The sequence below is a fragment of the Nocardia anaemiae NBRC 100462 genome (assembly GCF_001612725.1).
Classification (GTDB): domain Bacteria; phylum Actinomycetota; class Actinomycetes; order Mycobacteriales; family Mycobacteriaceae; genus Nocardia; species Nocardia anaemiae.
In genome coordinates, this window is sequence record NZ_BDAZ01000001.1 from 346029 (window position 1) to 403699 (window position 57671).

Annotated in this window: 49 protein-coding genes (2 of these 49 cut by a window edge); 24 read left to right on the plus strand and 25 right to left on the minus strand. The window is 65.4% G+C overall.

Annotation, left to right across the window (positions count from 1 at the left end):
* From NA5_RS01515 to NA5_RS01550, 8 genes are all read right to left on the minus strand, one after another.
* A protein-coding gene (locus NA5_RS01515) for an alpha/beta hydrolase (RefSeq protein WP_062981319.1) crosses the window boundary here: on the minus strand, nt 1–546 show its 5' portion. 405 nt of this gene lie to the left of the window's left edge; the window shows 546 of its 951 coding nt (coding positions 1–546); the start codon lies at nt 544–546; its stop codon lies off the left edge, out of view.
* A 398-nt stretch (nt 547–944) separates the two neighbouring features.
* The gene (locus NA5_RS01520; protein ID WP_062980987.1) at nt 945–1952 is read right to left on the minus strand and encodes an alpha/beta hydrolase; all 1008 of its coding nucleotides are present in this window, start codon (nt 1950–1952) and stop codon (nt 945–947) included.
* A 323-nt stretch (nt 1953–2275) separates the two neighbouring features.
* Nucleotides 2276–4201, minus strand: a complete 1926-nt coding sequence (locus tag NA5_RS01525) for an arabinofuranosyltransferase AftB family protein (protein ID WP_371856360.1) — start codon at nt 4199–4201, stop codon at nt 2276–2278.
* 7 nt (nt 4202–4208) lie between these two features.
* Nucleotides 4209–5141 carry a decaprenyl-phosphate phosphoribosyltransferase gene (locus NA5_RS01530; RefSeq protein ID WP_062980990.1) on the minus strand — a complete coding sequence of 311 codons (933 nt, stop codon included), beginning with the start codon at nt 5139–5141 and terminating at the stop codon, nt 4209–4211.
* A 1-nt stretch (nt 5142) separates the two neighbouring features.
* Nucleotides 5143–5688, minus strand: a complete 546-nt coding sequence (locus tag NA5_RS01535) for a phosphatase PAP2 family protein (RefSeq protein ID WP_062981321.1) — start codon at nt 5686–5688, stop codon at nt 5143–5145.
* An 80-nt stretch (nt 5689–5768) separates the two neighbouring features.
* A complete protein-coding gene (locus tag NA5_RS01540) occupies nt 5769–7778 on the minus strand; it encodes a glycosyltransferase (protein ID WP_062980991.1) in 2010 nt (669 codons plus the stop codon).
* Nucleotides 7775–9007, minus strand: a complete 1233-nt coding sequence (glf, locus tag NA5_RS01545; protein ID WP_062980993.1) for a UDP-galactopyranose mutase — start codon at nt 9005–9007, stop codon at nt 7775–7777. Before glf ends, NA5_RS01540 begins: the two co-directional genes overlap by 4 nt.
* Nucleotides 9008–9348: 341 nt before the next feature.
* Complete coding sequence (locus tag NA5_RS01550) at nt 9349–10071, minus strand: SDR family NAD(P)-dependent oxidoreductase (protein ID WP_062980995.1); 723 nt, start codon at nt 10069–10071, stop codon at nt 9349–9351.
* A gap of 104 nt (nt 10072–10175) precedes the next feature.
* Between NA5_RS01550 and NA5_RS01555 the strand changes: the two genes are divergently transcribed.
* Entirely contained in the window at nt 10176–10802 is a 627-nt protein-coding gene (locus NA5_RS01555) for a TetR/AcrR family transcriptional regulator (protein WP_062980996.1), read from the plus strand.
* 151 nt (nt 10803–10953) lie between these two features.
* Here NA5_RS01555 and NA5_RS01560 read toward each other — a convergent pair whose 3' ends face one another.
* The 3 genes from NA5_RS01560 to NA5_RS01570 all read right to left on the minus strand — a co-directional run bounded on the left by NA5_RS01560 (nt 10954) and on the right by NA5_RS01570 (nt 13395).
* Nucleotides 10954–11490, minus strand: a complete 537-nt coding sequence (locus NA5_RS01560; protein WP_062980998.1) for a hypothetical protein — start codon at nt 11488–11490, stop codon at nt 10954–10956.
* Between the two features lie 146 nt (nt 11491–11636).
* The gene (locus NA5_RS01565) at nt 11637–12398 is read right to left on the minus strand and encodes a MerR family transcriptional regulator (RefSeq protein ID WP_062981000.1); all 762 of its coding nucleotides are present in this window, start codon (nt 12396–12398) and stop codon (nt 11637–11639) included.
* A 70-nt stretch (nt 12399–12468) separates the two neighbouring features.
* A complete protein-coding gene (locus NA5_RS01570) occupies nt 12469–13395 on the minus strand; it encodes an EamA family transporter (RefSeq protein WP_062981002.1) in 927 nt (308 codons plus the stop codon).
* Nucleotides 13396–13501: 106 nt separating this feature from the next.
* On the opposite strand from NA5_RS01570, the gene NA5_RS01575 reads away from it, so the two are divergent.
* Nucleotides 13502–14002 (plus strand): MarR family winged helix-turn-helix transcriptional regulator, encoded by a 501-nt coding sequence (locus tag NA5_RS01575; protein WP_062981004.1) that lies wholly within the window; start codon nt 13502–13504, stop codon nt 14000–14002.
* Between the two features lie 535 nt (nt 14003–14537).
* On the opposite strand, the gene NA5_RS01580 is transcribed toward NA5_RS01575, so the two are convergent.
* Nucleotides 14538–16268, minus strand: a complete 1731-nt coding sequence (locus NA5_RS01580) for a SpoIID/LytB domain-containing protein (RefSeq protein ID WP_084483800.1) — start codon at nt 16266–16268, stop codon at nt 14538–14540.
* 342 nt (nt 16269–16610) lie between these two features.
* On the opposite strand from NA5_RS01580, the gene NA5_RS01585 reads away from it, so the two are divergent.
* A complete protein-coding gene (locus NA5_RS01585; protein ID WP_062981006.1) occupies nt 16611–19082 on the plus strand; it encodes an N-acetylmuramoyl-L-alanine amidase in 2472 nt (823 codons plus the stop codon).
* A gap of 333 nt (nt 19083–19415) precedes the next feature.
* Here the strand turns inward: NA5_RS01585 and NA5_RS01590 are convergent, their stop codons facing one another.
* Together NA5_RS01590 and NA5_RS40075 are read right to left on the minus strand one after the other, a co-directional pair.
* Nucleotides 19416–20216 (minus strand): Cof-type HAD-IIB family hydrolase, encoded by an 801-nt coding sequence (locus NA5_RS01590; RefSeq protein WP_062981325.1) that lies wholly within the window; start codon nt 20214–20216, stop codon nt 19416–19418.
* A 74-nt stretch (nt 20217–20290) separates the two neighbouring features.
* Entirely contained in the window at nt 20291–21262 is a 972-nt protein-coding gene (locus NA5_RS40075) for a hypothetical protein (RefSeq protein ID WP_157110171.1), read from the minus strand.
* Nucleotides 21263–21424: 162 nt separating this feature from the next.
* Between NA5_RS40075 and NA5_RS01605 the strand changes: the two genes are divergently transcribed.
* The 9 genes from NA5_RS01605 to NA5_RS01645 all read left to right on the plus strand — a co-directional run bounded on the left by NA5_RS01605 (nt 21425) and on the right by NA5_RS01645 (nt 32851).
* Entirely contained in the window at nt 21425–22402 is a 978-nt protein-coding gene (locus tag NA5_RS01605; protein ID WP_062981012.1) for an ABC transporter permease, read from the plus strand.
* Nucleotides 22399–23343, plus strand: a complete 945-nt coding sequence (locus NA5_RS01610; protein WP_062981015.1) for an ABC transporter permease — start codon at nt 22399–22401, stop codon at nt 23341–23343. Before NA5_RS01605 ends, NA5_RS01610 begins: the two co-directional genes overlap by 4 nt.
* Nucleotides 23340–25214, plus strand: coding sequence for an ABC transporter ATP-binding protein (locus tag NA5_RS01615; protein ID WP_062981017.1), 1875 nt, complete (start codon nt 23340–23342; stop codon nt 25212–25214). The genes NA5_RS01610 and NA5_RS01615 overlap by 4 nt, the downstream gene beginning before the upstream one ends.
* A gap of 11 nt (nt 25215–25225) precedes the next feature.
* On the plus strand, nt 25226–26899 hold the full coding sequence (locus NA5_RS01620; protein ID WP_062981019.1) for an ABC transporter family substrate-binding protein: 1674 nt from the start codon (nt 25226–25228) through the stop codon (nt 26897–26899).
* On the plus strand, nt 26896–28581 hold the full coding sequence (locus NA5_RS01625; RefSeq protein ID WP_062981021.1) for an ABC transporter family substrate-binding protein: 1686 nt from the start codon (nt 26896–26898) through the stop codon (nt 28579–28581). The genes NA5_RS01620 and NA5_RS01625 overlap by 4 nt, the downstream gene beginning before the upstream one ends.
* On the plus strand, nt 28578–30245 hold the full coding sequence (locus NA5_RS01630) for an ABC transporter family substrate-binding protein (protein ID WP_062981023.1): 1668 nt from the start codon (nt 28578–28580) through the stop codon (nt 30243–30245). The genes NA5_RS01625 and NA5_RS01630 overlap by 4 nt, the downstream gene beginning before the upstream one ends.
* A complete protein-coding gene (locus NA5_RS01635; protein WP_062981025.1) occupies nt 30242–31012 on the plus strand; it encodes a hypothetical protein in 771 nt (256 codons plus the stop codon). Before NA5_RS01630 ends, NA5_RS01635 begins: the two co-directional genes overlap by 4 nt.
* A gap of 296 nt (nt 31013–31308) precedes the next feature.
* A complete protein-coding gene (locus NA5_RS01640) occupies nt 31309–32046 on the plus strand; it encodes a FadR/GntR family transcriptional regulator (protein ID WP_062981027.1) in 738 nt (245 codons plus the stop codon).
* Nucleotides 32047–32149: 103 nt separating this feature from the next.
* Complete coding sequence (locus NA5_RS01645; protein WP_084483801.1) at nt 32150–32851, plus strand: sterol desaturase family protein; 702 nt, start codon at nt 32150–32152, stop codon at nt 32849–32851.
* Between the two features lie 118 nt (nt 32852–32969).
* Here NA5_RS01645 and NA5_RS01650 read toward each other — a convergent pair whose 3' ends face one another.
* Nucleotides 32970–33527, minus strand: coding sequence for a TetR/AcrR family transcriptional regulator (locus NA5_RS01650; protein WP_062981029.1), 558 nt, complete (start codon nt 33525–33527; stop codon nt 32970–32972).
* 119 nt (nt 33528–33646) lie between these two features.
* Between NA5_RS01650 and NA5_RS01655 the strand changes: the two genes are divergently transcribed.
* From NA5_RS01655 to NA5_RS01670, 4 genes are all read left to right on the plus strand, one after another.
* Nucleotides 33647–34402, plus strand: coding sequence for a carboxymuconolactone decarboxylase family protein (locus NA5_RS01655; protein ID WP_062981327.1), 756 nt, complete (start codon nt 33647–33649; stop codon nt 34400–34402).
* Nucleotides 34403–34560: 158 nt separating this feature from the next.
* Complete coding sequence (locus NA5_RS01660; RefSeq protein WP_062981032.1) at nt 34561–35466, plus strand: DUF8832 domain-containing protein; 906 nt, start codon at nt 34561–34563, stop codon at nt 35464–35466.
* A gap of 34 nt (nt 35467–35500) precedes the next feature.
* Nucleotides 35501–37783 carry a heavy metal translocating P-type ATPase gene (locus NA5_RS01665; protein WP_062981329.1) on the plus strand — a complete coding sequence of 761 codons (2283 nt, stop codon included), beginning with the start codon at nt 35501–35503 and terminating at the stop codon, nt 37781–37783.
* A gap of 425 nt (nt 37784–38208) precedes the next feature.
* Complete coding sequence (locus NA5_RS01670) at nt 38209–38445, plus strand: hypothetical protein (RefSeq protein ID WP_062981034.1); 237 nt, start codon at nt 38209–38211, stop codon at nt 38443–38445.
* 63 nt (nt 38446–38508) lie between these two features.
* Here the strand turns inward: NA5_RS01670 and NA5_RS01675 are convergent, their stop codons facing one another.
* Complete coding sequence (locus NA5_RS01675; protein WP_062981035.1) at nt 38509–39162, minus strand: maleylpyruvate isomerase family mycothiol-dependent enzyme; 654 nt, start codon at nt 39160–39162, stop codon at nt 38509–38511.
* Between the two features lie 72 nt (nt 39163–39234).
* On the opposite strand from NA5_RS01675, the gene NA5_RS01680 reads away from it, so the two are divergent.
* The 3 genes from NA5_RS01680 to NA5_RS01690 all read left to right on the plus strand — a co-directional run bounded on the left by NA5_RS01680 (nt 39235) and on the right by NA5_RS01690 (nt 42175).
* Nucleotides 39235–40146 (plus strand): MerR family transcriptional regulator, encoded by a 912-nt coding sequence (locus NA5_RS01680; protein ID WP_062981332.1) that lies wholly within the window; start codon nt 39235–39237, stop codon nt 40144–40146.
* Between the two features lie 187 nt (nt 40147–40333).
* On the plus strand, nt 40334–40978 hold the full coding sequence (locus NA5_RS01685; protein WP_062981037.1) for a dihydrofolate reductase family protein: 645 nt from the start codon (nt 40334–40336) through the stop codon (nt 40976–40978).
* A gap of 159 nt (nt 40979–41137) precedes the next feature.
* Nucleotides 41138–42175 carry an alpha/beta hydrolase gene (locus NA5_RS01690; RefSeq protein ID WP_062981039.1) on the plus strand — a complete coding sequence of 346 codons (1038 nt, stop codon included), beginning with the start codon at nt 41138–41140 and terminating at the stop codon, nt 42173–42175.
* 44 nt (nt 42176–42219) lie between these two features.
* Here the strand turns inward: NA5_RS01690 and NA5_RS01695 are convergent, their stop codons facing one another.
* From NA5_RS01695 to NA5_RS01710, 4 genes are all read right to left on the minus strand, one after another.
* Entirely contained in the window at nt 42220–43764 is a 1545-nt protein-coding gene (locus NA5_RS01695; protein ID WP_062981041.1) for a serine/threonine-protein kinase, read from the minus strand.
* Between the two features lie 60 nt (nt 43765–43824).
* Entirely contained in the window at nt 43825–45051 is a 1227-nt protein-coding gene (locus NA5_RS01700; protein ID WP_062981043.1) for a cytochrome P450, read from the minus strand.
* Nucleotides 45052–45103: 52 nt separating this feature from the next.
* Nucleotides 45104–45298: a ferredoxin gene (locus tag NA5_RS01705; RefSeq protein ID WP_062981045.1), complete on the minus strand. Its 195-nt coding sequence runs from the start codon at nt 45296–45298 to the stop codon at nt 45104–45106.
* Nucleotides 45299–45481: 183 nt separating this feature from the next.
* Nucleotides 45482–46126 carry a DUF4097 family beta strand repeat-containing protein gene (locus tag NA5_RS01710; RefSeq protein WP_062981047.1) on the minus strand — a complete coding sequence of 215 codons (645 nt, stop codon included), beginning with the start codon at nt 46124–46126 and terminating at the stop codon, nt 45482–45484.
* Between the two features lie 285 nt (nt 46127–46411).
* Between NA5_RS01710 and NA5_RS01715 the strand changes: the two genes are divergently transcribed.
* A complete protein-coding gene (locus NA5_RS01715; RefSeq protein ID WP_062981049.1) occupies nt 46412–49561 on the plus strand; it encodes an AfsR/SARP family transcriptional regulator in 3150 nt (1049 codons plus the stop codon).
* Here NA5_RS01715 and NA5_RS01720 read toward each other — a convergent pair.
* Together NA5_RS01720 and NA5_RS01725 are read right to left on the minus strand one after the other, a co-directional pair.
* Nucleotides 49545–50306: an ABC transporter permease gene (locus NA5_RS01720; RefSeq protein WP_062981051.1), complete on the minus strand. Its 762-nt coding sequence runs from the start codon at nt 50304–50306 to the stop codon at nt 49545–49547. The genes NA5_RS01715 and NA5_RS01720 overlap by 17 nt on opposite strands.
* On the minus strand, nt 50303–51247 hold the full coding sequence (locus tag NA5_RS01725) for an ATP-binding cassette domain-containing protein (protein ID WP_062981340.1): 945 nt from the start codon (nt 51245–51247) through the stop codon (nt 50303–50305). The genes NA5_RS01720 and NA5_RS01725 overlap by 4 nt, the downstream gene beginning before the upstream one ends.
* Before the next feature lie 107 nt (nt 51248–51354).
* Between NA5_RS01725 and NA5_RS01730 the strand changes: the two genes are divergently transcribed.
* Complete coding sequence (locus tag NA5_RS01730; RefSeq protein ID WP_062981053.1) at nt 51355–52230, plus strand: alpha/beta fold hydrolase; 876 nt, start codon at nt 51355–51357, stop codon at nt 52228–52230.
* Nucleotides 52231–52243: 13 nt separating this feature from the next.
* Nucleotides 52244–53005 (plus strand): MerR family transcriptional regulator, encoded by a 762-nt coding sequence (locus NA5_RS01735; RefSeq protein ID WP_245672035.1) that lies wholly within the window; start codon nt 52244–52246, stop codon nt 53003–53005.
* Nucleotides 53006–53232: 227 nt separating this feature from the next.
* Here NA5_RS01735 and NA5_RS01740 read toward each other — a convergent pair whose 3' ends face one another.
* The 3 genes from NA5_RS01740 to NA5_RS01750 all read right to left on the minus strand — a co-directional run bounded on the left by NA5_RS01740 (nt 53233) and on the right by NA5_RS01750 (nt 56079).
* Complete coding sequence (locus tag NA5_RS01740) at nt 53233–54276, minus strand: glycoside hydrolase family 183 protein (RefSeq protein ID WP_062981055.1); 1044 nt, start codon at nt 54274–54276, stop codon at nt 53233–53235.
* Between the two features lie 88 nt (nt 54277–54364).
* Complete coding sequence (locus NA5_RS42990; RefSeq protein WP_307188854.1) at nt 54365–55315, minus strand: hypothetical protein; 951 nt, start codon at nt 55313–55315, stop codon at nt 54365–54367.
* A 146-nt stretch (nt 55316–55461) separates the two neighbouring features.
* Nucleotides 55462–56079, minus strand: a complete 618-nt coding sequence (locus NA5_RS01750; protein WP_157110172.1) for a DUF4232 domain-containing protein — start codon at nt 56077–56079, stop codon at nt 55462–55464.
* A gap of 978 nt (nt 56080–57057) precedes the next feature.
* Between NA5_RS01750 and NA5_RS41605 the strand changes: the two genes are divergently transcribed.
* On the plus strand, nt 57058–57414 hold the full coding sequence (locus NA5_RS41605; RefSeq protein ID WP_174555175.1) for a hypothetical protein: 357 nt from the start codon (nt 57058–57060) through the stop codon (nt 57412–57414).
* 167 nt (nt 57415–57581) lie between these two features.
* Nucleotides 57582–57671 carry the 5' end (the start) of an FAD-dependent monooxygenase gene (locus tag NA5_RS01755; RefSeq protein ID WP_218020029.1) on the plus strand. 1110 nt of this gene lie beyond the right edge of the window, so the window shows 90 of its 1200 coding nt (coding positions 1–90); its start codon is at nt 57582–57584; the stop codon falls past the right edge of the window.

Here is a 57671-nt window from a genome sequence, read left to right on the forward strand (position 1 = left end):
GCCGGAGTACGCACCGGCGAAGCTGAACTGGTCCGGGTGGTAGGCCGAGAGCGTCAGCGCCGCGCTGCCGCCCATGGACAGCCCGAACACGCCGTTGCGGTTCGGATTGAAGCCCAACCGATCCCGCAGCGCGTTGCGCAGGTCGCTGGTGAGGAAGGTTTCCCACTGGTACCGGTAGCTCTTGCCTGGGCCGCCCGCGAATGCGGTCGAACCGTTGCCCGCCGCGACGCCGAAGAACTCGCTCGGCGCATTCCAGTCGGCATAGAAGCTCGACATACCACCGACCGGCATGACGACGTTGATATTCCAGCTCGCCAGCAGCTGGGGTACATCGGTCTCGATCTCCCAGCCGCTCAACGTCTCCGGGGCACGCATGCCGTCCAGTACGTAGACGACGCGATTGGTATTGCCGTCGGCGGCGCGCAGCACCCGGGACTTGATCGGGCCCATGGCCGAGTCGACCCAGAAGTCGAAGGCCGCCGGGTTGAAGCCCGCCGATGCGGTGGCGCCGCTGCCCGCCACGGAGATTCCGAGCGGTAACAGCATGGCCGTCGCCACGCCGAATACCAATTTCCTCACCCAGCGCCCCGAGGCGGATCCCGGGTTCCGACGCGGGGGCCTACGTTTCCAGCGCACACTTCGCATTCGACTCGACCTTTCTTTCGGACGGCCAGTCAGCAAACTGTAAGCAACTTCAACTGGCCCCCTCATCGGGCATAAAGTCACACCGTCCTACCCAAATCGGACGTATCGACCTCTATGCATGTTCTCCGTACATCAATCGCCAGCGAATGCTTCTATGTTGCTGGAAGGTGATCCACCCCACAACTACTGAAGGCATCCAGCAGCTGATTCGTTGTCAATGGGGGTGTCGGACGGATACGAGCAAAACAAAAACCGCCTGGCGTGCGAACACGCCAGGCGGTTTCGAGAGGGTGCTGGTTTTACCCGATGTTGGCGGAGAGATCCGGGATCATGCGGTAGACCTCGGCCTCCCAGTTGTGCCAGTTGTGGATGCCGACGGACGGGAAGCTGTAGGTGACATTCTGCGCACCGAGTGTCGCCATCCGAACCTGGAAGGCCCGGGTGTTGACCAGTGCGAGCGCCTCCAGCGGCGTGCCCTGCACGATGTCGATCGGCGAGCTCGCATCGGCCGGACCGGGCAGTGCACTACCGGCGGCCACCCAGAGCCTGGTGCCGTTCTGGATCAGGCGCGGCGCGAAGACGAACGGGTCCATGCGCAGCCACTGCGGGCCCCACGGCGGCGCCATCGCGTCGATGTTGTAGCCGCCCGCGCTGATCATCGCGACGCGCAGCGCCTCGCGCATACCCGGCGCGGAGATGTTCAGGTAGCCGGAGTACGAACCGGCATAGACGAACTGGTCCGGGTGGTAGGCCGAGAGCGTCAGCGCCGCGCTGCCGCCCATGGACAGGCCGAAGACGCCATTGCGGGTGGGGCTGAAGCCGAGGCGATCACGCAAGGCATTGCGCAGATCGCTGGTCAGGAAGGTCTCCCACTTGTAGGTGTTCGACTTGCCGAGGGTCTCGTTCCAACCCGAGGAGCCGGTCATCGCGGATCCGGAGGACGAACCGTTGGCCGAACCCGACGAACCGGTGCTCAGGCCGAGGAAGTTACCCGGCGCGTTCCAGTCCGCGTAGAAGCTGGACGGGCCGCCGACCGGCATGACCACATTGATATTCCACTTGGTCAGCTCACGGGCGACCTCGGTCTCGATCTCCCAACCGTTCAGGTCACCGCGGGCCCGCATACCGTCCAGCGCGTAGACCACGCGTCCGGTATTGCCGTCCGCGGCCCGGAAGATCCGCGACTTGATCGGACCCATGCTGGAGTCGACCCAGAAATCGAAGCCGTCCGGGTTGAACGCAGCCGACGCGGAACCCGCCGGACCTGCTACTGACACCCCGAGCGGCAGCAAGATAGCCAGCGACATCAGCACCGACCGCTTGAGCCATGAACCGGCTCTACGGGTTTTCAGACGTCCATTCTGCGTCCTTCGCCCGAACACGCCTCGCATCTGGTTTTCGGCCTTTCGTTATGCGGTCGTACTTCGACCGCGTCTCTACGTTGACCACTGGATGGGCCCATGTCGAATCGGACGCCCCAACGGGCGTTCCCACGTACCATATCGCTTCATCGATGCGGTGGCGTTATCAAAAAGAGATAAAGCGATATGCGCCACGTTTATCTGCCCAGGTCCGTGAAAGAACTGGGGCCCATGGAGATCTATGGGTCCCATGTGACTGGAGGTGCATCTCACCTTTGCGGTTGCGGGTACGGATCCACCAGCCCGCACCGCTCGATCTCGTACTTCGGCACGCGATCGATCCGGTATTTCGCGAAATGCAGTGCGTGGATCAGGTTGTGCTTGAAGCGGCCCCAGGTGAGCGGATCACGGTAGGAGATATTCAATGCCACGGTGTCCGGGCAGCTCATGGCGACCCGAGCCTGGGTGACCCACTTCTCGTCCATGTACCAGGGCATCCACGGATGCCGATCGACCATGCCGGTATCCACCACGACCCAGTCCGGATACAGGCTCTTGTCGTGGCCGATCCGGCCGTCGGTGAGCCGGTCGGTGTGCGCGGCCAGCGGATAGGCCAAGCCCATCTGGTCGATGACGCGCACGTCCAGCGGGACGTTCATGCTGGTCATGCCGAGATTCAGGAAGTAGACGGTATGTCCCGCGCCGCCATCGGGAATCGGCTGCGGCGGCGGTGCGACGTACCAGAACATGAACGACGGCGAGTTCAGCAACAGACCGCCGTCGGGGGTTTCGGCGATGTTGTTCACCATGGCTCGCACGCGCGGGTAGTCCAAGTAGTCCTCGGCCAGGATCGGATGGTCGTGGCCGGTATTGAGGACGTAGTAGACACGCTCGTCGACGATGCCGGAGGAACTGATCTTGGTGCCGGACTTGATGGCGGTGGTGTTGGCCGCGAACAGCGCCCAGCCCGCGGTGCCGAGCAGCGCGAGCGTGATCACCGCGAAGGACCAATCCTTCGCGGTCACCGCGCGCAGACCGCCCTCGGGTAGCCGGATCGGCGCCACGGCGACCGGCAGCAGCAGGCAGAACAGCTGTGGCAGCAACATCCGGCCGTGCATGAAGTCACCGCCGACGCGCAGCGCGTAGATCGTGAGGACGAATCCGCTGCCGAGCATGAGCGCGACCACCGCACTCGGTGAATGCAGCCATTCGCGTATCCGGCGCACGGTCCAGTCGCGCTCATCGGTTTCCTTGTCGGCACGCGCCGAGCGGCCCGCGAGCACGCCGAGGACCAGCAGCACCAGCAGCGGCACCCACAGGTAGTACGGCCCGACCAGATCCCAGAGGTACTTGAAGCCCTGACCCCACTTTGCGCCGCCCGCGTCCTTGGCGACCGCGGTATTCGGATAGGGCAGGCCGTAGTAGCCCATCCGCCAGACCTGATAGCACATCGGCACCAGCCCGGCGGCGGCAACGATCAATCCGCGCAACAGGATCGGACGCAACCGGGACTGCGGCATCGGGGCCAGGAAGATCATCAGCAGCGACAGCGCACCGACCAGCGTCATCTCCGGACGGATCAGCGGTGCGAGCCCGGCGAGGAATACCAGCCCGAACAGCGTGGGCAGCTTCACCCGCTCGGTTTGACTCCAGCGCATCAGCTGCCACCACAGCAGACCCAGCCAGCAGATGACGAGACCGCTCTCCAGACCGGAGGTGGCGTAGTCACGGGCGGGCGGCAAGGCGATGTAGACGAATACACCCGCGGGCAGCAGCAGCGCGGATTTGGTGCCGCCCCACAACCGCGCGGCGCCGAGCATGGCGAAGACGATAGCCAGCATCGATACCGTCAGCGCGACCCCGAGTACGACGTACTCCAGCCTGGCCCTGGTGAGCCAGCTGAAGAACCACACCAGATAGGTCCATGCGGTACTGGTATTGGTCTCGACGCGCTCGCCCTCGTTGAAGACCGGCCCGTTGCCCACCAACAGATTTCGCACCGTGCGCAGCACGATGAGGCCGTCGTCGGCGATCCAGCGTCGCTGCCAGGCGCCAACCGAGAATAGGACGACACTGAGTGCGATCCCACCGACGAAGGTGGCTCGGGATAGCCCGGCGAACCGCAAGGACGAACGAGCCGACCCTTCGGTCGGCTCCTCCGTTACTTGTTCTGTTCCCGCCACTCCCTCTACCAGCACTTCATCAGGTGAGATAGACAGCGACACCTACCGCTCCGATCCAGGCGATTGCGAGGAACTGGAGGATGCGATCCCCCAGCGCGATCTCTTCGGGTTCACCGGCCTCGCCGCCATCGACGTCGACCGCGTAACGCAGGATTGCGATGGTAAACGGAATCATCGAGATGGCGAACCAGTTGGTGTGCTTGAGGCTGTCCTGTTGGAACGCCCACAGCCCGTAGAACACCACCACCGCGGTCGCGGCGAGAGTCCAGATGAAGCGCAGATATGTCGGTGTGTAGTACTCCAGCGACTTGCGGATCTTGGCGCCGGTGCTCAGCGCGATCTGCAGTTCGGCGTAGCGCTTACCCGCGGCCATGAACAGCGAGCCGAACGCCATGATCAGCAGGAACCATTGCGACAGGTCGATATTCGCGGCCGCGCCACCGGCCACCGCGCGCAGCAGGAAGCCGGAGGACACGATGCAGATGTCCAGCACCGCCTGGTGCTTGAGGCCGAAGCAGTAGGCCAGCTGGATGCCGATGTAGACGGTCATCACCACGGCCAGATGCCAAGAGGCCAGGAACGATCCGGCGATCGAGCCGAGCAGCAGCATGGTCGAGAGCAGGTAGGCCAGATTCACCGGGACGATGCCCGCGGCGATCGGGCGGTACCGCTTGGTCGGGTGCGCCCGGTCGGCTTCCACGTCGAGCGCGTCGTTGACCAGGTAGATGCCCGAGGCCGCCATGCAGAAGACGACGAAGGCGAGCCCGACGTGCCCGAGCACGGTCAAGTCGGTGGCCGTATCGGGACCTGCTGCCAGCGGCGCGGCGAGCACAAGCACGTTCTTGACCCACTGACGCGGGCGGACCGCCTTGAACAGCCCGCCGACCAGTGTCTTGGGCGGCCCCTTGACTACTGCTTCGGCTAGGTCCGTGCTGGTCGGCTCTTCACTCATGTCAACCAAGGTCTTTTCTTGTGCGGTCACTATCGAGTCTCTTTTCGGCGGCAAGCACAACAGCGGCGGACGCGGCGCCGAGCGCGGAACCGGCGAGCACGTCGGAGGGATAGTGCACCCCGAGCACAACCCGGGAGAGCAACATCGGTGGGACGAGCACCGCAGGCAAGGGTAGCCCGGTCAGTCTGCCGAGCAACACCGCCGCTGCCGTGGTCGAGGTCGCATGGGAGGACGGGAAGCTCAGCTTGCTCGGCGTCGAGACGTTGACCTGCACCGATGGATCATTCGGGCGCGGGCGCCGAACAATGCGCTTGATGACGATCGATGCCGCGTGCGCACCGACCGCGCCGACCGCGACCCCGGCCCACTGCCGACGCCGCGGTTTGTCGACGAGCCAGCCCGCCGCCGCGATGCCGATCCAGCCGAGCGCGTGCTCCCCGAAATGCGACATGCCGCGCGCGGCCTTGATCACCTCGGGCTTGGTGCCGATGCTCGCCTGGACCGCGTTGATGATCTTGACCTCGGGCGGCTGTGGCGCCGACGGCACCGCGGATACCGGACCGCCGTGGCCGTTCGCGCTCGGACGTACCGCGGTGTTGTCGTCCGCGGCGGTGGCTTCCAGACTCACTACTGCTCATCCTTCGTATCGATACCGAAGACGTTCTCCCAGGCCGCCGTGCTGGTCAGCGTCGGGTGAGCGGCGCGGTAGCGCTGCTGCATCTCCGGGAAGCGGGCGGCCAACTCCTTGCGCAGCCGCATGGCCTCCTTGAACAGGCCGAGGGCCTGGCGCGGATCGCGCTTACGGTAGACCACGCCGCGCCCGTCCGCAGTGGTGACGGTGACGCCGTCGACCTGTGAGAGCAGGAACCAACGGGCATCCAGCGTCGGCACATTCAGCTGCGGACGCTCGTGGTGTTCGGCATGGGCCGGACGGAAGTTGTGCACGACGCCCTTGGCCAGGCGGACCACCTTGGCGATCGGATTCGCCGGTTCACCGACAGCGCCGACGCCGATGTGGCTGGCCAGCGGCAGTTCGGTGGACGAAGGCAGGATGACCGCATCCGGGTACTGCTTGCGCATTTCGTGTACCACGCCGAGGGCACTCGGCAGCAGTTGGAACAGTCGCTCCGGTCCGGCGAGGAAGTCCTTGATCGCCAGGTTCTGGATGGCGACCGTCGAATATTCCAGGCAGAGTAGGTGTTTCAGGGTCGCCTTGACGGTGTTGACGACCATGCCGCGCCCATTGCCCGGCATATGCAGCGAGGCGACCACCAGGCGGTTGCGCAGGTGGAAGTACGCCTGCCAGTCGATCGCGTCGTCCTTATCGCTCCACGCCATATGCCATACCGCGGCGCCGGGCAGCGTGACGGTGGAGTAGCCGTGATCACGGGCGCGCAGACCGTATTCGACGTCGTCCCACTTCAGGAACAGCGGCAGCGGCTGGCCGATCTCCTCGGCGACCTGACGCGGGATTACACAGGTCCACCAGCCGTTGAAGTCGACGTCGATGCGCCGGTGCAGGAGCTTGGAGTTGTCGCGGTCCTTGAGCGAGTACTTCGAGAAGTCGTGGTCGTATTCGACATTCGGCGCGGAGGTCCACATGAAGATGCCGCGGTCCACGACCTCGCCCATGCTGTGCAGGTGTGAGCGCTCCTGCAGGTTGAGCATCTGCCCGCCGACGAGCATGGGCGATTTGGCGAAGCGGGCGAAGGCCACCGCGCGCAGGATCGAATCGGGTTCGATCTCGATATCGTCGTCCATGTAGACGATGTACTGGGCGTCGGTGGTTTTCAGCGCCTCGTACATGACCCGGCTGTAGCCGCCCGAACCGCCGAGGTTGGGCTGATCGCGAATGGCGAGCCGATCACCGAGCACCGCGGCGGCCTCGGTGAAGCCGGGTTCGTCGACCACCTTGCGGTTGCCCTGATCGGCGACGATGACGGCGGCGATCTTCTCCAGCACCAGCGGATCCGAGCCGAGCGCGCCAAGGGTTTTCACCAGATCGGTCGGCCGGTTGAAGGTCGGCATGCCGACGGCGATGGTGCCCGCACCCGGCGCTTCGACCGGTGCGTACCAACCGCCCGCGAGCAGCGTGACGGCGGTATCGGTGGTGATGTCGAACCAGATCCAGCCGCCGTCCTCGAACGGGCCGAGATCGGTCTCGAATTCCACATGCACCGATTCAGTGCCTGTGTCGGATTTGCGGCGCTCCCTGGTCCCTCCGTGGTCACGCTCCGCTGCCTCCTCCGGGCCCTGAGCTCGCGCCGCGAGTGCGACCGCGAATTCCTTGCCCTGCACATGAATTCGGGAACCGTCCGCCTTCGAGCGGTAGACGTCCACGCGGCCGTGCCCGGCCAACTCCAGCCGCAGCACCACCGAATTCAGAATGCTCCAGCGCCGCCAGTAGCTCGCGGGCAGCGCATTGAAGTACGTGCAGAACGACACCTCCGACTCCGCGCCGATCGACAGCGAGGTGCGGGTGGTGGCGTGCGCGCGCCGAGCGTTGGTCGGCGACTCCTCGACATAGAGGGTGCGCACGTCCAGCGGTTCACCCGGCCGGGGCAGGATGATGCGCTGCAGCAGCGACTTCGCGCGAGTTTCGGTGGTCATGTCTTCCAAAATCGATTGGGAGGTCATTCGTCGCTTTCATCCGAAAGAGGCTCGCCCGACTCCAGGTGCGGCCGGAGGACATTGTCGAACATGCTGAGCGCACTGCCGATCGCCATATGCATATCCAGGTACTGGTAGGTGCCGAGGCGACCACCGAAAAGCACCTTCGCCGTCGCGGTTTCCTGCTTCGCCAGCGCCCGGTACGCGGTGAGCTTGGCGCGGTCCTCCGGGGTGTTGATCGGGTAGTACGGCTCGTCCCCGGACTGCGCGAAACGGGAGTATTCACGCATGATCACGGTCTTGTCGTTCGGGTAGCTCGCGCGCTCCGGGTGGAAGTGCCGCGGTTCGATAATGCGGGTGTACGGCACATCCGAATCGTTGTAGTTCATTACCGAGGTGCCCTGGAAGTCGCCGGTTTCGAGCACTTCGGTCTCGAAATCGATGGTGCGCCAGCCGAGTTCGCCCTCGCTGTAGTCGAAGTAGCGGTCCACCGGTCCGGTGTAGACGACCGGTGCGTCCGGGTTCTGCGCGCGGATCTGCTCACGCACGTCGAACCAGTCGGTGTTCAGCCTGACCTCGATGAGCTCGGAGGCGGCCATATTCTCCAGCCACTTCGTGTAGCCCTCTTTGGGCAGACCCTCGTAGGTGTCGTTGAAGTAGCGGTTGTCGAAGGTGTAGCGCACCGGCAGGCGGGTGATATTGCCCGCGGGCAGTTCCTTCGGATCGGTCTGCCACTGCTTGGCCGTGTAGTCGCGGACGAACGCCTCGTAGAGCGGGCGGCCGATCAGCGAGATCGCCTTCTCCTCGAGGTTCTGCGCGTCCTTGGTCTCGACCTCGGAGGCCTGTTCGGCGATCAGCTTGCGCGCCTCGTCGGGGGTGAAGTAGCGGCCGAAGAACTGGGAGATCAGACCGAGGCCCATCGGGAACTGATAGGCCTGGCCCTTGTGCATCGCGAAGACCCGGTGCTGGTAGCCGGTGAACTCGGTGAACTGGGTCACGTAGTCCCACACGCGCTTGTTCGAGGTGTGGAACAGGTGCGCCCCGTACTTGTGCACCTCGATCCCGGTCTGCGGCTCCGGCTCCGAATAGGCGTTGCCGCCGAGGTGGTAGCGACGATCGATCACCAACACCCGTTTGCCGAGTAGATTGGCGGCGCGCTCGGCGACGGTCAGCCCGAAGAATCCGGAGCCGACGACGATCAGATCGAACTGTGAGGCGGAGTTTGCGGAGTTACCCGGGGACGATGCGACGGTCACGGGTGCCCAGCGTATCGGAAGACCGCGCGCGGGCCGGGTGGAGTCGCGACCTGTGCGCTCTCACGGACAGATACCACCAGAATTTCTCCTGGAGTTCGCGGGAACGAATACGCCTCGGCAACACAGCGGCTACTGCGGCGACGGTGCCGCGGAAATCGGCGACTTGGTGGGGCGGCCCCAGTTCTTCCGAGAGCTGGTCAACGGTGGAGCAGGCCGATCTGCCGCTGGATCGAGCCGGTCGACTGCCGGGGCCGAGTCTCTGCAAAGTTTCCGCGCGATAACCATGGCTGCGCACCCTCCGATGGTCGGCAGCAGACTAGTCCGGCGGCCGCCGCACTGAACTACTCCGGAAAGCCGATATCCGACTCGACGGCGTCGCGGTCGGTGTACATGCGCCAATAGTGATCGCCCAGTTCGTCATTGCTCATCCGGACGATCTCGAGTCCGGCCGGGAACAGTTCCGGCTGCTCGTCGACCAAGCGCTCGGCCTTGCTGTTACCGATCAGCGCGCCGATATTGAGCAAGCCGACATAGACGCCGGTGCCTTGCAGTTCGACCGCGAGCTGACGGATGTAGGTGCGCTGCGCGCCGAGTGCGACGCCGAAATTGGACAGGTATGGGACCGGATACCGGTCGGAGTATCCGGACGAGAACAGTAGTGCGCCCGCGCCGCGCTCGATCATCGCGGGCGCGAGCGCGCGAGTCATCCAGATCGGTGAGTAGACCTTCAATTCCAGCGGAACGCGCAGGTTGGCCGCGTCGACATCGAGAGTGGTCGGGATGCGATCGAGCGCATCGCCCGCCGCGCCGTGCATCGCGACGTCGATCTGCCCGAATTTTTCGGTGATGTCGTCAACCACGCTGTACAGCTGCTTTTCATCGGTGAGATCGGCGGGGAAGGCCGCGGCCTCGATGCCCTCGGCAGCCAATTCGGCGGCGTGTCCGCGGGCCTTATCCGGATTCCGTCCGATGACCGCCACTCGGAACCCCTCCCGCCCGAACCGCCGTCCGGTCCCCATGCCGAGCCCTGGCCCGAAGCCGAAGATCGCGATCGTCTTGGTCATATTTCCTCGCTAAGTTGAGTAGGGGTTCAAGTTAGCGTCGACGGTAGCACTAAGTTGAACCTAGGCTCAAGATAAAATCGAGACCGGATTTGTAGGATCGGCGAATGCCCGTGGACAAGCCGTTGCGCAGCGACGCCCGCCGCAATCGGGACGCGCTCGTCAACGCCGCCCGGGAGGTCTTCGAGGAACGCGGCCTGGACGCGCCGCTCAAGGAAATCGCCGCCCGCGCCGGGGTGGCCATCGGCACGCTCTACAACCGCTTTCCCACCCGCGACGACCTCATCGCCGCGGCCGTCGAAGACCGCATCGAAGCGGGCGGCCGCATTGCCCGGGAGGCGATCGAAATCCAGGACCCCTGGGACGCTTTCGTCTACCTGGTCGAGAAGGTCTGTGAACTCCAGGCCGCCGACCGCCTACTCAGCGACCTCGCCCTACGCGGCGCCCCCAGCCCCGCCATCGCGCGCGCCCAGGAATCCGGCCACGGCCTGATGCGTCGAATCGTCACCCGCGCACAGGAATCCGGCGCGCTGCGCCCCGACTGGGTCCTCGAAGACATCGCCTTCATCACCTGGTCGCACACCCGAATCATCGAGGCCACCGCCAAGATCGCCCCCGAAGCCTGGCGCCGCCATCTCGCCCTGGTCCTGGACGGGCTCCGAGCCAGCGCCGCCCACCCGCTCCCCGTGCCGCCCATCACCGAAGATCAATTGATGCAAGCGCTGAAGGGCTGAATTTCTGCTTGTCCTAAGGAACCCTGGGCTTCGTAAACGACGTGTGGGCCAACGTTACTCGTTGCCCGGCGTGAGGCTGCTGCGGTCCTAGGCTGAATGCGAACTGTCGATAGGGATCCTGCGCGCTCGGCGGCTCCCTCGATGTGAGCGGTCAGTAGGTCAGCGCGTGATGAGTCGGGCGAGCCGCGGTCCAACGGGCGGCGAATCTGCTGGCGCACAGGGCGAGGATCAGGAGCGGTTGGGCGAGGTCTATAGCGGTGCGGAGCAGATTTTCCTGGATCAGGGCGGTCAGCTGGCCGACCAGGCCGAATAAGGGGGACACCCAGAGCGAGTGGTCGGCGGTGGACCACCAGAAGATGCCGAGGCCGAATTCGTAATCGGTGAGCGAAACGGCAAGTCCGACAATGCCGATGGCGAGCGACAGACCGGATGCGACGATCAGCGTGTAGCGCCCGGTCTCGTCCTGACGCCAGAGCCGGACACCGCCGAAGATCATGACCGCGACCATCAGCGCCGCCCCGAGCGCGGTGAAAATGACGAGCGAATTGTCGAACCGGCTTCGATCGTGGACGAAGTCTGCGACGAGCGATATGCCCCCGACCAGACTCCCCAACCCATACAGCACCGCGAGCGCCGCACCGATCTGCGCGACCACCCCACTCGGCCGATTCGCACTCCGGTAAAGCATCGTCGACGCTCCTCCCCACTAGTTTGTGGACGATTCGATCCTACGGCCGCGGACCGCCCCCGGCGTGCTGTCGACTTGTCGCGGTGAATCGCCGGTAGGGCGCCCGCTGGCTGCGGACGCCCTACCTCGTTGTTCACCGAATCCCGTTACCGGAGGTTGGCCTCGGCGTAGGCCTTCATCGCGTCACGCACGAATTCGGTTGTGCCGTCACCGTGTACGTCGTAGTTGGCCGCGAAACGCGGGTCGGCGACGTACATTTCGCCGAGTCCGGTGAAGTACTCGTAGGAAGGGCAGCGCTGGGAACCGATCCCGATCCAGTCGTAGTGCCGCGCGACAATAGCCTGGACCTCATCGCTGTCGGTGGCGAGTCCGGCGGCGTGTACCCGGCCGTAATCGGCGGCGATATCCAGGTGGGCCTGGAAGTGCGCCTGCTTATCGGCCTCGCTGAGCGAGCGCCACCAGCGGTCACCGCTTTCGTAGGCGTCCTTGCCCCAGCGTTCGATCACCTCATCCTTGTACCGAGTGTGGTCGAAACCGTCGAAAACCTCTGCTGCCATGAGTTGTTCACCTCGTTCCGTCTTGTGCAGCGTGGTGGTCACCGACTCGATCAGGCGCCGGATCCGATCCTGTTCCTGCCGAAGCAGTTCCAGGTGCGCGCGCAGTGCGGCGGCGGTGTCCTGTTCGCCCGCGAGAACTTCGGCGATGACCGAAAGGCCGAGGCCGAGTTCGCGCAGCAGCAGGATGCGTTGCAGCCGAACCAGGGAGTCCTGGTCGTAGTAGCGGTAGCCGTTGGCGCCGATCCGGCTCGGCGGCAGCAGCCCGAGCTGCCCATAGTGGCGCAGCGTTCGGCTGGTGGTACCGGCCGCCTTGGCCAGATCCTGAATGGACCATTCGGTGCCCGTTCGCATGACCTGTTCTCCCTTCTTTCTCGTCGGTACTACCAGCTTGCAAGTTGACGTTACGTCAAGGTCAACCCTTTCAACGTGCGTCGACCGGCACCCGCGGCATGACCGCGGCGGGCGCGATCCGCGGCTTGCCGACCATCTGACCGAGCAGCGTGCCGCCGAGCGCGATACCGAGTCCGAGCACTTGCAGCGGGGTCAGCGCCTGGCCGAGTGCGATCCACCCGATCACGGCCGCCGATATCGGGCTGAGCAGTCCGAGGAAGGCGACCGATGTCGCGGGTACCTTGGCGATGCCGCGGAACCAGAGGAAGTACGCCAGCGCGGTGCCGATAACACCGAGGTACAGGTAGCCGCCGACGGCCCGGCCATCGAGTGCGGGCGGCGCGCCCTCGATCAACAAGGCGAGCGGCGCGATGAACAGGCCGCCCGCGGTGAGCTGCCAGCCGGTGATCGCGAGCGGTCCGACGCCATCGGGTCGACCCCAGCGCTGGGTGAGCACCGTGCCCATCGCCATGGACGCCGCACCGGCGAGTCCGGCGACGACACCGACCGTATCGAGCTGCGCATTGGCGCGCAGCACCACGAGTGCCACACCGAAGACACCGATCAGGCCCGCGATTACCTTGCGCCCGTTGGGTTTTTCGGCGAGCACGACGGTCGCGAAGGCCAGTGCGAACATCGGCGCAACCGCGCCGAGCACACCGGCGACACCGCCGGGCAGTCGGTAGGCGGCCAGGAACAACAGCGGGAAGAACGCGCCGATATTGAGGACACCGAGTGCGACGGCACGCCCGACCCAGACCCCGCGCGGCAACACCCGGGTGATGGCGAGCAGCGCGAGTCCGGCAGGCAGTGCGCGCATCAGCGCCGTGAACAGCGGGCGGTCCGGCGGCAGGAATTCGGTGGTCACGGCGTAGGTCGAGCCCCATGCGATCGGGGCGAGTGCGGCGAGCGCCAGGGTGCCGACGTACAAGTCACGCGCGGCGGTGGTTGTTGTCATGTTGGTCGCTCCTCATTGATAATCTCAACGTTGAAATATCTACTCGCTGGCATACCTCGCCGTCAAGTAGATGAATGTTGAGATAATCACTATCGAGAGGAACGCCGTGGCCGACGCGATCGATCTGTTCACCGAGCACTGGAACCGGGAACGGCCGGAGGTCGACGTGTCACCGATGGCGGTGATCGGACGCATCCAACGACTGTCCCGCCTGCTGGAACAGGAACTGAAGAAGTTCTTCGCCGGACACGGCCTGGAGTTCTGGGAATTCGACATGCTCGCGACCCTGCGCCGCTCCGGCGGCGCCGACGGACTCACCGCGGGCGCCCTGAACCAGGTCGCCATGCTCACCTCGGGCGCCATCACCAACCGCATCGACCGCCTCGCCGCCAAGGGCCTCGTCGAGCGCGCACCCTGCCCAGAGGACCGCAGGGCAATCCGCGTCCAACTCACCGCGGCAGGCCGCACCCTGATCGACAAGCTGCTGCCCTTGCACATGACGAATGAGCAACGCCTCCTCGCCGCACTGGATAAGCAGGACCGCGACCACCTGGCAGATCTACTCCGGACACTTGCCGAATCACTCGGCGACACCGCGTCATCCTGATTCGACGAATGCCTGGCTGCGCTGATAACTCCTGTCGCACAAGCGGATTCGCCACCAGGGCATCGGGCGCATCCGCGGCCCGAGGGCGGCCCAGATGGGCGCGCGACGCGACCAGAGCCTTAGTTCAGCACCGACCCGCGCGGGCGAATACGCCAACGCGGCACGTCGCGGCAATCGGGCGCAAGCCGGGCCCCGCCTCTAGCCGGTGCCACAGGCCGCAGCCGCGTAACACAGCCCTGACATGTGCGGGCGGATGCGCCAACCCGGCAGGGCTGCGGCGATCAGGCGAACGCCGAGGGCCCCAGAAGCCAACAGGCGCACACGACTCGGGCTCGTGATTCAGCTCCGACTCGGCCAGAGGATCGCCAACACGCGGGTCGCGGCAATCCGGCGGCAGTCGCCCGGGAACGAGGCGAGCGGCACGAACGGGCGCGTTTAGCTTGGACTCCTCTGTCGCGCAGGCGAATTCGCCAGAGCGGTGGGGCCGCAGCCACCCATGGCCCTAGACATTCGCTCCACAAAGGGGGTGATGCGATCAGAACTCTTCGCCCAACTCCAATTCCTCGCTCGTCGGCGCAGACGAGGGAATTGCGGGAGCGCGTGGCGGTGGAGGCGTCGGAGTCGAGGCGGTGGTCGGGGCAACGGTGGTCCCGGGCGGGACCGAGGCCTCCGGGACGATGACGCTGCCCGGTGCTGCGGAATATCCCGGCGACACGACAGTCCCGGGTGCGAGCGCACCTTCGGGCGCGGGTGAATTGCCCGCGGGCACAGCGCTTTCGGGCCCGCCACTCACACCACCCGACAACGCCTCCTCAGGCGACACATTGCCGCCCGGCAACACCCTTCCTGGCGCGACATTGCCCGAACCGGCATTCCCAGATGCACCGCCGCTCGCATCACCCGGCAACGCGCTCTCGGCGGACGTTTGGCCACCGGGCAGCGCGCTTGCAGGTGCGCCACCTTGCGCGGCGGGCGATGGCGTATTTCCGGGCGGCACGCTTTCAGCCGCGCCATTTGTACCGCCGGGCACGGCGCTCTCCGGCGCGCCATTTGCACCCGGAGGTACGGCATGGTCGTTGCGGCCCGGCGGTACGGGGGTGCTGGGCTTGCCCTCGTGCGAATCCGGCACCAGTTGCATCAGCGTGGTGAAGTCGACGACCTTGGCGCCGAGCGTCGGCGTCGCGATAATGACGCCGTTGGTGAAAAGCCGGTAGGTTCCGGCGTTTTCGGGTAGCGCCAGCTCTGGGCCGAGGGGTTGGCCGAGCGCGCTGCCGACGCCGCCGATCCGACGGTATTCGGCATCGATCGGGGATTCGGCGACGAGGGTCTGTTTGCGTGGATCCACGGGCGTGCCCGCGCCGACCACCGGGGTGCCGAGTTCGGCGGGCGTGGGTCCGACATCGAAGGCGTAGATATCGGCTGGTTCCCCGCCGTCCGGTGCGGAGGAGTACTCCGAACGCAGAATTCGGCCGTCCCGCAAGAGCACTGTTCCCGCGGTCGATGCGATGGCCTCGGTCGCGCGTGGATCCTCCTTGGCGGTGCCGGGATACTCCTGGCAGTCGGTGGTATCGCAGGTCTGCGCGTAGGGGTAGCGGTGCTCGGCCAACGCGTACGAACGCGCCGCGATCGCTTGTGCGCGAAGGGCTTCCGTCGCTCCCTTTTCAGCCCAGTTGGCCTGCACCTCGGCCGGAACAACGCCGCGCAGATAGTCCTCGATATCGACGCGATTCACCGTGCGCGCCGCACCGTTTTCCATGGCGACACCGAGGGAACCGCGATATGCGGAACCACCGCACAGGGTCAGATGTTCGGCGGCGGAACGGTTGGGCCGCGGGTTGAGCGGGTAAATCCACGGGTCGACGGTCGTCCGCTGCCACAGCACCGGACCGTCACAGCCCGCCGTGACAACCACATTCGCGCCGCCATCGGGCAGTGCGGTGAGATGCGCGACCTGACCGGGCGGCAGCATCTGGCCCGCGACTCGCAATCCGGCGTCGGCGTAGGCGTCCAGCGTCGAGTCGTCTCCAGCGAACAGCCGCACCCCGACGGTGGTCGCCGAGATTTTGCCGAGCGTCGCGCCCGGATAGTAGTGATCGAGAATCCGCTCGGCGGCCCAGCCCTGCCTGGCGCTGTCGAACGCGCCGACCTGACTCATGCCGCGCCCGTGGCCCGGCCCTGCCAACGGCCGAACGTGTGTGTCGGCAGGCCATACCCAGCACGCGAGAACAGTCCCGGCCAGCACGGCCGCACCGCCCGTGACCAGCATCGGACGGATGGAAATCGAAGTTCCCGATATCCGCCGTCTGCCAATTCGCCCCCGCGGCGCACTCGTTTTCAGCCGCATTTTTCGCTCCCCCCGCGTCGTGTCATTCCGGTGCCGTTTGCTTCGGATCCGTTCACTCCCACGGCTTTCCAGGACCTGATCGGTTCGATACCCCTCGGCATGTCGTTCCATCCGGTCGCAAATCGAGAGCTACATTCGAGCAATCACATAATCCTCAACCAGAGGTTTAGATATGTGACAGTTGTGAACTAGTGTGATCGTTGATGCATCAGGAAGCAACCCTGACATTCATGCAGATGATCGCGCGGTTCGACCTGATTGGAGATGCTCGTGCCGTACCGCAAACCGAAACGTTCCTACGTGCTCCCGGTTGTCACCACACTTGCGGTAGCGTCTCCGCTCGCGACATTCACGCTGAGCGACTCGACCGATTACCGTTCGACAACCGGAAGCGAGCTCGCCGCAATCCCCGCGCAACTGGCCGAGGTGGGTCTCACCACCGTCCCCGACATCACCCTTCCGCTGCGCGAACTCACCGGGCTCGACCTGCCTGATCTGCATCTTTCGGATCTACGCATGCTGCCGATTCCGGAATCCATTCCGGTTCCCCAAGGTTTGCCGCTGCCTCCCGGCATCGAGCTACCGAAGGAAATTCCACTACCCAAGCTCGATTCCGGACAGAACACACCGAGCCAATCGGTTCCCGGACAAACAGTTCCGGGCCAGAACATCCCAGGCCAATCACTACCCGGCCAAACGGTTCCGGGCCAGAACATCCCAGGCCAACCGCTTCCCGGCCAAACCGTTCCAGGCCAATCACTACCCGGCCAATCACTACCCGGCCAATCACTGCCCGGCCAACCGCTACCTGGCCAAACAGTTCCCGGCCAGCCCCTACCCGGCCAAACAGTTCCCAGCCAATCACTACCCGGCCAAACCGTTCCCGGTCAGAGCACCACCGGCCAACCGCTTCCCGGCCAGACGGTTCCGAGCCAGAACACCCCAGGCCAACCGCTCCCCGGCCAAACCATCCCGGGTCAATCGACTCCAAGCCAAACTTTCCCAGATCAGCCCCCCTCCCCAGCGCAGGCCGCGACCCCCGGTCAACCGACCCAGGGCCGTTCCGCAGCCGCGGCTTTCATCGCCGACCCCGCCCAGATCGAGCCCGACGTCACTCCCGACACACCGGCACTGTCCCCCGGCGCCGTCCCGCCGGAACTCCTCGGCCAGGTCGGCGCGCAGGTCAAGGAGCTCAGCCGCGATACCCCGTTCAGCGTGGTCGCACTGACCGCGCACGATTTGGTGAATACCAAGGCGCTGGTGCGGGCGCGCCAGTCCGATGGCACCTGGGGTCCCTGGTACGACACCGAGGCCGTCGACACTCGGCGCAACGATCGGGCGACGGGCGGCACCACCGGCACCGAACCGATCTACGTCGGCAATACCAAGTCCGTACAGATTCTGGTGACCCGCAAGCCAGCCGTGGCGCGCACGCCGCGTCCCCCGGTCGTGGGTGACGCGGAGGGCGCCGTGCCGATGCTGCCCACCCCGGCTGCCGGGCGCTCGGATGACCCGGCCCAGACCGCCGCCGCACTGACGGCCGTGCTGATCGATCCGGGCCGCGGCGCGATCGACGGTGCGCTCGGCAATGTCGCGGCGGCGCTGCCCAGCGGCGGACCCAATGTCATCACCCGATCCCAGTGGGGCGCGGACGAATCCATCCGCTGCGAGGAACCCACCTACGACGACCAACTCGGCGGCCTCACCGTGCACCACACCGCGGGCCGCAACGACTACACTCCGGCCGAATCGGCGGGCATCGTGCGCGCGATCTACACCTATCACGCAAAAACATTGGGCTGGTGCGATATCGGCTACAACGCGCTGGTCGACAAGTACGGCCAGATCTTCGAGGGCCGGTTCGGCGGACTGGATCGTCCGGTGCAGGGCGCGCACGCGGGTGGATTCAACGAGAACACCTCGGGCGTCGCGCTGATGGGCAACTACGAGTCCGAGGAACCATCGGAAGAGGCGATCAACGCGATCGGCCGATTCATCGGGTGGCGGTCCAAGATCGCGGGCCTGGATCCCAAGGGCTACACCACGATGTACTCCGAGGGCACCGAATTCACCTCCTACGCGCAGGGTGAGGCGGTTCGGCTGCCGGTGGTGTTCGCGCACCGCGACGTCGGCAATACCAGCTGCCCCGGTGACTCCGCCTACGCGGATATGGATCGCATTCGAGATATCGCGGCGGGCATATCGGCGTCGTCCGGCACCTCCACCAGGCCGCAGCAGCAGGCACAGGCGCCGACGGCACCACAGCCCCGAACGCAGACCCAGACCGATATCGCCACGCTCGCCGCACTCACCGCCAAGCTGCTCGGCATGGTGAATCAGAATCCGATCGCCAAGCACTGGGCCGATAAGGGTGGTCCCGATGGTCCGCTCGGCGCGGCGGCGTCCGAGCCGATGCCCGCCGCACAGGGGCAGCAGTACGCGAAGTTCGTCAACGGGTACGTCTATACCGGCCCGGATGGTCAGATATTCGAGGTGCTCGGCGCGATCCTGGATCGCTTTCTCGCCCTCGGCGGGGATGCCGGAATCCTCGGGCTGCCGACGAGCAACAGCTACCCGGTGCCGAATGGACTGCGCACCGACTTCCAGTACGGCTCATTGGTTCTCAACCAACTGACCGGCATTGTCAGCACCGTCTGGAAGACATACAACGACACCTACCAACAGCAGGTCAACCGCAACCCGGTCGCGGCACCAGCCCCGGTCCCGGCGAGCTGACACAGACAATCGCGTGCTGCGCGCACACCTAGTACAGTTGAGATCGTCACGCGAGTGATGCTGAGCGGTGGGACCGCCCTGGTACGACGGCCCCACCAGGTGGGATTACCTAGCCCGCCAGACTCGGCGGACCACGATGAGCACCCCGGCGATCACGGCAGCTCCTATCAAGCTCATGCCGTAATCGACCGGGGTCTCGCTCTTTTTCCGGCGATGCTTCGCCATCCCCACCACCTCCCTCCTGGGCTGCGCTGGTGGACCACTCAGCGCCCCCTCGGCGGGAGGTACGCACACCTTACGTTGCGGAAATCCTTGGGATGCAGCGGGTTCGGCTCAGATCCACCAGCGCTCGAGTACCTGCGCGACACCGTCTTCGTTGTTCGCCGCGGTGACCTCGTCCGCGGCGTCGATCGCCTCCGGATGCGCATTGGCCATCGCGACGCCATGGCCGACCATGGTCAGCATCGGAACATCATTGGGCATATCGCCGAACGCGATGATTGCCGAATGTTCGACACCGAGGCGTTGGGCGACGATGGCCAGGCCGGACGCCTTGGTGACGCCGGGTGCGGAAATCTCGATCAGGCCATGGTCGGTCGAGTAGGTGATATCGGCGCGATCACCGATCAGCGGCGCCAGGACCGCGCGCATATCGGCGCTCAGGGTGCCGCGTAGTCGAACCAGCATCTTGATCGCGGGCGCATCGATCACCTCGGCGCGCGAGACCTCGGTGTCATCCGGATTCAGCCAGGCATGTTCATACTCTGGCGAACTCACGAATTGCGGCGTCACCGCGTCATGCGCGCTGGCGCCGACGCGTTCGGCGGCGAGACCGCAGCCGGGCAGCGCCCGTTCGGCCAGGTCGGCGATCCAGGCGAGCGTGTCGACGTCCAGGGTCCGGCTGGTGAGTACCCGGTCGGCGGCGCTGTCGTAGATCACCGCACCGTTGCCGCAGACGCACAGCGGCGCATAGCCCAGCCCTTCGACCACCGGATCGATCCAGCGCGGCGGCCGTCCGGTGGCGAGCACGAAGGGCACCCCATCGGTGATCAGGGCGGCCACGGCCGCCTTGGTTCGCGCGGTGACCCGCTCGTCGTGATCGATGAGGGTGCCGTCCACATCGGTGGCAACCATCTTCGGCTTGGGCAGGTGCAGGCGCGTCACCTATTCCATCCTGCCGGAAGACCATCTCGGCGAGGTCGCGGCTATCACTGTGACGGCGGTCGCCGCCATGGGGAGTCCTCGGTCTTTATCGTCGGGTCGGACTGTCGTTTAGTCAGATCCGGCGGTGGAGAATCCGGCGCTGCCTGCGGATTCGCGCCCGATTGCGGCTGCGCGGCCGACTGATCGCTACCTGCTTGCGGATGCGACTGCGCACCTGGGACATCAGGCGACGGACCAGATTGCGGATAAGGAGAATAGGGCGTCGGTACGGACGGAGACTCGGCCGACGGCACACCAGCCCCAGGCGGATACCCGGCTGGTGGCACGCCAGGACCAGACGGATACCCAGCCGACGACACGCCAGGACCAAACGGATACCCAGCCGGTGGCACACCGGGGCCAGACGGATATCCAGCCGGTGGCATGGCAGATCCAGACGGATACCCAGCCGACGGCACGCCAGGCCCGGCCGGATACCCAGCGGGCCCGTACGGGTACGCGCCAACAGACGGTGCGGCCACCGGACGGTAATCGAGCCAGCGCCTCGTCGGCGGCACTAGTGTGAGCACCGCGGTCGCGATCGGGAAAATCAGCCCGAACAGCCCGCCGATCTCGGCCGCGCTAGCGCCCGAGGTCGTGTAGCGCGCGGTTACCGCGTATCCAGCGATACCGGCCACCACCACCACCGCGCATCCGGCCACCACGAGCACCCGACCGAGCGGCCGCCTGGTGAACATCATTACTGCGCCGACACCGAGTAGGAACGCCGAGACCACGGCGATCGAACCGGTCACCAGCAGGTAGGTCTTGAACCAGCTGTGCACGAAGAGGCCGGTCGAGTCGTACTCCGCGAGATCACGGGCCAGGTCGGTCGCCCCGAGCACGATATTGAGGCCGCCGCCGAGCAATTGGCCCGCACTGCCGACGCTCGCCAGCACCCCGGCCGTGATCGCGGTGCCGCCACTCGGTGCGGGTGCCGGGACCGATGGATAAGGCTGATATTGCGGATAACTCATGAAATCCCCCTGAGAGCGTCGGGAAAAGGCCTGGACGCGCCGGTCTCGCCAGGATAGAGGACATGCCGATCTCACGCGTGTCACGCACGCTCGCACGCACGTCCTTATGATCAGGGGCTAACACTCGATGCTGGCCCGACCAGCCGTAGGACCAGAGGACTGATGACCGGCTTCCTGCTACGACGCGCGTTCAATTATGTCGTGCTGTTGCTGCTGGCTTCGTTCCTGACGTTCAGTCTGGCGTCGCTGACGTTCACGCCGCTGGACAGTCTCGAACAGCGCAATCCACGTCCGCCGCAGGCGGTGATCGATGCCAAGGCCGAACAGCTGCATCTCAACGAGCCGATTCCACAGCGCTATATCAGCTGGCTGAAGGGTATCCCGCAGGGTGACTTCGGCCAGACGCTGGCCGGACAGCCGGTCAGCGAGGAACTGCCGCGCCGAGTCCTGGTGAGTCTACGGCTGCTGATCATCGGTTCGATCGTGGGCACGGTGCTCGGGGTTCTGATCGGTGCGGCAGGGGCGATCCGGCAATACAAATTCAGCGATTACTTCACCACGGTCATCTCCCTGCTGGTACTGAGCACGCCGGTGTTCCTGCTCGCCACCTTGTTGAAATACGGTGCGCTGGAAGTGAATACGCTCACCGGCTCGCAGATCTTCCTCTATACCGGCGAGACCTCGGCGAACAAGATCAACGGTTTCTTCCCGCAGTTGCTCGACCGCCTGCAGCATCTGGTGTTGCCGACGGCCGGTCTGGCCCTCGGCGCGATGGCCGGTTACAGCCGCTATCAGCGCAATGCCATGCTCGACGTGCTGCAGAGCGATTTCATCCGCACCGCCCGCGCCAAGGGCCTGACCCGTAACAAGGCGCTCTACAAACACGGCCTGCGGACCGCACTCATCCCGATGGCGACGCTGTTCGCCTACAGCCTCGGCGGGTTGATCACCGGCGCGACCTTCACCGAGAAGATCTTCGGCTGGCACGGCGTCGGGGAATGGCTGGTCAATTCGATCAATGCCCAGGACCTCTATGTTGTCGTCACGGTGACGGCATTCGCCGGTCTGGTCGTACTGGTGTCGGGGCTGCTCTCCGATATCGTGTACGCGATTCTCGACCCCAGGGTGCGTGTGGGATGACGGAAGCCGAAATCATTGTCCAAGGCGCGCCGGAGGTCGCTGCCGCCTCGGGTCGGCGCAGGCTCGTACTGCGGCGGTTCCTGCGCAATAAGGCCGCCGTCGCGGGCGTGCTGATGCTGCTGATGCTGGTGCTGCTCGCCTATGTGCTGCCGTACTTCTGGACCTGGGACTATCAGGAACTCGACGGCACGGCGCTGCGCAAACCGCCGTCGGCCGAGCATCCGTTCGGCACCGACGCCATCGGCCACGATGTGCTCGCCCAAACCCTGCGTGGCATGCAGAAATCGCTGATCATCGGCTTCTGCGTCGCCATCATCAGCACCACCATCGCGGCGCTCACCGGCTCGATCGCCGGACTCATCGGCGGTTTCACCGATAAGGCCATCATGTGGCTGGTCGATCTGCTGCTCGTGGTGCCGAGCTTCATCATCGTCGCGCTGTTCGCGCCGAAGACCAAGGGCAGCGGGTCCATTCTGCTGCTGATCCTGCTGTTGAGCGTCTTCGGCTGGATGATCAGCGCGCGCATCGTGCGCGGTCTGACCATGAGTCTGCGCGAACGCGAATTCGTCAAGGCCGCACGGTATATGGGCGCGCCGACCAGGACGGTGATCCTGAGCCATATCCTGCCGAATATCGCATCGATCCTGATCATCGACACTACGCTGTCGGTGGGCGCGTCGATCATGGCCGAAACCGGTTTGAGCTTCCTCGGATTCGGTGTGCAGTCGCCGGATGTCTCACTCGGCACGCTCATTGCATCGGGCACCGCATCGGCGCTCACCTTCCCCTGGCTGTTCATGTTCGCCGGTGGACTGCTGATCGTCATCGTGCTTTCGGCGAATCTGGTCGGTGACGGTTTGCGTGACGCATTCGACCCCAGTGCCAAACGGGCTCGCTCGCGCAAGAAGGCCGGGTCGGAAAAGAAGGTTGTAGCGTCATGACGGGCCCGGCAGACAAGGTCGCCATCGAGAAGAACTCCACCGCACCGCTGTTGGAGGTCACCGATCTGCGGGTCACCTTCCCCAGCGAGGAGGGTCGCATCGACGCGGTGCGCGGGGTGAACTACACCGTCTCCGATGGCGAAGTGCTCGCCATCGTCGGCGAATCCGGATCCGGCAAATCGGTGTCCTCGCTCGCGGTGATCGGATTGCTGCCGGAGCAGGCGCGGATCAATGGTTCCATTCGGCTGCGCGGGCGCGAACTGCTCGGGCTCGGCGACCGCCAATTGTCCAAGCTGCGTGGACGTTCCATCAGCATGGTGTTCCAGGACCCGCTCTCGGCGCTGACACCGGTGTACCGGGTGGGCGATCAGGTCGCCGAAGCCCTGCTCGCGCATACGGATATGACCGGTCGAGAGGCCTCGGCGCGGGCCGTCGAACTGCTGGATCTGGTCGGCATTCCGGAACCGGCATTGCGCGCCAAGGCTTTTCCGCACGAGTTCTCCGGCGGTATGCGTCAGCGGGTTGTCATCGCGATGGCCATCGCCAATGACCCCGCGCTGATCATCTGCGATGAGCCGACCACCGCACTCGATGTGACGGTGCAGAAGCAGATCCTGAATCTGCTGCGCAAGGCGCGCGATATCACCGGCGCCGGGGTCATCATGATCACCCACGATATGGGGATCGCGGCAACGCTCGCCGATCGGGTCGCGGTGATGTACGCCGGGAAGATCGTCGAAACCGCCCCGGCGGCAGAGCTTTTCGCCGCGCCGCGGATGCCTTATACGGTCGGTCTGCTCGGTTCGATTCCGCGGATGGACGGCCCGCCACGCAGCCCGCTGATCCCGATCGTCGGCGCACCACCGGCCATGCACGCACTGCCGCCGGGCTGCTCGTTCGCACCGCGCTGCCCCATCGCCATCGATGATTGCCGTGCGGCCGAGCCGCCATTGGAGAAGACCGGCCCCGGCCATTCGGCCGCCTGCATCCGCACCGCCGAGGTCACCTCCGCCGATCTGTTCGATGCCTACCGCCAGGAGATTCCGGAGCCGAGCGCCGAAGCCGATACCGATGAGCGGGTGGTGCTGCGGGTTTCGGATCTGGTGAAGACCTACCCGATCACCTCGGGTGTGGTGTTCAAACGCCGCAGGGGCGAGGTCCGCGCCGTCGACGGCATCAGCTTCGAGGTGCGCGCCGGACGCACATTGGCGCTGGTCGGCGAATCCGGATCCGGAAAATCCACTACACTCACCCAGATTCTCGACCTGGTGCGGCCGCAAGAGGGCACCATCGAGATCATGGGCAGCGATATCGCGACCCTGACCAAGGCGCGCAAGCGGGAGATCCGCCGGAAGATGCAGATCGTCTTCCAAGATCCGACGGCCGCACTGGACCCGCGGCTGCCGATCTTCGACGTGCTCGCCGAACCGATGCGCATCGATGGCCGCCCCCGCACCGAAATCGCCGAGCGCATACCGCAATTGCTCGAACAGGTCGGTCTGCGGCCCGAACACGCCGATCGCTATCCCGCCGACTTCTCCGGCGGCCAGAAACAACGCATCAGCATCGCCCGTGCGCTGGCCCTGGATCCGGAGATTCTCGTGCTGGACGAGCCGGTGTCGTCACTGGATGTGTCCATCCAGGCGGGTGTGCTGAATCTGCTGCGCAATCTGCAGACCGAGCACGGTCTGTCCTATCTGTTCGTCTCCCACGATCTTTCGGTGGTCCGCAATCTGGCCCACGATATCGCGGTCATGTATCGCGGAAAGATCGTGGAGGCCGGGCCCGCCGAACAGATCTTCGACCGTCCCAGCAACGACTACACCCGGGCGTTGATCGATGCGGTTCCGGTGCCCGTCGTCAGTCGATAAGGGAGAACGCGATGCGATCGAGAACCCGAACCAGATGGGCGGCACCGGTCGTCGCATTGGGTCTGATCGCGGCGGGCTGTGGTTCGGGCGGCGATTCGACGGCGGGGCTGTCGGATACGCTCGGCACCACAAACGACATCAACCCGAAGAGCGTCGACGAAATTCGTGACGGCGGGAATCTGCGCTTGGCGGTGACGTCGTATCCGGCCAACTGGAACACCCTGTCCAATGACGGTAACGACGGCGAGATAGCCGATATCGAACGGTCGCTGATGCCACGCGCGTTCGACACCAACCCCGCGGGCGAATTGTCCATCGACAAGGACTATTTCACCGATGTCGCACTGACCGACACCAACCCGCAGCAGGTGACCTACACGATCAATCCGAAGGCCGTCTGGTCCGACGGTAATCCGATCACCTGGGAAGACATCAAATCCGAGGCCAATGCGCTCAGCGGTAGGGACAAGCGGTTCCTGATCGCCATCACCAACGGCTTCGAATTCGTGGACAAGGTGGAACGCGGCATCGACGACCGCCAGGCCGTGCTGACCTTCAGCCATCCCTACGCCGAATGGCGTGGCCAGTTCGCGGGCAATGCCTCGCTGTTCCCGAAATCCGTTACCGCCGACCCGGATTCGTTCAACAACAGTCTGGCCGATGCGATGGGACCGAGTGCAGGACCGTTCCAGGTCGTCTCCACCGACCGATCGCAGGGCCGAATCGTGCTCGGCCGCAATCCGAAATGGTGGGGTGCGAAACCCAAACTCGACACCATCACCTACAGCGTGCTCGACCACTCGGCATGGACGACGGCGCTGCAGAACAACGAACTCGACCTGGTACAGCTGACCACGGTCGACGATGTCCAGACGGTGCGCAATACCGGCGGCCTGGTGGTGCGGCGCGCGCCGGGTAATCGCTGGCGCCACATCACCTTCAATGGTGCGCCGGGGTCGATCCTGTCCGACGCCAGGGTGCGCGTCGCGATTTCCAAGGCCATCGATCGGCAGGCGATCGTCACCGCGATTCAGAACGGGCTGGTGGAGAATCCGAAGCCGCTGAACAATCACATATTCCTGCAGGGCCAGGCGGGCTATCGGGACAATAGCCTCGGCTTCGATCCGACCGCCGCGGCGCGCGAACTCGACGAGGCCGGTTGGAAGCGCAACGGCGATGTGCGAGAGAAGGACGGGCGCAAGCTCGTCATCCGCGATGTCATGTACAACGATCCGACCTGGGTGCAGATCGCCCAGATCATCCAGCGGAATCTCGCCGAAATCGGGGTCGGGTTGACCATCGACACCAGGCCGGGGGCCGGGTATTTCACCGATGTCATCCAGCCCGGTGATTTCGACGCCGCCCAGTTCATCTGGGTGGGAGATGCGTTCGCGTTCAGCAGTATTCGACAGGCGTATTACTACGACCCGAACGATCTGCAGGGCAATTACGCCCGCGTCGGCTCGCCGGAACTCAATGCCCTGATCGATCGCACCCTGTCGGAACTGGATCCGGCGAAGGCGCTCGAGCTGGCCAATGAGGTGGATCGCAAGGTGTTCGAGGAGGGTCATTCGCTGCCACTGATGCAGAGCGACGGCAGCTTCGGCGTCCGCGCGAATCTCGCCAATATCGGTTCCCCCGGCCTCGCGTCCTACGACTACACCAAGATCGGATTCGTGAAATGACAACAGCACGCATCGCCCGGCACCGCCGGGTTGGAATTCGGATCGCGGCACCCGCCGTCGCCATCGCGCTGATTCTGTCCGGGTGCGGGTCGGGCGATGATGTGACGGCGGGTTCCAGCTCGATCGGCACGGCCAATGACATCAATCCGAAGGACGCCGGCGATCTGCGCGACGGCGGGAATCTGCGGCTGGCGCTGACGGGTTTCCCGGCGACCTTCAATGCCTTGCATGTCGACTCCGACGGCGACGTATCCGATCTGGTCGGGTGGACGCTGCCGGGCTCGGTCAAATCCGATGCGGCGGGCAATATCACCACCGATACCAACTACTTCACCGAAATCAAACTCACCAATACCAATCCGCAGACCATTGTCTATACGATCAATCCCAAGGCGATCTGGACCGATGGAACGCCGATCACCTGGGAAGATCTGAAATCCCAGGCCGAGGCGCTCAGCGGGCGCAACCCGGCCTTCCAGGTGGCGGCAACCCAGGGCTACGCCCAGATCGGCACGGTCGAACGCGGTGTCGACGACCGCCAGGCGATCGTCACCATGGCCCAGCATTATGCGGAATGGCAGGGCATCTTCAGCACGGTCTACCCCAAGGCGTCGACCGCGACACCGCAGGCCTTCGACGACGTCAACCGCAACGGTCTGCCGGTTTCGGCAGGGCCGTTCGTGATCACCTCGATCGATAAGGCGCAGCAGCGAATCATATTGAGCCGCAACCCGAAATGGTGGGGTGATACGCCGAAGCTGGATACCGTCACCTACAGCGTGCTCGACTACTCGGCGCGGCTGAACGCACTGCAGAACAATGAACTGGATTCGGCGACGGTATCGGGCATCGATGAGGTCAAGACCGCCTCGAACGCGCCGGGCATCAAGGTGCGTCGTGCGCCCGCGCCGCGGTTCTCGCACTTCACCTTCAATGGCGCGCCCGGCTCGATCCTCGCGGATCCGAAACTGCGCGTTGCCATTTCGAAGGGTATCGATCGGCAGGCCATCGCGACATCGGCCCAGCAGGGCGTGGTGGTCGACCCCAAGCCGCTCAACAACCACATCTTCATGGTTGGTCAGAAGGGTTATCAGGACAATGCGGCAGCGGTGGCCTACAACCCCGAACAAGCCGCCAAAGAACTCGATGATCTCGGGTGGAAGCTCAATGGCGATGTCCGCGAGAAGGACGGCCGCAAGCTGGAAATCCGCGATGTGATGTTCCAGCAGGAGAGCTGGGTGCAGATGGCGCAGATCGCACAACAGAACCTGGCGAAGATCGGCGTCAAGCTGATCATCCAGACCTACCCCGGCAATGGACTTTTCACCGATGTGGTCGATCCGGGCAACTTCGATATCGTTCAATTCACCTGGAGCGGTGGCATTCTCCCGCTCGGTGCGCTGCCGCAGATCTACGCCTTCGACCCGGCGAATACGTTGAGCAACAAGGGCAAGATCGGCTCGCCCGAACTGAATGCGCTGATCGAGCGGACAATCGCCGAACTCGATCCCGAGAAGGCCATCGAGTTGGCGAACGAGTGCGACAAGATGATCTTCGAGGAGGGCTTCTCGCTGCCCATCGTGCAGTCCGCGGGCACCGTCGCGGTGCGCGAGGGGCTGGCCAATTACGGCGCCTTCGGCCTCGCGTCGGCGGACTACACCAAGGTCGGGTTCGAGAAATGAGATTCGCGACCGCGGTGGCGGTTCCGGTTATCGCGCTCGGCCTGATCGTGACCGGTTGTTCCGACAACAGCATCACCCCGGGCACGGTCGATATCGGCAGCACCAATGACATCAACCCGAAGGATCGCAGCGAACTGCGTGACGGCGGGAATCTGCGCCTTGCCATCACCAACTTCCCGGAGAACTTCAACTATCTGCATATCGACGGCACCACCGATACCACGGCCTCGGTGATCAATCCGACCATGCCGTCCCCCTGGGTGAGCAATGCCGCGGGAGAACTCACCGTCGATCACAATTACTTCACCGACATAAAGCTGACGAATACCAGCCCCCAGCAGGTCACCTACACGATCAACCCGAAGGCCGTATGGTCCGATGGCACACCGATCACCTGGGAGGATCTGCGATCAGAGGCGGCCGCGCTGAGCACGAAGGATCCCGGCTTCCTCATCTCCTCCCCCAGTGGCTTCGACCGGGTCGAGAGGGTCGAACGAGGCGAGGACGACCGGCAGGCGATCGTCACCTTCAATAAGCCGTATGCCGAATGGCAAAGTCAATTCAGTCCGCTGTATCCGAAGTCCGTCACTGCCACTCCGGATGCGTTCAGTAACGCCGACCACGACACGCTCCCGGTCAGCTCGGGTCCGTTCATGCTCACCGCCATCGATCGCGCGCAGAACCGGATCACGTTGGGCCGCAATCCGAAATGGTGGGGTGATACCCCGAAGCTGGATACGATCACGCTCAGCGTGCTCGACGATTCCGCAGTGCTGCCCGGGATCCAAAACAACGAGATCGACTATGCCTATATGTCCGGCATCGAGAATGTGACCGGGGCGAGGAACTCCAAGAACGTGGTGGTGCGGCGCACGCCCGAGCCCAGTTGGTCGCATCTGACCTTCAATGGTGGCAAGGGCGCCCTGCTCGCCGATCCACAACTGCGCATTGCCATTTCGAAGGCAATCGATCGGCAGGCACTCGTGACCGCTGCCCAGAACGGTGTCGTCGAAAATCCGACGCCGCTGAACAACCACATCTATATGAAGGGGCAGAAGGGCTACCAGGACAATTCGGCTCCCATCGCCTACGACCCCGCCGAGGCGGCGCGGATGCTCGACGCGCTCGGGTGGAAGCTCAATGGCGATGTACGCGAAAAGGACGGCCGGAAGCTGGAACTGCGGGACGTGATGTACCAGCAGGAGGGCTGGGTGCAGACCGCGCAGATCGTGCAGCAGAACCTCGCGAAGGTCGGCGTGAAGATGACCATCCAAACCGTACCCGGCCAAGGGTTGTTCAAGGATGTGATCGATCCGGGAAACTTCGACATCGCCCAATTCAGCTGGGGCGGTAGCGTGCTACCGCTGGGGGTGCTGCCACAGGTCTACGCGTATGACCCGAACAACCCGAACAGTCAGGGGAGCAATAAGGCCCGCATCGGCTCCCCGGAACTGAACGCGCTGATCGAACAGACCATTGCCGAACTCGATCCGGCGAAGGCCATCGAGTTGGCGAACAAATGCGATCAGATGATCTTCGCCGAAGGCTATTCGGTGCCATTGCAGCAGGCCTCGGGTACCTATGCGGTCCGCGATAACCTCGCCAACTACGGCGCCTTCGGCCTCGCCACCCCCGACTACACCAAAGTCGGCTTCCTGAAGTGAAATTCGGACCGGGCCACCCATTGGCCTATCCGGTCTCGGTGACGATCGGCGCCCTGGTTGTCTGCCTGGCCTGGGCGCCGTTCGGCGACTTGGACCAGGTGGCGGCGTTGGCGACGGTTGCGTTGGGCATTCTGGGCTATACGGGTTTTCAGCTCGCCATGGCATTGGGCTACCTGTCGAATGGGTTGGCAGATATCCACCCACGCCGAGATACCTCGGGCAGCGATGGCGGCTCACGGTTCCGAACCAACAGCGGAACGGATGTCAGCGCGGATACCGGCAGGGAACCCGAGGACAGCCCGGGCGGGCGAACCGTAGAGATCAAACGGGTGCGCCAGCAGCATCGGCTCGTCAGCCGTAGCTGGCTGGAGATCACCGAAAACTACCGAACTCGCTGGTTGCCAGTGTTTTTCGAGCCGGCGCTGCTCGGTATGACCGAGGCCGAAGCCGATGTGACCGACAGATCCGTCGACACCGCCACCCTGCACTTCTATCCGTCCGGAAAAGCGCGGACCTCCGAACCGCCCGGCCGCCTGATCGACAATCCCTCTCGTCCCGATCCCGACGCCCCGATCCTCGCCACCGACTCCGCGCGGGTGCGCCGCCGCCTGCTGCTCGACGCGCAATCCACCGTCGCCGCGCCTTTCGTGGCACTCATGTGGGTCTACGTCGCCGCCGGTGGCTTCATGGCCTTCCTCGCCGCCACATCGGTTGCCGCCGCCACCGCCATCTGGCTCGGCGCCATTCGCGGCTCCGACCCCAGCTGACTTGCGCTGTCCCGATCGGGCACGGGGGTCATTCGAACGCCGCGAGTGTTGCGCCAGCACCAGCCGCACCGATTTGCAGCGGCATATTCACCCTCGACCGCCCGGTCGGCGAAGCCACGCGCATACCTGCCGCTGCCAGCGGATGCACCATGGTGCCCGCGCCAAGCGCCCCGGCGGTGCGGTCACCGCACTCTAGTTCGGAACCGCTCTGGCCGAGTGGTCGACGAACCGGGCAAGAGGGCTCAGAACTGGTCTGACCACTTGACCTCCTGACCTATTTGGCGCAGAGTTGCGGTATGGCGTTGCAACCGGTGATCAAGCGGTCGGTGTCCGGCGATGTGTTCGAGCAGATCGCGGCGGATGTGCTCAGTGGCGAATTGGCGCCTGGCGCGACGCTCCCCAGTGAGCGGCAGTTGGCGGAGGCATTAGGTGTTTCGCGGCCCGCGGTGCGCGAGGCATTGCAGCGCCTGGCGGCCGCTGGACTGGTGGCGGTGCGGCAGGGCGATGCGACCACCGTGCTGGACTATCGGCGCGGGGCCGGGCTCGAGGTGCTGCCCCGGCTGCTGGTTCAGGCCGGTGAGCTGGAACCGAAGGTCGCGCGCAGCATTCTGGAGGCACGGCTGCACAACGGACCCAAGGTGGCCGAACTCGCGGCGATCCGGCTCGGCAGAACCGAGTCCGCCACTGTACGCGCGGCCCTGGACCGCACCGTCGAAGCGCTCGCCGCCGAACAGGATCCGGTCGCAGCGCAGCGGCATGCGATGGAGTTCTGGGATCACGTCGTCGACGCGGCCGATTCCATCGTCTTCCGACTGATGTTCAACATGTTGCGCGCCGCCTATGAACCCGCGCTCGCGGCACTGGCCCCGATCATGTCCGCCGAGGTGGGCAATGTCGAGGCGTATCGAAACCTGGCCGCCGCCATCGAAACCGGCGCGCCGGAACAGGCCGCGAGCATCGCTCGGGCATTGCTCGAACCAGCGACTACGGCTCTGATCGAAGTATTGGAGGGTACCGAAAACATCGAACGCTGACGGCGAATCCGCGATCCGGCAATCCCCGGGTCATCGCAGCGGTTCGGAATATCGCTCGGTGCGTCACCGATCTGCACCGACTGGCTCCACCAAGGAAAAGACCATGACGAAACCCCAATCATCCCGCAAAGATTCGGCCGAGCACGCGCGTCAGGACGGACGGCCGCTGCGCCGCGGGCTCACCCTCGCCGCCGCCTTCCGCGAATTCATCCGGCATCCCTCGCCCTGGCTCATCGGCACCACGCTGGTGGCGGCGCTGGTCGCCCGAATCACTGTGGGCGACTGGCAATCGACCGATGCGCTGGTGCCCGCGGTCATGCTCGCGGTCTTTCCGGTCTTCGAATGGATCGTGCACGTCACGGTGTTGCATTGGCGGCCAAGGCAACTCGGGCCGATTCCGATCGATAGCGAACTGGCCCGCAAACACCGCGAGCACCATGTGGATCCGCGCGATATCCCGCTGATCTTCATCCCGACCAAGACGCTGTCGGTACTGGTCGTCGTCCTGGTCGCGATCGCGATCCTGGCCTTTCCCCGGCTCGGCCTCGGCCTGACGTTCCTGCTGATGATCACCGCCCTCGGCCTCGGCTACGAGTGGACGCATTATCTGATCCACACCGACTACAAACCGAAAGGCTCACTGTACCGGGCAGTTTGGCGCAATCACCGCCACCACCACTACAAGAACGAGCACTACTGGTTCACCGTGACCACCTCCGGCACCGCCGACCGACTGCTCGGCACCTACCCTGACCCGGCAACCACCGAAACCTCCCCGACCGCCCGCCATCTCCACTCCGCCTGACCGGCTCGGGGGCCCGGGAGATCGCGTGCGTACGTGGGAATACCGACGCGGTAGGCTTCCGAACCCATCGTACGGAGCATCGCGCCACCGGGAGGTCGCCCAGCGGCAGGTAGCGATGTCAGGTCGCCGCGAGCAGACGGTGCGCGATGGTGCGAGCACGGTCGGCCGCGGCCGGAGAATTCTCGCGTACCGCCGTGACAATCGCACCGTCGACGAGCAGCGCGAATTCAGCGGCCAGCTCCTCGGCATCGGATCGCCCTGCGGCGGTAAGTATTTCGGTGAGATAGTCGATGACGCGCCGTTTGTGCCGATCGGCCGCATGATGGGCGGGCGAGCCCGGATCGGCCACTTCGACCATGGTGTTGATGAAGGCGCAGCCGCGGAAGTCCTTGCGGGCGAAGCGTTCGCAAAGCGCGTCGAAAACCGCGAGCGGGCGGTCCGCCGGGTCGCTCGCCCGCGCTTCGACAGACTCGCGCAGCCACGCCAGCCAGCGCCGATCCCGGTCCTCGAGTACCGCGACGACCAGGTCGTCCTTGCTCGCGAAGTGGCGATAGAAGGATGCACGGCCGACGCCGGACTCCTGCAGTAGGCGATCGACGCCGACCGCCCTGATGCCCTCGGCGTAGAAGAGTTCCTCGGCGGTGGTGAGTAATCGCTGTCTGGCCTGCGTTGCCATGGCATCACCGTACCAGGACGGAACCGATCAGTACCATTCGACTTGACGTATTCGGCACCGATCAGTACCGTTTCAACTCGGTACCGATCAGTACCATAATGTTCGAGTTTGGAGTCACGATGTCTCGGCTACCGCTTGTATCGACCGAAACCGCCGACACCGAGCAGGCCGACCTGCTCACCGAGGTGCAGCGCCAATTGGGCCGGGTTCCGAATCTCTATGCCGCCATGGCGAACAGCCCCGCGACATTGCGCGGATACCTGAACATGCGCGACGCACTGACCCGCGGCAAGCTTTCCGCCCGCGTCCGCGAACAATTGGCACTGCTGGTCGCGAGCGAAAACGGTTGCGATTACTGCGTTGCCGCGCACAGCATGCGAGCGGGCCGAATGGGTTTCACCGAGGACGCCATCGCGGCCACCCGCGAGGCGCACGCCGATGATCCGCATGCGGATGCGGTGCTGCGGGTCGCGCGCGAGGTCATGCGGTCGCGCGGCCGGGTCGACGATCGCGTCATCGACTCGGCCCGCGAGCGCGGGGTGAGCGACGCCGAATTGAGCGAGGTGGTCGGCCATATCGCGCTGAATATCCTGTCGAACTACTTCAACCATGTCGCGCAGCCGGAACTGGACTTCCCTGCTGCCGCGCCGACGAAAGGCACCACGATGACCGCGAAATGGCGGCAGGCCACCGAAGTCGCTCTGGTCGACGGATATGCACTGCTCGACCGGGATGGACAGCCGGTGCGTGCGATCGATGATGTCGAGGTATTGATCGAGGGCGGATTCCTGCACGTCAAGGTTGCGGACTCGGCCGAGGTGCAGGTGGTTTCGGCGCCCGCGGTGGCTCTGCTCACCTACCGCCCGGAAGCCTGAGTCGATAGTCGAGAGCCCGGCCCGGTTCATACCGAGCCGGGCTCTTGCCATGTCCGCATACCCTCACCCCGTACCGTCTTGACAACGTACCCTAGGGGGGTATGGTAGAGCCGAGTTCGACGGGACGGCCCGCCGAATAAATCCGAACGGAGCCCCTGATGAACGCAGCAACCAAGTTCACCGGCTTCACCCTCGGTCTCGCGGCGGTCTTCGGGATCGCACTGGCCGTCGGTGCCACGCTCGGGCCGCAGCCCTCCGAGTCCGCGCACGACGCGAAGGGACATGAGGCCATGGGCGAGTCCGAGGAGCTGCCCGCGGGACTCATGGCCAGCGAAAACGGTTACACCCTGCGCTTGGACACCCCACAGACCACCGCGGCGGCGAATGTTCCGCTGCGGTTCCGCATCCTGAATCGCGACGGCGCACCGGTCACCAGCTACGTCCGCAGCCACGACAAGGATCTGCACCTCATCGTGGTCCGCCGCGATATGGCCGCCTTCCAGCACGTGCATCCGGTGCTCGACCAGACCGGAACCTGGAGCGTCCCGCTGAATCTCACCCGCGCCGGTGACTACCGGGTCTTCGCTGACTTCACACCCGATGGCGGTGCGAATCTGACGCTCGGCGCCGATCTGCGGGTCGCGGGCAACTACGACGCGCAAGCACTGCCAGCGCCCACCACTACCGCGCAGGTCGGCGACTACACCGTCGCGCTGAACGGTGCCGTCACGCCGGGCCAGGCCTCGAAGGTTGTGCTCTCGGTCAGCCGCAATGGCAAACCGGTCACCGATCTGCAGCCCTACCTCGGCGCCTATGGTCACCTGGTGGCATTGCGCGCCGCCGACCTCGCCTACCTGCACGTCCACCCGGAAGGCAGTCCCGGTGACGGTGTGACCCCGGCCGGACCAGGCATTACCTTCTACGTCGACGCACCGAGCGCGGGCGACTACCGACTCTTCCTCGATTTCCAGCACGAAGGCGTGGTTCGCACCGCCGAATTCACCCTCTCGGTCGCCGGTCCCGCGCATGTTCCCGCCGCGGAGCCCGCCGGACACGGCCACTGATCACTACCCTGAGTCGCAGAGAACGGAGCACATGATGACCACCGCGACACAACCGTCCGCCGGACAGGTCGAATTGGTGATCGGTGGCATGACCTGCGCGTCCTGCGCCAATCGCATCGAGAAGAAGCTGAACAAGCTCGACGGCGTCACCGCGACGGTCAACTATGCGACGGAGAAGGCGCGGGTCGATTTCAGCGGTGATATCTCACCGGAGCAGTTGATCGCCACCGTCGAGCAGGCCGGTTACACCGCCGCGCTACCGAAGATCGAAGAACCCGCGGAAACCACCGCCGAGGAGGATCCGACAGCGGGGCTGCGGACCCGACTGCTGGTTTCGCTGGTGCTGACGATTCCGGTCATCGCGCTGGCGATGGTGCCCGCGCTGCAGTTCGACAACTGGCAGTGGCTTTCGCTGACGCTGGCCGCGCCGGTCGTGGTGTGGGGCGCGCTGCCCTTCCACCGGGCCGCGTTGGCCAACCTGCGACACGGCACCGCAACCATGGACACCCTGGTGTCGATGGGCACGCTCGCGGCGTTCGGCTGGTCGCTGTACGCGCTGTTCTGGGGTACGGCCGGTATGCCTGGCATGAAGCATCCATTCGAGCTGACCATTGCGCGGATGGACGGCACCGGCAGCATCTACCTGGAGGCCGCGGCCGGTGTCACCACCTTCATCCTGGCCGGACGCTACTTCGAGGCGCGATCCAAGCGGCGGGCCGGGGCGGCGCTGCGGGCGCTGCTCGAGCTCGGCGCGAAGGAAGTCTCGGTGCTGCGCGATCCAGGGGGACGGCAGCCGACGGAGTCGGGGTGGGCAAACGCGGTCGAACAGCGAATTCCGGTCGAGCAGTTGAGCGTCGGCGACATCTTCGTGGTGCGGCCCGGTGAGAAGATCGCCACCGACGGTGTGGTCGTCGAGGGTTCCTCTGCGGTCGACGCCTCGATGCTCACCGGTGAATCGGTGCCGGTGGAGGTCGGTCCCGAGGATGCGGTGGTCGGCGCGACGGTCAATGTCGGCGGGCGGATCGTGGTGCGCGCCAATCGAATCGGCGCCGACACCCAGCTGGCTCAGATGGCGAAACTGGTCGAGGACGCGCAAACCGGTAAGGCGCAGGCACAGCGGTTGGCGGACCGGATCTCCGGTATTTTCGTGCCGATCGTGATCGCGCTGTCGGTCGCGACGCTCGGATTCTGGTTGGGCACCGGCGGTTCGGTCGCCGCGGCCTTCACCGCCGCGGTCGCGGTGCTGATCATCGCCTGCCCGTGCGCCCTTGGGCTGGCCACGCCGACCGCGCTGCTGGTCGGCACCGGTCGCGGTGCGCAGCTCGGCATTCTGATCAAGGGTCCGGAGGTGCTGGAATCGACCCGCCGGGTGGACACCGTGGTGCTCGACAAGACCGGCACCGTCACCACCGGCAAGATGACCCTGCTGGATGTCGTCGCCGCCGAGGGCGAGGACACTGCCGAGGTGCTGGCACTGGCCGGGGCGCTGGAGGATTCGTCGGAGCACCCGATCGCCCAGGCGATTGCCAAGGGCGCACGGGAGAAGCTCGGCACGCTGGGGCAGGTCGAGGATTTCGCGAATATCGAGGGTCTCGGCGTGCAGGGTGTGGTGGACGGCCATGCGGTAATCGTCGGGCGGGCAAGGCTGCTCGCGGACTGGTCGCAGCAGCTGGACGCCGAGCTCGAGCGGGCCATGCACACTGCCGAATCCGATGGCAAGACCGCCGTCGCGGTGGGCTGGGACGGTAAGGCACGCGGTGTGCTCGTGGTCGCGGATGCGGTGAAACCCACCTCCGCCGAAGCGATCTCGCAACTGAAGGCGCTCGGTCTGACCCCGATCATGCTGACCGGCGATAACACCGCCGCCGCGAAAGCCATTGCGGCACAGGTCGGTATCGACGAGGTGATCGCGGAGGTGCTGCCCGCCGATAAGGTCGACACCGTCAAGCGACTACAGGCCGAGGGCAAGGTGGTCGCGATGGTCGGCGATGGTGTCAACGATGCGGCGGCCCTGGCCCAAGCCGACCTCGGCCTGGCGATGGGCACCGGAACCGATGTCGCCATCGAGGCCAGCGACCTGACCCTGGTCCGCGGTGACCTGCGCGCGGCCGCCGATGCGATCCGACTGTCCCGCCGGACCCTCGGCACCATCAAGGGCAATCTGTTCTGGGCCTTCGCCTACAACGTCGCGGCGATTCCGCTCGCCATGGCCGGACTGCTGAACCCGATGCTCGCGGGCGCCGCGATGGCGTTCTCCTCGGTCTTCGTGGTCAGCAACAGCCTGCGCCTGCGCGGCTTCCGCTCCACCGCTCAATAGGAATCGGGCGGGACGGTGTTCATGCCGTCCCGCCCGATCCCGTGGCTCACTGCAGAATGCCGCTATTGGCCAGGCCCATCGCGGCACTTCCGGTGGCCCATGCGGCGGCAGCACTTCCGGTCGCGGCCAAGAGGGAGAGCAGAATCATCGGTTCGACCTTTCCTAGAGCAACGATCAGCAATCGAAAGCTACTGCGACCCAAAGGCGTCCACAATCAGCTGCGCGATACTCTCGGCAACCTCTCGCGACATTGCCAGCCAACTGCCAGCAAGAAATTTCGCGTTTACCTGAGCGAGGTCGACGCCCTCGGCATCGCCCGAACCCGGTTCGCCCAGCGAACTGTCACCTGGACGTCTGCGCGCCTTTGGCTGCAGTGTCGATAGGCCGGTCAGCAGAGCCGGTCATCGCACCAGAGGAGTCAGCCGATGCCCATCATGGACAACCCCGAAGTCCCTCCCGCCGTACATGTTCAGATCGAGCGCGATGCCGATGCGATTCGCCCGATCGGTCCGATGAGGGTGACCGTCACCACGGAACTGGTCGACAAGTTCTCCAGCGGCGCACGCCAATTGGTTGTGCGATCGGCAGCGCTTCCCGACGAGGGCGATCCGCCGGGACCGGTTCGCGACGAGGGCGGGCCGCTTACGAAGGACGGAAGCTGACAAAGGTGCGGCGAATCTGCTATTCGCAGTGCGGCAGAGCGACGGCCGCGTCCAGGTGAAGCGCTACTGGTCGCGTTGTGCAAGCCGCGCGACTCCGGCGCCGGTCAGCTGGTTCAAGGCATGCTGGCGGCCGGTCACGATCATGAGCAGGGCGGCTACTGGGCCGGTGACAGTGGATCCGGCACCGGCGGACCAGTCGGTGTCGGTTGCGACGAGGCGGTGGCCGGTGAATTTCTTGCGGGCGTGGAATGGCGCGTCCGTTGTCCAGATTCGGTTGATCGCCAATCGTGCGGCGGTGACCGGCATGTCGCGGGTGATGCCGAGTGGGACGGCTATGTCTTGGCCGTGCACGAGTAGGTCCATCAGGCGATCGGCCGGTGTGGTGCCGATCGCCGTGACGCGTGCGTCGATGCTGTCGCGCAACTCGCCGAGCAGCTGCTGGGTGGTGCTGCGGTCCGCGTGGCGAATGGCGGTATCGCGGATCGCCCGGTCCAGGCTGCCGCGGGCGCGGATGACATTGATGAGGATCCAACCGAGCGAGGCACGAGCCGACAGCACGATGTGCGCGACGACATCGCGCACTCGCCAACCATCGCACAGCGAAGGATGGTCCCATTCGGCTTCCGACAGCGGCGCCAATAGTTCGACCAGACCGGCTCGCTCGGCGGCGACAGCCCGCCAGATCTGCTCGGCACTCGTCATCGTGTCCTCGGTCATCCGCGTATCTCCTTGTCCCGGTGGATGTTCCAGTAGGGTAGGAACTCCACCGAGGTGGAGGTTCCAGCGAATGTGACTGAGAACACACGCCGCGACGGCCTAGTGAGTATCGGTGAGCTGTCGCGAGTCACCGGCGTACCGGTCCGCACGCTCCGCTTCTACTGCGACAACGGTGTTCTGGAATCGCGGCGCAGCGGGGGCGGGCATCGGCTGTTCGATCCGGCGACCGCGGGCGATCAGGTGCTGCTGGTGCGTCGGCTCCGAACTCTCGGCATCGGCTTGTCGGCGATCATCGAAGTTCTCACCGGAACCCTGACGATCGCCGATGCGATCGCCGCGGAACGCGCGGCACTCGACACCGAACTCGGCATGCTGTCCTGGCGGCGCGCATCGCTACGCGCCGTCGAGGACGCGCCACCCGCCGACCGCGCACGACGGTTGGAATTGCTTGCGTCCGTGCAGGATCGGCACAACGCACACGACAATCTGGTGAGGTTCTGGCGGACGCTGCTCGCCCCGATCCCACCGGCACTGTTCGACGGATTCGTCGCGATGAACATCCCGCGGCTGCCCGCCGATCCGACTCCCCAGCACATTCTCGCCTTCGCCGAACTCACCACCCACATCGCCGATCCCGCCTGCACCGCCGCGATGTCACGACAACTCTGGCGGACGAACCCGACCCGGATCCACGACAAACTCGCACTGGTCACCGGGGTCGCCGAGGCATGCGCGGCCGTGGACGCGCTCGGCACAGCACCACACCCCGGCCCTGAACTCGACCGATTCATCCACGCGCACGCCACCGCCCGACGCGACCGCGACACCCCACGCCTGCGACACCGACTCCTCGACAACGCGCCCGATAACAACCCACACATCCACCGTTATTGGAAGCTCACCACCGAGATCACCGGAACCACCACCGCTGGAGCTGCTCTCTACTGGCTGTACCAAGCACTCGCACAGTGGGTCGACGCATGACAAGCGGTAGCTGTTCGAACGGAATGCCGCGATACGCGGCGCATCCGCGCGCGTCCGCTGCTTGACGGCCAGTCCGGCATTCAGGCGAATGGCACCGAGCCATCGAATCGTCGCAAACCGGTTGCGCAATCGGAGCAGACTAGGTAGGTTTCAACCGATTGCAGATTGCAACCAGAAAGGGATTCCCATGCCACAGCTGGTCCGAGTTCAGAACTTCGCTGTCTCCAGCGATGGATACGGCGCAGGCGAGGGGCAGAGTCGCGAGCGCCCATTCGGCCACGCCGATCCGGCGGCGCTCATGTCTTGGGCGGGCGCCACCGCCCACTGGCCCAACCGAACCGATCCCGGAGGCAGCTACGGCCTCGACGACTACTGCACCCGCGACTTCACCAACAACATCGGCGCGGAGATCATGGGGCGCAATAAATTCGGCCCGCAGCGGGGCCCATGGGAGAACTACGACTGGCAAGGCTGGTGGGGCGACGAACCACCGTTCCACACACCGGTTTTCGTGCTCACCCATCATGTGCGCCCCTCGATCACCCTGGGGGACACGACATTCCACTTCCTCGACGCATCCCCGAAGGACGCCCTGGCACAGGCATTCGACGCCGCCGACGGCAAGGATGTGCGCATCGGCGGCGGTGTCGCAACGGTCCGAGAATTCCTCGAAGCCGATCTCATCGACAATATGCACATCGCCGTCGCATCAGTCGAACTCGGCCGCGGCGAAAGGTTATGGACCAGTCCCGACGAACTCGTCGACCGTTTTCATCTCGAGCAGATCCCGAGCCCGAGCGGTGTTGTCCATCACTTCTTCTGGCGACGGTGACGCAACTCTCGATCGCTGCGCTCAACGACCCCCAGGACTGGGGGCTTCCGGCGGCATCCGGCGTCCGATTCGATCTACGGTAGTAACGATTGCCCGTTTGGCGGATTACCTAAACGGGTTCGAACGTTGCGCGGATGCGATTTTCAGGAGTGACGCGGTATGCGATTCAGAGATCTCGTTGCGGCGGCCGCCGCTGTGACGGTCGTCGGCACGGGAGTGAGCCTGCTGGCGCCTGCCGCCTCGGCCGCACCGATCAACAGCGCGGCCAAGGCACCGGACGGTTCCTACATCGAGAAAGTAGAGACACTCGGCGATCGCAAGCTGCAGCTCGAGATTCACTCCACGGCCATGGATCGGACCTTCCCGGTCCTGGTGGATCTGCCCGCGGACAATTCGGTCCCGCGCCCGACGCTGTACCTGGTCAACGGGGGCGGCGGTGGGGTCGACGGTAATGCCTCATGGGACCAGAAGACCGACGCCAAGGAATTCCTCGGCGACAAGAACATCAATGTCGTCGAGCTGATCGGTGGCCGGTGGAGCTACTTCGCCGACTGGCGCGCGCCCGATCCGGTACTCGGCGTGAACAAATGGCAGACCTTCTACACCGAAGAGCTGCCACCGATCATTGATGCGGCACTCGGCACCAACGGCAAGAACTCGATCGCGGGCTACTCGATGGCCGGTACATCGGTGCTGATGCTGGCGATCACCAAGCCCGGCCTGTTCCAGAATGTCGGCGCCTACAGCGGCTGCGCGCAGACCAGCGATCCGGTCGGCCAGAAGTTCGTGCAGACCACGGTCGAAACGTGGGGCGGCGGTGACCCGGAAAATATGTGGGGTCCCGCCGACAACCCGCTCTGGCAAGCGAACGATCCGGTCTTGCACGCCGACAAACTGCGCGGAACGAACCTGTGGGTTGCGGCGGGCGGCGGTCTGCCCGGCGCGCACGACGCTCCCGGCGATCCGTTCATCATGGGCGATGACAAGTACAACCCGATCAGCGTGGCCAACCACGTCGTCGTCGGCGGCATCATCGAGGCCGCGATGAGCGCCTGCTCGCACAACCTCCAGAACCGGTTGAACGAGTTGGGAATTCCGGCGACCTTCGACCTGCCCCCCACCGGCACCCACACCTGGGGCTACTGGCAGGACGACCTCAAGCAGTCCTGGCCGGTGCTGTCCAAAGATCTCTACTGACCTCGAAATCCGTTCCGACGCACTGATATCCGGTCGGCTCGCGGCTAGCCGACCGGCACGGTCACGCCGGAGGACGACGGGGCACCGTGCAGGACCAGTTGGCTCGGGTCGTCGTTCTTCTTGTCGTTTTTCTTGCCGTTCTTGTCCTTGCGGGGTAAGTCGAAAGCCAGCCGAATCGTGTGAGTGCTGCCGGGATCGATCTGGTCGATGCCGTTGCTCAGTTCGGTGGTCGCGGTCGCATCGGGGGCGAGGGTGCGCCCGGCCGTGGTGACCAGACGTTGATCGGCGATGCGGAAGACTTGGCCGTGTTGGGAGATATTGGTGACCGTCAGCGTCACGATGGTGTAGGAACCGCCCGGGGTCACCGAACCGGTGCGGCTCGCATCGGACACCACCCCGGTCACAGTGAAAGCGAAGTTCCCGTCGCGCACCGCACCGGCCGGACCCAGGGATTGTTCACCGGTCGAGGGTGGCGGCGAATTGGGCGAGGCGGCAGCGGAAGTCGTGACGGCTGGCGCGGTGTCGGACCCGAGGACACCACTGAGCAGCCACAACGCCGCCGCCGCGACGAGCGCCAGCCCGGCGGCGATCGGTAACCATCGCCGCACCAGAGGCTTTCGCTGCGGATCGGGATGCGCGACCGGGTGTGTGCGCGGCTCGGGCGTCGGTGGCTCCAACCGGGTCGTGCCCACAGCGGTCATGACACGGGTGCGCGGGTGCGTGCCCGATATCGCAGGGTCCGCGACCAGCGGCACCGGGTGCGCCGATGCGGACCACCCCAATGCCGCGCGTGCCGCGGCGGCGAATTCACCCGCGCTGGGATAGCGGTCCCCCGGTTCTTTGGCCATCCCGCGCGCAATGACAGCGTCCAGTGCTGGCGGGACACCTCCGGCAGCCCGCGACGCACACGGGGGTTCGGACATCAAATGCGCATGCATCTGCTGTGCCGGATCACCGTCGCCGTATGGCAGCTTCCCGGTGAGGGTTTCGTACAGCACGCAGGCCAGTGAATAGACATCCGAGCGGGCATCGGCCGTGCCGGTGAACCGCTCCGGCGCCATATAACCCAACGTGCCGACCACCAAGCCGGTGGCCGTGAGCGCGCTGCCGTCGGTGGCGCGGGCGATACCGAAGTCGATCAGATATATGAAGCCGCGGGTGTCCTCGAGGATATTGCCCGGCTTCACATCCCGATGAACAAGCCCGGCCGCGTGAGCGGCATCCAGCGCCTGCGCAGCCTGGGCGATGACCTCGACCGCCCGGGTCGGTTCCAGCGCACCCGACCGCAGCCGCGTGGCGAGATCGATGCCCTCGATATAAGCCATCTCCAAAAAGAGATGCCCATCGACCTCGCCGAAGTCGCGGATCGGCACGATGTGTGGGTCGCGCACCTGGGCGCCCAGCCGGGCTTCCCGCTCGAAACGGCGTCGATAGCCCGGATCGGCGGAATAGGCCGCGGACAACACCTTCAACGCGACGGTGTTGCCGGTGCGGTCGCGCGCCGACCACACCTCACCCATACCGCCACGGCCCACCAAGCGTTCGAGGTGGTAATTCCCGAACGAGCCGCCAGCGCTCTGCACCGACACACACTGACCGTATCGCTGCGGATCGCTGCCACCGCGACCGGATCCCCGCCAGCCGACGGTTTACCGGGCCGTTTCCGTCCAGGTGACCGGCAGTTCGTGGACACCGTAGATATTCATGTCGGTCCTGAGCTTCACCTCGTCTGCCGGGATGGCGAGGGCGAGGGTCGGGAAGCGACGAAGCAGTCCGCCGAAACCGGCGCGCATCTCGATACGGGCCAGTTGCTGGCCGAGACATTGGTGGATGCCATGGCCGAACGACACCAGACCGCGAGGCTTGCGATGCACGTCCAAGGTGTCGGGGTTGTCGAAACGCTGCGGATCGCGGTTGGCGGCCAACAGCGAGACGACGACGGTCGAGCCCTTGCCGATGGTTTCGCCGCCGAGTTCGATGTCCTCGGTGGCATAGCGATAGAAGATGTCGGCGACGGACAGGTAGCGCATGAGTTCCTCGACGGCATCGGGGACCAGCTCCGGGTCGGCGCGCAGTTCGGCCAGCTGCTCGGGATGCTCCAGCAGCGCGAAAGTGCCGAGCGCCAACATGTTCGCGGTGGTCTCGTGCCCGGCGAGCAGCAGCAGGAAGGCGATGCCGGTCAACTCCTCGATGGTGAGGTCGTCGTGGCGGGCCAGGTCGGACAGGATGTCCTCGCCGGGTTCGGCGCGTTTGCGCGTGACCAGTTCGGCCAGGTAGGTGGTCATCGCGCCGTAGGCGGCCATCTTCTCATCGAGCGGCTGGTCTTTGAGCAGGAACTTGGCCGAGTTGACCTGGAAGTTCGCCCGGTCCGCGTAAGGGACGCCGAGCAGTTCGCAGATCACCAGCGAGGGCACCGGCAGCGCGAACGCCTTGACCAGGTCGACCGGCGGGGTCAGGCGCGCCATCTCGTCCAATTGCCGCTCGGTGATGTCGATGATGTGCTCTTCGAGCTGCTTCATGCGTTTGACGGTGAAGGCACTGGTGAGCTTGCGCCGCAGGCGGGTGTGGTCCGGCGGGTCCATGGCGACGAACAAGCCCGGGATCTGCGGGGAAGGTTCGGTAGCGACCGGCATGCCGGGAGTCTCGTAGGGCACGTGGACAATGCCGATGTCCTGGCGGGAGCTGAACCGAGTGTCGGCCATGAGCTGGCGGACCGCGTTGTAGCCGGTGACGAGCCAGCCCTCGTGACCGTCGGGGAAGAGCATGGGACTGACCGGGCGAGCCTCGCGCAGCCGGGTGATTTCGCGGGGTGGGGCGAAGGGGCCCGCATTGCGTTCTATGGGGAGGCCGTGCGGGACGGGAACCGTTCGAGTCATCGGGTTTTCCTCAATAAGTAATAGGGATGAGTAGATCGACAGGCGGATTGGTCTAGTCGTCGATGGCGATCGCGCCGGACGGGCACACCTGGGCGGCCTCGCGCACGGCATGCTCCCACTCGGGGGCGGGTGTGGTGTCCAGCGGCAGCACGCGGCCGTCCGCGTCGTCTTGGTCGAATACTCCGGGGGCGGTCAGTACGCACATGCCAGCGCCGATGCAGCGCTCCCGGTCGACTCTGAGTTCCATCGGTTACCTTTCCTTCCAAGTGATCGGGAGGGCGAGCACGCCGAAGGTGAGCGCATCGGGGATCACCTTGTCCCCGTCCGCCTTCCGCGGCCCGCAAGTTGAATTGCTGAATTCACATGAACACGCACTCCGGTGCACGACGCTGACGTTGCGTCGTGCGGCCGGTGCTGTGGTGGCGCTGCACTAGGCGGCGACGGCGTGCCGAATGATGATGTTGCCGTGGGAGTTACGCGCGTATACCTGCACGGTGTCCTCGTTCTGCTCCGGCCGGGAGACCGGCTGCATCTGGTTCTGCACGGTGCCGTGCTGGGCGTTGGTTTCCACCCGGACCGCGCTGCCCGGACGAATACCCACCTCCAACTCGCCCATGGATGTCTCCAGCCGCAGCACGCCGCGCGCTGCCTCACCGATGCGGATATCGCCCTTGGCGGTTTTCGCGGTCACCGAATCGTGCGCGCGCTCGATGATGATGTCCCCGGCGGCGATCTCCAGGTCGCACTGGCCGAGTTCGCCTGTGCCCAGCAATCGGCCCACACCCGCGGTGCCCTCGAGTCGGGAGCCGGTGGGCACCTCGATCCGCACCTCGATCGACGGGTTGCCGCCGAACGGGGTGTAGGTCCGCCAGTCCTTCGGCGTTTTCACGGTCAGGGTGCCGTCGACGAAATCGACCCGGGTTTGCTCGGCGGCGCGCACGTCACCCTTCTTGGACTCATCGGCGGGGCGGACCTCGACGACGGTGTCGGTACGGTCGGAGGCGATGACCGTGACATTGCCGGAGAGCACCTCGACGGTGACGGCGATGGGCTCCGGGGTCTGGAATGCGGGCATTGCGGTACTCCTTCAGCGTGTGAACGGTTGGTGTGTGATCAGCCCGTGCTGTTCACGTGAACTACTGTCGCCATCCCGGCTGATACGGAGCTGACGCCGACCTGACACGCCGACCGACATGGTGTTTGACCTGGTCACAGCGGTTGATTGGTTGCCGGGCAACATGTTCGGCAGGTGCGCCACCGCTGGCTGGCCGCGCTGCGGCGACCACTCTTGCGGGCTGTGCTGGTCGCCCCAGCACAGCGGGGCGAGGGGTCGACTTGCCGTCCACGGCAGAATGGTCCGGTGCAGATCGGGATGCTTGGACCGCTCGAGATTCGAGTAGATGACGGGGGACTGCTGACGGTACCGGGTGCTCGGTTGCGGGCGCTGTTGATCGCTCTCGCCCTCGAACCCGGTCGTGCGGTCCCGAAATCCAAGCTGGTCGACTGGATTTGGGGTGAGCAGCCGCCCTCCGACGCCGCGAACGCCTTGCAAGCACTGGTCTCCCGACTGCGCAGAGCGCTGCCGGACGGGGCGATCGACGTGCAAGCGGGCGGATACCGGCTGACGGTGGCATCCGACGCTGTCGACGCCGTGCGGTTCGAACGGCTGCTCGACCAGGCCCGCGGCGGTGACGACGCGCATCAGGCCGAGCTGCTGCGCGAGGCCGTCGAGCTGTGGCGTGGTGCGCTGATGCAGGACGTCGATGTGCCGGACAGTGCGGCCGTCGACGCGGTAATCACCCGGCTCGACGGGCTGCGCCTGACCGCCATGGAGGATCTGTACGAAGCGGAGATCCGCCTCGGCCGCGGTGCGGAGCTGGTCACCGAGCTGACCGAGCTGGTGGCCGAGCACCCGGTGCGGGAACGGCTCGTCGCCGCGCTGATGCGGGCATTGGTCGCCGCGGGTCGTAGCGCCGAGGCGCTGGTCGTGTACCAGCATGCCCGGGAGGCGCTCGCCGACACGCTGGGTGTGGATCCCGCGCCGGAGCTGTCCGCGCTGCACGTCGCGCTGCTGCGCGGCGAAGTGGGAGCGCACGAAAACGATCGCAAGACCAACCTGCGGGCCGAGTTGACCAGCTTCGTCGGCAAGCAAGGCGATGTTGCCGCGGTGCGGGAACTCATTGCGGCACACCGGCTCACCACGGTGACCGGGCCAGGTGGCTCAGGGAAAACCCGGCTGGCCATGGAGACCGCGCGGACCCTGCTCGACGACCTACCGGACGGGCCATGGCTGGTGGAATTGGCGTCGGTCGGCGCCAGTGGTGACGTGGCACAATCGGCGCTCGCCGCGCTCGGGCTCCGGGATGCGCTGCTCGGCGCCGCACCGAATGTGGAACCGATGGACCGGCTCATCGCGGCGCTGCGCGAGCGCGAGACGCTGTTGATCCTGGACAATTGTGAGCACGTGATCGACTCCGCGGCGGCATTCGCCCACCGGGTACTCGGCGAGTGTCAGCGGCTGCGGATCCTCGCGACGAGCCGGGAACCGCTCGGCATCACGGGCGAGGCGTTATGGCAGGTCGAGCCGTTGTCGTTGCCCGCCGAGAACGCCGACCCCGGCGAGATCGAGTCCTCCCCGGCCGTTCGGCTGTTGCTGGATCGGGCCGGTGCGGTGCGCAAGGATCTCGTCACCGATGCCCGCACACTGTCGAATCTGGCGCGCGTCTGCCGGGCGCTCGACGGGATACCGCTGGCAATCGAACTGGCCGCGGCCCGATTGCGCACCATGTCCCTCGATCAGGTCGCCACCCGCCTCGACGATCGATTCCGCCTGCTGACCGGCGGTAGCCGGACCGCGCTGCCGCACCACCGGACATTGCGCGCGGTGGTCGACTGGAGCTGGGAACTGCTCACCGACGCCGAACGGACGCTCTTGCGCAGGCTCGCGGTGTTCTCCGGCGGTGCGAGTCTCGATGCGGCCGAACAGGTTTGCGCGGACGGCGGGAACGACACGGCGGTCGAGCGGTGGGAGGTGCTCGAGCTGCTGACCGCGCTGACCGAGAAATCGCTGCTGCTCACCGCGCAGGACAGCGGGCCGCGCTATCGCATGCTCGCCACGATCGAGCAGTACGCCAGGGACCGGCTCGTGGAGGCGGGGGAAGCGGATTCCGCGCGCCGAGCGCACTTCGAGTACTTCACCGAACTCGCCGAAACCGCCGAACCGCAGCTGCGCCGAGCCGAGCAGTTGAAGTGGCTCACCACGCTCGAGGCCGAACACGACAACATCGCGGTCGCGATGCGTGGCGCGCTCGCGGCGGGCGATGCGCCCGGGGCGATGCGGCTCGCGGCGGCCGCGGGCTGGTACTGGTGGCTGAGCGGACACAAGGCCGAGGGCATGGAGTTGATCACCGCGGCCGTCGAGCTGCCCGGCGAGGTGGACGATGAGACCCGGGCCATGGTGTACGGACTGGTCGTGCATTTCGCGTCCTCCGGGCGCAATGACGAGAATCAGCTACAGGAATGGATCCGCGAGGCACACCGGTTCGGCCGGGGCATTCGGGCCCGGCACCCGGCGCTGGCGTTCGTCGCCGCGCTGGAGCGCTTGTTGCACGGGCCGGACGCGATTCTGACCGCGTTCGAACCGCTGCTCACCGACGACGACCCGTGGGTGCGGGCACTGGCCCGGCTGCAACTCGGCAAGATGCGGGTGGTGCTCGGCCAGGACGGACGCGAGGCTGACGAGTATTTCGAGACCTCGCTCGCCGAGTTCCGGGCCATCGGCGAGCGTTGGGGGATTTCGTTCGCACTGACCGAACTGGCGAATCGGATCGCCACCCGCGGCGAGTTCGCCGCCGCGTGCGAGCTGTTCGACGAGGCGATCGCCGTGGTCACCGAGGTCGGCGCGATCGAGGACGTCATCCGGTTCCGGGCGCGGCAGGCCCAGTTGTATTGGCTGCTCGGTGATTCGGAGGCGAGTGCGTCCGCCATGCTGGCGGCGCAGCGGGCCGCGGATCAGGCATCCTGGCCGAGCGCACTGGCCGAACTGGCGCTGTCGAAGGCGGAGCTGGCCCGTTGGAGCGGTGACACCGAGCAGGCGTACCGGCAAATCAACAGTGCGACAACCATGTTGGGCGGCGATGCCGAGCAGCCGAATGTCAGCGCGGTACTGCACGACCAACTCGGCTACCTGGCAGCCGATCTCGACCGAGCCCGTGCCGAACACGCCGCGGCATTCCGAGCCGCGACCGATGCCGGGCATGCGCCCCTCATCGCCCAGATACTGGTCGGAATCGCGGACCTGGCGCAGCGTGACGGCCAGGACGAGCAGGCCGCGCGGCTGCTCACGGCGAGTGCCGGACTACGCGGACTGCCCGACCGTTCCCAGCCGGACGCGGCCCGCATCGAGCAGACCGCACGACATCGCCTCGGCGAAGCGCGCTTCACCGAGGCGACGAGGGAAGGTGCGAAGTCGGACTGGCGTGAACTGGTCGCGACTACGCTCGCTTGTTGAACGTGGCACGCGACCACAGGTACCCGACAATGGCGAACCCGGCACACCAGGCGAGCGCGGCGGCCGTGTACCCGCCGGACGGATGTCCGGCGAGAAATCCGCGCAATGACTCGATGATCGGCGTGAAGGGCTGATACTGCGCGAACTGCCGGACGCCCTGTCCCATCTTGTCGGCTGGCACGACCGCGCTGCTCACAAAGGGCAGCATGATCAGCGGCACAACGGTCATGCCCGCGGACTCCGGAGTCTTCGCGGCCATGCCCAGCGCGACCGTCAGCCAGGAGGCCGCGAACGATGTTGCCGTCACGATGCCGAGCGCGCCGAGCCAGTCGAGCGCGGCCGCGGACGGCCGGAACCCCAGCGCGAAGGCCACCCCGAGGACGGCCGCGATGGCGACCGCATTGGTCAGTATGGTGGCCGCGACGTGACCGGTCAGCACGGCGCTGCGGGAGACATCCATGACCTTGAATCGGTTGATGATGCCCTTCGCCATATCGGAGCTCACCGCGACCGCGGTGCCCGACAAGCCGTAACTGATGGCCAGCAGGATCAGACCCGGTGTGGCGTAATCGATGTAGTTCTCACCGACCTCGAAGGCGTTGCCGAAGACGTAGACGAAGATCAGCATCATCACGACCGGCATCAGCGCCGCGTTGAATACCGTGACCGGAGTTCGGGCGATGTGTTTGAAGTTGCGCCGCAACATAATCGCCGAATCGGCCAGCGGTGCGGTAATGGTGCTCATTGTGCGTTGGCCTCCGTGGTCGCGTGACCGGTCAGGGAAAGGAAAACATCATCGAGATCGGGGGTGTGGACGGAGACCTCTTCGGCCTCGATCGAGGATTCGGCGAGCCGCTCGAGCAGGTGGCGCAATGATTTCGTGCCGCCGTCGCCCGGTACCCGCACGGTCAACGTCTCGTCGTCGCGGGTGCAGTCGGGCAGGATCCGCGCCGCCGCATCCACTTCCGTGACAGTGCTGAACCGGAGCCGGATGTGGCTGCCCGGCACTCGGCGCTTGAGTTCGTCGGGAGTGCCCTCGGCGACGATGCGGCCCTGGTCGAGCACCGCGATCCGGTCGGCCAGCTGATCGGCTTCCTCGAGATACTGGGTGGTGAGGAAGATCGTCACGCCATCGGCCGTCAAATCCCGCACGATCTCCCACATCGTGCGACGACTACGCGGATCCAACCCCGTTGTCGGCTCGTCCAGGAAAACGATCTCCGGCCTGGTGACCAGCGTCATCGCCAGGTCCAGTTTGCGGCGCATACCCCCGGAATAGGTCGCCGCCCGCTTTCGCGCCGATTCCGCCAGATCGAACCGTTCCAGCAATTCGGTGACCACCCGCTTGCCCTCGCTGCCCCGCAGACGGTGGATATCCGCCATCAGCCGCAAGTTCTCCTCGCCGGTCAGCAGATCATCCACCGCCGCGAACTGACCGGTGACCCCGATCGCCGCGCGCACCGCCTTGGTCTCGGACGCGATATCGTGCCCGGCGACACGCGCCGTGCCGCCATCGGCCTGCAACAGCGTGGTCAGCACGTTCACTGTGGTCGTCTTACCGGCCCCATTCGGACCGAGCAGCGAAAAAATCGTCCCGGCACCGATATTCAAGTCAATGCCATCGAGGACGACCTTGTCCCCGTAGGCCTTTCGCAGCCCAGAAGCTGCAATTGCTGAAGTTGTCATGCGACCACTGTCATCGGCGGTGCTGATACCGACCTGACAGCGACCTGACACGGTGTTCGCGCCGAGGGATTGACCCTGCCCCTGCGTCAGGGTTGGAGTCTTGTCACATGACGAATGACAGCACTCAGCTCGCTCCGCCGATCGGCGGGTTCCAGACAATCGACGGCCGCCGTATTTTCCTGCATCGGGCGGGCAGCGGCGGACCGGCCGTCGTGTTCCTGCCCGGCGCGAGCGCGGTCGGACTGGACTATTTCGGTGTCCAGCAACAGGTTTCGCAGTTCACCACTGCTGTGCTCTACGACCGTGGCGGCACCGGCTACAGCGATTCCCTGCCGTTGCCGCGCACCGCCGCCGCGGTCGCCACGGAACTGCGCGAGCTGCTGCGCGCCCAAAACCTCCCCGCTCCCTACGTTCTCGCGGCACACTCCCTCGGCGCGTTCTACGCGCATCGGTTCGCACAGCTGTACCCGCGGGACGTGGCGGGCCTGGTCTGGTTGGACGGCCTACACCGCGACTGGGATGACTTCATGCCGCCCGCAGCGAATCTGGCCGCGGCCGAGCAGATGGCCTCCGATCCTGAGCAGCTCGAACAGCTGCGCCCGGCCCTGCGCGAGATGCGCGCCGAGTTGCTCGCGGACTACCCGGAGCACATACGGCAACCGCTGATCGATGCCAAGGCGAGCGACGAATGGATGCGGGTCGGCATCGCAGAGCGTGCCAACTTGACCGCCCTCGCCACCGAACTGCGAGCCGGGCCGAGCATCCCCGACGTTCCGGTGGTCGCGCTCACCGTGGTGGGCGACGACCCCTCGCAGGAGATGAACGACGCCAAGACGAGAATGGATGCGGCCCTGGTGAGCACGGTCTCGCACGGGGAACAGCGCATCCTCTCCGACACCGCCCACCACCGGCTCTGCTTCGACCGCCCCGATGCCGTGGTCCAGGCGATTCGCGACGTCGTGGACCGGGCTTCGCGGACCTAGACTCGGCACGACCATGCCCGACGACGACAGGGGAACGGTGCTGACCATCGGCCGCCTCGCGGCAACCGCGGGCGTAAGCGTGCGCACCGTTCGCCACTATCACCACGTCGGCCTGTTGCCCGAGCCCGAACGCGATGCCTCCGGCTACCGCTGCTACAGCGCGCAAGCCGCGGTAGACCTCATCCGGATCAGGACCCTCGCCGACGCCGGTGTTCCACTGGCCCGTATCGACGCGCTGCTGCACGCCCAGCCAACCGAATTCGCCGCGGCCATCACCGACATCGACGCCGAATTGCAGCGCAAGATCGACCAGCTCACCGAATACCGCACCCGCATCGCCGACCTGGCCAGCGGTGAAAGCCTCGTCCTGCCCGCCGAAGTGGTCGCCATCCTGAACCGAATGCGCGGCCTCGGCGTCAGCGAACAGCGGGTACGACTCGAGCGCGACTCGTGGATCCTGCTGCAGGCACTGGACCCGCAGGCCATGCCGCAGCGAATACGGGACAAGACCGCGGGCCTCGACGACCCGGAGACGACGCGCCTGTATCTGGCCTGCGATCAAGCAGTCGACTGGGACCCGCACGACCCGCGCCTGGACCAGCTCATCGACGACCTGGACGCATGGGAGATCGAACACGAACGAGACAGCAATCCACCGAAGAGCCTGCACCTGATCTCATCCCGAATCTCCGAAGCCTCCCCCGCATGGCAACGCATCATCGACGCACTCACCCACCGCGCTGAACGCCGCCGAACACCATCCCACACCGAGTGAGGGCACCTTCTGATCCATAATCCCTTGGCGCGCAGCAAATCCCGGAGCAGCACCGGCGATCCCGACAGCGTGCACGACCGTGGTTCAGGCTGTCGCGGCCTCGAATCCGGCGGGACTGCGAAGTACAAGGTCGATGGTGATGTCCGCACCGGTGGCGCGGTCTTGCTCCCGCAGATTCGACAGCGCCAGCGGTGGCGGCCCGGCTACGCCCTTCCTGCGAACGGCGGCTATGGCGTAATGCCGTCGAATTGCATGACCCAGTAGGGGTTGTTCGTGGTGGTGTTCCATTGTGAGACATACAGGGTCACGTCGGTGGGCGAGGTGGAGCGGGGGTGGATGTAGCCGCCGTAGAGCTGAGGGAACGAGCGGACCCAGAACTGCCACCACGGGACGGCACCGTAGATCTGTCGTTTCGGGCTGGTCCACACCCGGTCGATTGCCGGTGCGGTGCGGGTGGAAATGCAGTAGCCGCCGACGTCGAAGTAAGACATGACCCACGTTCCGGCAAGGTTTTTCACACTCACCTCCCCGATGGGCCCCATTCCCGCGAATAACGGGGTGGGTATCGGGTTGCCCCACTGCCAGTTCGAGCCGTTGTAGCCCCAATACTCGTAGGCGCCGCGGCTGGCGATCTGCCGCCACGGCACGCGCATCAGGATCGGACCTCCTCGATTGTGGATGCGCCCCCATTCCTTCGATACGACATACAGGTAGCCGTCGCCGTTGTTGTTCCCGATGCCAGCGAAGGACTGCATCATGAACGGGCTCCAGCCGTCGCCGTCATTGGGCCACACGGTCGCGTAGTCGGTCCAGGTGGCGCCGTCGTCGTCGGAGTAGGCGAGCCCGCAGAACAGCGCGCCGTACCGATCATCGGGTGCGTTCCAGTCGTGAACGCTGGTGTAGGTCAACCACGTTCGCCCGTCGGGGTCGACGAAGGCGTCGTTGGGAATACGGGTGACCTCGAACCCGTAGCCGTTGTCGGCGTTGTGTGCGTAACTGAGTGCTTGTGTTGCCTGCGCTCCGCCCGGGGTTGCGGTGAAGGTGGTGGTGGCATCCGGAAGGTCGGGGCTGAACAGCAGGATCGGCGAGCCGAGCCATATGCCGGAGCCTTGGCCGTCGCCGGTGAAGGCGTCGCCGAAAACGAATCCGGACCGACCCGGCTGGAAATGGCTCCGGTCATATGGGATCCCGAGGTCGGCGCCACCCACCCCGAATTTCTTGGCCGTGCTTCCGGCGTACCCGGTGATCGCGGTGCCCCAATGATTCGACATAGGCCCTCAATTCGGCTTATGCGGCAGCGGCGAGGACGAATCGGGTCCATGCCGCGGCTCAGTTGACGTTCTCGGTCCAGACCAAGGACTATCGAGTGGGTGGCTGGAAGCCTGCGATATCGAGCTTCTGTCCGATTGCCGCGATCGCGTCGACGAGGGACCAGCCGCCCAGTTGCGGCCAGCCGGTGCCTTGTACACCCCGCATCTGAATCCACTCGTCGCGGATGCGTCCGTCGAGGTCACGCGGCAGCGGGACCTGGGTCGGCCCGTGCGGTGGTTCGAACCCGGGCAGGCCGAGAGTCTGCCCGACGGTGGCCACACCGTCGACGAGGGTGCGACCGGCCAACTGCGGCCAGCCGTTGCCGCCGATGCCCATGAACTGAATCCACATATCCGTCACCGGATCCGGCGCGACGACTCCGACACCGACCTGGTTGGCGAAATCCTCCGGCGAAAATCCGTCGGCGGAGTTCATGTCGCAATTCCCGAAGGGCGGCGCGCCCTCGGGCAGGCCACCGCCGTATCCCTGGCCGTCGGTGTACTGGTGCGCAATCTGACCGGGCAGGTGGGGGTTACCGCCGTAACCAGCGCCGATCATATTGAGCCCATCCGGGCGCACCGGCCACATGCTGTCGAAATCGGACCGGTTCGCATAGCCGATGACCCGGCGGGTGGAGCCCAGCCAGTCGGCCAGCCGCCAATAGGCGCGGTTGATACCGTCGGACTGGTCCCCGCCGGGATTGCCGCCCGATTCCACATCGATCATCGAGACCATCTTCGGGTGCGGGCCGCCCGCCTGGCCGACCATGCTCCGGTGAGTGTCCACGGTATCGAGCCAGTTCGGCCGCCAATAGAAGTAGACGATGAAGCAGGCTATTCGCCCGTCGTCGGCGGCTCGAGCAGCCCAGGCATAGTTCGTGTAGAAGTTGTGGTCGCGGTAGGTCCCATCGTTGGAGCGGCACGAAAAGATCTGATACGGATAGGAATCATCGACCGGAACTTGGAACTCGGACACATCGGCGAAAAGGGAATCAACCATAATCCCCTCCAAGAGGTCGACCGGCCCTCGGCGGGACCGGATCTCGGGTGATAGCTATCCATTCTCCGTGGCCGCCCCTGCCACGTCATCGATAGTGCACTTCTCGTGACCGCGTCGTAATCGGTGACGCCGCAACGGAACAGCTACTACTGGCCGCTGGCACCCGCCACGACGGCACGGACCCTCAGCTGGGTCGTAGTCACCTGGCCGTTACCGCACGCCGTCGCGGCGCGCTCGAGATACAGCGATGCGGTGTTGTCGGGTGGGTAGATTCGCAGTCCTGGCACCGCCACCGGCTGACACTGCTCGGGCGGAATGTTGTGCACGTTGACCGCGAACACAAGCGCCGACGCTTGGCCGCCGGGAGCCAACTGGACCGGACCCGCCGAGGAGCCCTCCCGGGCGGCGGGCGCACCGACGGGTGCGCTATCGGAACCGGTGACATAGGAGACACCGGGGAAGCCTTCGAGTACACACGGACCGGACCCGTTGTTGGTGAACACGATCGGGAAGGCGACGGTTCCGGCAGCGGCGGTTTCCGGTCCGAGACCGACGGCCAGATCCGATGTCCGACATTGCGGTGCAGCGGCATTCGAATCGCGCACGGCCGATGTCGGGGCGGCCGACCATCCCGAAACCACCTGCAGCGCCGGGCCCGCGCTGTTGCTCGTCGTATCCGACGCCGAGTGTTCGGAACCGCAACCGCCGACGGTCGCGGCCGTAGCCGCAGTGAGCAGCCACCACGCCATTCGCAATCGCCTCACAACAGCTCACCGTACTCCGCGAGCAGGCCGATGTGCAGCGGAAACGCAATCACCACAACCGGATACGTCCCTACCGATCGGTCGCCGTCGACGGCGCGAACAGCCCAGGCGCCGAACCCGCACCAGTCACTCGATGATGTCCCACCTGGACTCCTCGGCCGCTGTCGCGAGCTTGCTGACGCGGCGGACGCTCTCAGGGCGAACCGCACCTGGAGGGTTATGTACAGCCAGCTTGGGAGAACAACACGACGCGGCAGCACTGACGGTTGCCAAGTGCGGTCGGCGGCTCCCTCGCTGCGGTCCTCGCCGACCCCTGGCAGTGAACCGTTCACAGGGTCGGGCACGCTCAGCGGTTGTCCGACCTCCACGCCGATGCGAATGCGTAGTTCGGGGAATCGGTGTCGGCTGCGCTCGACACGTCGAGGTAGCCCGCAATGTCCAGAGCCCTGGACGCAGCTAGCCATCCTCGGCGAGCAGGTGTCGTCGGTGTGGCATGAGGTCATCGGCGTCGTGCGCCATGCGTCATCGAGGTCGAGATGATCGGTGAAGATCACCGCGGGCAGACGATCGCGATGGCACGGGCACAGGTCGGCTCCATCCGCTCGACGCGGTTCCGCCTGTGTCCCTGACCATTCGCTGTGAACCAGATTGGCAGCCGCGCGGACCATGGATGGTTGATCGTCGCCGCTCCACCGCAGCTCGTGATCATTCCGACAGACCAGATGCGGACTCGCCACGCTTATGACAGATCACGTGCGAACACGACAGATCAGTTGAGGGACAACAGCGGTGAGCGCGACCGGATACCGAAGTCTCGGCCCGCGCCTTGCGAGCGGTTAGCTGACCGCTTCACCTACGCTCCTCGCCAGCTGAACCAAATGTGGCGGGCAGTTTAAATCGGTCAACGCGGCGGCTTCTGGAGTTCGGCGAAACCGCGTAGAATTCCAGCAGGTCGGGACAGCATTTTGGAGCCCTATCATGACCGACAGAAAGAATTCACACACGAAGTTCGCTCGATTGGCGGCCGCCGCTGGTGCAGCAGCGGTTGCTGCGATTCCGATGGTTGCTGCCGCGGCGCAAGCGCCTACCGCGCACGCATCGGCGCCCACGTCTGCAACCCAACTCGTCGACAGCCCCGGTTGGGGCGGTGGCCCCGGATGGGGCGGCGGCGGTTGGGGTGGAGGCGGCTGGGGCGGCGGTGGTTGGGGCGGCGGCGGTTGGGGTCACGGCGGCGGTTGGGGCGGGGGCGGCTGGGGATGGAATCCCGGCTGGTGGAATTGGTGGAACCCGCCCGGCTGGGGCTGGGGCGGGGGTGGTTGGGGTAGCTGGGGTTAGGTCCTAGCGCCGGTGACTGAGCCCGGACACGCACAGCGTGCCGGGCTCGGTCGCATCGAGAACTGATCACGTGTAACCAGATTCGACCATCCGGGGCTGGAACTGGTGCCGAGATGAAGATTGCCTGTATAGGTGGCGGGCCCGCCGGGTTGTACTTCGCTATTTCGATGAAGCGGCGCGACCCGGCCCATGCGATCACGGTGATCGACCGCGATCCACCCGGGTCCACCTATGGCTGGGGGGTGGTGTACTGGGAT

Coding starts and splice junctions, on each gene's coding strand:
- NA5_RS01520 (WP_062980987.1), bottom strand. CDS start 1,952: ATGTCGCTGGCTATCTTGCTGCCGCTCGGGGTGTCAGTAGCAGGTCCG.
- NA5_RS01530 (WP_062980990.1), bottom strand. CDS start 5,141: ATGAGTGAAGAGCCGACCAGCACGGACCTAGCCGAAGCAGTAGTCAAG.
- NA5_RS01540 (WP_062980991.1), bottom strand. CDS start 7,778: ATGACCTCCCAATCGATTTTGGAAGACATGACCACCGAAACTCGCGCG.
- NA5_RS01550 (WP_062980995.1), bottom strand. CDS start 10,071: ATGACCAAGACGATCGCGATCTTCGGCTTCGGGCCAGGGCTCGGCATG.
- NA5_RS01555 (WP_062980996.1), top strand. CDS start 10,176: ATGCCCGTGGACAAGCCGTTGCGCAGCGACGCCCGCCGCAATCGGGAC.
- NA5_RS01560 (WP_062980998.1), bottom strand. CDS start 11,490: ATGCTTTACCGGAGTGCGAATCGGCCGAGTGGGGTGGTCGCGCAGATC.
- NA5_RS01565 (WP_062981000.1), bottom strand. CDS start 12,398: ATGCGAACGGGCACCGAATGGTCCATTCAGGATCTGGCCAAGGCGGCC.
- NA5_RS01570 (WP_062981002.1), bottom strand. CDS start 13,395: ATGACAACAACCACCGCCGCGCGTGACTTGTACGTCGGCACCCTGGCG.
- NA5_RS01580 (WP_084483800.1), bottom strand. CDS start 16,268: ATGCTGGTCACGGGCGGTGCGGCCGTGCTGGCCGGGACTGTTCTCGCG.
- NA5_RS01585 (WP_062981006.1), top strand. CDS start 16,611: ATGCTCGTGCCGTACCGCAAACCGAAACGTTCCTACGTGCTCCCGGTT.
- NA5_RS01590 (WP_062981325.1), bottom strand. CDS start 20,216: ATGGTTGCCACCGATGTGGACGGCACCCTCATCGATCACGACGAGCGG.
- NA5_RS40075 (WP_157110171.1), bottom strand. CDS start 21,262: ATGAGTTATCCGCAATATCAGCCTTATCCATCGGTCCCGGCACCCGCA.
- NA5_RS01605 (WP_062981012.1), top strand. CDS start 21,425: ATGACCGGCTTCCTGCTACGACGCGCGTTCAATTATGTCGTGCTGTTG.
- NA5_RS01610 (WP_062981015.1), top strand. CDS start 22,399: ATGACGGAAGCCGAAATCATTGTCCAAGGCGCGCCGGAGGTCGCTGCC.
- NA5_RS01615 (WP_062981017.1), top strand. CDS start 23,340: ATGACGGGCCCGGCAGACAAGGTCGCCATCGAGAAGAACTCCACCGCA.
- NA5_RS01620 (WP_062981019.1), top strand. CDS start 25,226: ATGCGATCGAGAACCCGAACCAGATGGGCGGCACCGGTCGTCGCATTG.
- NA5_RS01625 (WP_062981021.1), top strand. CDS start 26,896: ATGACAACAGCACGCATCGCCCGGCACCGCCGGGTTGGAATTCGGATC.
- NA5_RS01630 (WP_062981023.1), top strand. CDS start 28,578: ATGAGATTCGCGACCGCGGTGGCGGTTCCGGTTATCGCGCTCGGCCTG.
- NA5_RS01640 (WP_062981027.1), top strand. CDS start 31,309: ATGGCGTTGCAACCGGTGATCAAGCGGTCGGTGTCCGGCGATGTGTTC.
- NA5_RS01645 (WP_084483801.1), top strand. CDS start 32,150: ATGACGAAACCCCAATCATCCCGCAAAGATTCGGCCGAGCACGCGCGT.
- NA5_RS01650 (WP_062981029.1), bottom strand. CDS start 33,527: ATGGCAACGCAGGCCAGACAGCGATTACTCACCACCGCCGAGGAACTC.
- NA5_RS01655 (WP_062981327.1), top strand. CDS start 33,647: ATGTCTCGGCTACCGCTTGTATCGACCGAAACCGCCGACACCGAGCAG.
- NA5_RS01660 (WP_062981032.1), top strand. CDS start 34,561: ATGAACGCAGCAACCAAGTTCACCGGCTTCACCCTCGGTCTCGCGGCG.
- NA5_RS01665 (WP_062981329.1), top strand. CDS start 35,501: ATGACCACCGCGACACAACCGTCCGCCGGACAGGTCGAATTGGTGATC.
- NA5_RS01670 (WP_062981034.1), top strand. CDS start 38,209: ATGCCCATCATGGACAACCCCGAAGTCCCTCCCGCCGTACATGTTCAG.
- NA5_RS01675 (WP_062981035.1), bottom strand. CDS start 39,162: ATGACCGAGGACACGATGACGAGTGCCGAGCAGATCTGGCGGGCTGTC.
- NA5_RS01685 (WP_062981037.1), top strand. CDS start 40,334: ATGCCACAGCTGGTCCGAGTTCAGAACTTCGCTGTCTCCAGCGATGGA.
- NA5_RS01690 (WP_062981039.1), top strand. CDS start 41,138: ATGCGATTCAGAGATCTCGTTGCGGCGGCCGCCGCTGTGACGGTCGTC.
- NA5_RS01700 (WP_062981043.1), bottom strand. CDS start 45,051: ATGACTCGAACGGTTCCCGTCCCGCACGGCCTCCCCATAGAACGCAAT.
- NA5_RS01705 (WP_062981045.1), bottom strand. CDS start 45,298: ATGGAACTCAGAGTCGACCGGGAGCGCTGCATCGGCGCTGGCATGTGC.
- NA5_RS01710 (WP_062981047.1), bottom strand. CDS start 46,126: ATGCCCGCATTCCAGACCCCGGAGCCCATCGCCGTCACCGTCGAGGTG.
- NA5_RS01720 (WP_062981051.1), bottom strand. CDS start 50,306: ATGAGCACCATTACCGCACCGCTGGCCGATTCGGCGATTATGTTGCGG.
- NA5_RS01725 (WP_062981340.1), bottom strand. CDS start 51,247: ATGACAACTTCAGCAATTGCAGCTTCTGGGCTGCGAAAGGCCTACGGG.
- NA5_RS01730 (WP_062981053.1), top strand. CDS start 51,355: ATGACGAATGACAGCACTCAGCTCGCTCCGCCGATCGGCGGGTTCCAG.
- NA5_RS01735 (WP_245672035.1), top strand. CDS start 52,244: ATGCCCGACGACGACAGGGGAACGGTGCTGACCATCGGCCGCCTCGCG.
- NA5_RS01740 (WP_062981055.1), bottom strand. CDS start 54,276: ATGTCGAATCATTGGGGCACCGCGATCACCGGGTACGCCGGAAGCACG.
- NA5_RS42990 (WP_307188854.1), bottom strand. CDS start 55,315: ATGGTTGATTCCCTTTTCGCCGATGTGTCCGAGTTCCAAGTTCCGGTC.
- NA5_RS41605 (WP_174555175.1), top strand. CDS start 57,058: ATGACCGACAGAAAGAATTCACACACGAAGTTCGCTCGATTGGCGGCC.